The organism is Pseudomonas sp. BW16M2, from assembly GCF_014268865.1.
GTDB classification, from domain to species: domain Bacteria; phylum Pseudomonadota; class Gammaproteobacteria; order Pseudomonadales; family Pseudomonadaceae; genus Aquipseudomonas; species Aquipseudomonas peradeniyensis.
This window is the reverse complement of the sequence record NZ_JABWRI010000011.1, coordinates 1-56,589: the sequence shown is the minus strand read 5'-3', so window position 1 is coordinate 56,589 and position 56,589 is coordinate 1. Positions and strand designations below refer to the sequence as shown.

Annotated in this window: 52 protein-coding genes and 2 tRNA genes; 32 read left to right on the top strand and 22 right to left on the bottom strand. The window is 63.8% G+C overall.

The window, feature by feature from the left end:
* The first annotated feature begins 28 nt into the window (after positions 1 to 28).
* The 16 genes from rlmE (at position 29) to HU735_RS12315 (ending at position 16,001) form a co-directional block, all read left to right on the top strand.
* Positions 29 to 655, top strand: coding sequence for a 23S rRNA (uridine(2552)-2'-O)-methyltransferase RlmE (gene rlmE, locus HU735_RS12390; protein ID WP_011532133.1), 627 nt, complete (start codon positions 29 to 31; stop codon positions 653 to 655).
* Positions 656 to 858: 203 nt separating this feature from the next.
* Positions 859 to 2,766 carry an ATP-dependent zinc metalloprotease FtsH gene (gene ftsH / locus HU735_RS12385; RefSeq protein WP_028691259.1) on the top strand — a complete coding sequence of 636 codons (1,908 nt, stop codon included), beginning with the start codon at positions 859 to 861 and terminating at the stop codon, positions 2,764 to 2,766.
* An 8-nt stretch (positions 2,767 to 2,774) separates the two neighbouring features.
* Positions 2,775 to 3,626 (top strand): dihydropteroate synthase, encoded by an 852-nt coding sequence (folP, locus tag HU735_RS12380; RefSeq protein WP_186713754.1) that lies wholly within the window; start codon positions 2,775 to 2,777, stop codon positions 3,624 to 3,626.
* 16 nt (positions 3,627 to 3,642) lie between these two features.
* On the top strand, positions 3,643 to 4,983 hold the full coding sequence (glmM, locus tag HU735_RS12375; RefSeq protein WP_186713753.1) for a phosphoglucosamine mutase: 1,341 nt from the start codon (positions 3,643 to 3,645) through the stop codon (positions 4,981 to 4,983).
* A gap of 66 nt (positions 4,984 to 5,049) precedes the next feature.
* A complete protein-coding gene (gene tpiA / locus HU735_RS12370; protein ID WP_186713752.1) occupies positions 5,050 to 5,805 on the top strand; it encodes a triose-phosphate isomerase in 756 nt (251 codons plus the stop codon).
* Positions 5,806 to 5,809: 4 nt separating this feature from the next.
* Positions 5,810 to 6,202 (top strand): preprotein translocase subunit SecG, encoded by a 393-nt coding sequence (gene secG / locus HU735_RS12365; protein ID WP_028691255.1) that lies wholly within the window; start codon positions 5,810 to 5,812, stop codon positions 6,200 to 6,202.
* A 21-nt stretch (positions 6,203 to 6,223) separates the two neighbouring features.
* A tRNA-Leu gene (locus HU735_RS12360) sits at positions 6,224 to 6,309 on the top strand.
* 98 nt (positions 6,310 to 6,407) lie between these two features.
* Positions 6,408 to 6,484: transfer RNA gene (locus HU735_RS12355), tRNA-Met, on the top strand.
* 130 nt (positions 6,485 to 6,614) lie between these two features.
* Entirely contained in the window at positions 6,615 to 7,073 is a 459-nt protein-coding gene (rimP, locus tag HU735_RS12350) for a ribosome maturation factor RimP (protein ID WP_186713838.1), read from the top strand.
* A gap of 59 nt (positions 7,074 to 7,132) precedes the next feature.
* Positions 7,133 to 8,614, top strand: coding sequence for a transcription termination factor NusA (nusA, locus tag HU735_RS12345; protein ID WP_050706987.1), 1,482 nt, complete (start codon positions 7,133 to 7,135; stop codon positions 8,612 to 8,614).
* Positions 8,615 to 8,641: 27 nt separating this feature from the next.
* Entirely contained in the window at positions 8,642 to 11,182 is a 2,541-nt protein-coding gene (infB, locus tag HU735_RS12340) for a translation initiation factor IF-2 (RefSeq protein WP_186713751.1), read from the top strand.
* A 116-nt stretch (positions 11,183 to 11,298) separates the two neighbouring features.
* On the top strand, positions 11,299 to 11,697 hold the full coding sequence (gene rbfA / locus HU735_RS12335; RefSeq protein WP_050706985.1) for a 30S ribosome-binding factor RbfA: 399 nt from the start codon (positions 11,299 to 11,301) through the stop codon (positions 11,695 to 11,697).
* A 3-nt stretch (positions 11,698 to 11,700) separates the two neighbouring features.
* Complete coding sequence (gene truB, locus HU735_RS12330; RefSeq protein WP_186713750.1) at positions 11,701 to 12,618, top strand: tRNA pseudouridine(55) synthase TruB; 918 nt, start codon at positions 11,701 to 11,703, stop codon at positions 12,616 to 12,618.
* Between the two features lie 149 nt (positions 12,619 to 12,767).
* Positions 12,768 to 13,037 (top strand): 30S ribosomal protein S15, encoded by a 270-nt coding sequence (rpsO, locus tag HU735_RS12325; RefSeq protein WP_029613930.1) that lies wholly within the window; start codon positions 12,768 to 12,770, stop codon positions 13,035 to 13,037.
* Between the two features lie 248 nt (positions 13,038 to 13,285).
* Entirely contained in the window at positions 13,286 to 15,391 is a 2,106-nt protein-coding gene (pnp, locus tag HU735_RS12320; RefSeq protein WP_186713749.1) for a polyribonucleotide nucleotidyltransferase, read from the top strand.
* A gap of 259 nt (positions 15,392 to 15,650) precedes the next feature.
* Complete coding sequence (locus HU735_RS12315) at positions 15,651 to 16,001, top strand: BON domain-containing protein (RefSeq protein WP_050706982.1); 351 nt, start codon at positions 15,651 to 15,653, stop codon at positions 15,999 to 16,001.
* Between the two features lie 93 nt (positions 16,002 to 16,094).
* Here the strand turns inward: HU735_RS12315 and HU735_RS12310 are convergent, their stop codons facing one another.
* Complete coding sequence (locus tag HU735_RS12310) at positions 16,095 to 16,397, bottom strand: antibiotic biosynthesis monooxygenase (RefSeq protein WP_186713748.1); 303 nt, start codon at positions 16,395 to 16,397, stop codon at positions 16,095 to 16,097.
* Between the two features lie 60 nt (positions 16,398 to 16,457).
* Here HU735_RS12310 and HU735_RS12305 point away from each other — a divergent pair, with 60 nt between their 5' ends.
* Positions 16,458 to 16,871, top strand: coding sequence for a VOC family protein (locus tag HU735_RS12305; RefSeq protein ID WP_186713747.1), 414 nt, complete (start codon positions 16,458 to 16,460; stop codon positions 16,869 to 16,871).
* 69 nt (positions 16,872 to 16,940) lie between these two features.
* On the opposite strand, the gene HU735_RS12300 is transcribed toward HU735_RS12305, so the two are convergent.
* The 16 genes from HU735_RS12300 to dksA all read right to left on the bottom strand — a co-directional run bounded on the left by HU735_RS12300 (position 16,941) and on the right by dksA (position 37,524).
* Entirely contained in the window at positions 16,941 to 19,877 is a 2,937-nt protein-coding gene (locus HU735_RS12300) for a DUF748 domain-containing protein (RefSeq protein WP_186713746.1), read from the bottom strand.
* A gap of 79 nt (positions 19,878 to 19,956) precedes the next feature.
* Positions 19,957 to 20,826: an oxygenase MpaB family protein gene (locus tag HU735_RS12295; protein WP_186713745.1), complete on the bottom strand. Its 870-nt coding sequence runs from the start codon at positions 20,824 to 20,826 to the stop codon at positions 19,957 to 19,959.
* A gap of 31 nt (positions 20,827 to 20,857) precedes the next feature.
* Positions 20,858 to 21,211, bottom strand: coding sequence for an antibiotic biosynthesis monooxygenase (locus HU735_RS12290; protein WP_186713744.1), 354 nt, complete (start codon positions 21,209 to 21,211; stop codon positions 20,858 to 20,860).
* A gap of 28 nt (positions 21,212 to 21,239) precedes the next feature.
* The gene (locus HU735_RS12285) at positions 21,240 to 22,223 is read right to left on the bottom strand and encodes a zinc-dependent alcohol dehydrogenase family protein (RefSeq protein ID WP_186713743.1); all 984 of its coding nucleotides are present in this window, start codon (positions 22,221 to 22,223) and stop codon (positions 21,240 to 21,242) included.
* 169 nt (positions 22,224 to 22,392) lie between these two features.
* Entirely contained in the window at positions 22,393 to 22,695 is a 303-nt protein-coding gene (locus tag HU735_RS12280) for a metalloregulator ArsR/SmtB family transcription factor (RefSeq protein WP_050706976.1), read from the bottom strand.
* 75 nt (positions 22,696 to 22,770) lie between these two features.
* Complete coding sequence (acs, locus tag HU735_RS12275; protein WP_186713742.1) at positions 22,771 to 24,705, bottom strand: acetate--CoA ligase; 1,935 nt, start codon at positions 24,703 to 24,705, stop codon at positions 22,771 to 22,773.
* A gap of 179 nt (positions 24,706 to 24,884) precedes the next feature.
* Entirely contained in the window at positions 24,885 to 26,549 is a 1,665-nt protein-coding gene (gene pgi, locus HU735_RS12270; RefSeq protein ID WP_186713741.1) for a glucose-6-phosphate isomerase, read from the bottom strand.
* Between the two features lie 187 nt (positions 26,550 to 26,736).
* Entirely contained in the window at positions 26,737 to 27,600 is an 864-nt protein-coding gene (panC, locus tag HU735_RS12265; protein WP_186713740.1) for a pantoate--beta-alanine ligase, read from the bottom strand.
* Positions 27,597 to 28,397 (bottom strand): 3-methyl-2-oxobutanoate hydroxymethyltransferase, encoded by an 801-nt coding sequence (panB, locus tag HU735_RS12260; RefSeq protein ID WP_050706972.1) that lies wholly within the window; start codon positions 28,395 to 28,397, stop codon positions 27,597 to 27,599. Before panB ends, panC begins: the two co-directional genes overlap by 4 nt.
* 250 nt (positions 28,398 to 28,647) lie before the next feature.
* On the bottom strand, positions 28,648 to 29,127 hold the full coding sequence (folK, locus tag HU735_RS12255) for a 2-amino-4-hydroxy-6-hydroxymethyldihydropteridine diphosphokinase (protein ID WP_050706971.1): 480 nt from the start codon (positions 29,125 to 29,127) through the stop codon (positions 28,648 to 28,650).
* Between the two features lie 2 nt (positions 29,128 to 29,129).
* The gene (locus HU735_RS12250; RefSeq protein ID WP_050706970.1) at positions 29,130 to 30,524 is read right to left on the bottom strand and encodes a polynucleotide adenylyltransferase PcnB; all 1,395 of its coding nucleotides are present in this window, start codon (positions 30,522 to 30,524) and stop codon (positions 29,130 to 29,132) included.
* Between the two features lie 761 nt (positions 30,525 to 31,285).
* Complete coding sequence (locus HU735_RS12245) at positions 31,286 to 32,728, bottom strand: sigma-54 dependent transcriptional regulator (RefSeq protein ID WP_050706969.1); 1,443 nt, start codon at positions 32,726 to 32,728, stop codon at positions 31,286 to 31,288.
* 4 nt (positions 32,729 to 32,732) lie between these two features.
* A complete protein-coding gene (locus HU735_RS12240; protein ID WP_186713739.1) occupies positions 32,733 to 35,708 on the bottom strand; it encodes a sensor histidine kinase in 2,976 nt (991 codons plus the stop codon).
* Positions 35,692 to 35,868, bottom strand: coding sequence for a hypothetical protein (locus tag HU735_RS12235; RefSeq protein ID WP_003250005.1), 177 nt, complete (start codon positions 35,866 to 35,868; stop codon positions 35,692 to 35,694). The genes HU735_RS12240 and HU735_RS12235 overlap by 17 nt, the downstream gene beginning before the upstream one ends.
* A gap of 224 nt (positions 35,869 to 36,092) precedes the next feature.
* Positions 36,093 to 36,980, bottom strand: coding sequence for a tRNA glutamyl-Q(34) synthetase GluQRS (gene gluQRS / locus HU735_RS12230; protein WP_186713738.1), 888 nt, complete (start codon positions 36,978 to 36,980; stop codon positions 36,093 to 36,095).
* Between the two features lie 100 nt (positions 36,981 to 37,080).
* A complete protein-coding gene (gene dksA, locus HU735_RS12225) occupies positions 37,081 to 37,524 on the bottom strand; it encodes an RNA polymerase-binding protein DksA (protein ID WP_050706966.1) in 444 nt (147 codons plus the stop codon).
* A 212-nt stretch (positions 37,525 to 37,736) separates the two neighbouring features.
* Between dksA and HU735_RS12220 the strand changes: the two genes are divergently transcribed.
* Together HU735_RS12220 and sfsA are read left to right on the top strand one after the other, a co-directional pair.
* A complete protein-coding gene (locus HU735_RS12220; protein ID WP_186713737.1) occupies positions 37,737 to 38,909 on the top strand; it encodes a pyridoxal phosphate-dependent aminotransferase in 1,173 nt (390 codons plus the stop codon).
* Between the two features lie 3 nt (positions 38,910 to 38,912).
* On the top strand, positions 38,913 to 39,626 hold the full coding sequence (sfsA, locus tag HU735_RS12215; protein WP_186713736.1) for a DNA/RNA nuclease SfsA: 714 nt from the start codon (positions 38,913 to 38,915) through the stop codon (positions 39,624 to 39,626).
* Here sfsA and HU735_RS12210 read toward each other — a convergent pair.
* Positions 39,616 to 39,933 carry a Rieske 2Fe-2S domain-containing protein gene (locus HU735_RS12210; RefSeq protein ID WP_186713735.1) on the bottom strand — a complete coding sequence of 106 codons (318 nt, stop codon included), beginning with the start codon at positions 39,931 to 39,933 and terminating at the stop codon, positions 39,616 to 39,618. The two genes, sfsA and HU735_RS12210, sit on opposite strands and share 11 nt — an antisense overlap.
* Positions 39,934 to 40,094: 161 nt before the next feature.
* Between HU735_RS12210 and HU735_RS12205 the strand changes: the two genes are divergently transcribed.
* From HU735_RS12205 to HU735_RS12190, 4 genes are read left to right on the top strand one after another with little or no spacing between them, the layout of a single operon-like run.
* Positions 40,095 to 40,979: a helical backbone metal receptor gene (locus tag HU735_RS12205; protein WP_186713734.1), complete on the top strand. Its 885-nt coding sequence runs from the start codon at positions 40,095 to 40,097 to the stop codon at positions 40,977 to 40,979.
* Between the two features lie 50 nt (positions 40,980 to 41,029).
* Complete coding sequence (locus tag HU735_RS12200; protein WP_186713837.1) at positions 41,030 to 42,013, top strand: iron ABC transporter permease; 984 nt, start codon at positions 41,030 to 41,032, stop codon at positions 42,011 to 42,013.
* Positions 42,013 to 42,780, top strand: coding sequence for a heme ABC transporter ATP-binding protein (locus HU735_RS12195; protein ID WP_186713733.1), 768 nt, complete (start codon positions 42,013 to 42,015; stop codon positions 42,778 to 42,780). Before HU735_RS12200 ends, HU735_RS12195 begins: the two co-directional genes overlap by 1 nt.
* A 12-nt stretch (positions 42,781 to 42,792) precedes the next feature.
* Entirely contained in the window at positions 42,793 to 43,677 is an 885-nt protein-coding gene (locus tag HU735_RS12190) for a ChaN family lipoprotein (protein ID WP_186713732.1), read from the top strand.
* Positions 43,678 to 43,848: 171 nt separating this feature from the next.
* Here HU735_RS12190 and HU735_RS12185 read toward each other — a convergent pair whose 3' ends face one another.
* The 3 genes from HU735_RS12185 to HU735_RS12175 form a co-directional block, all read right to left on the bottom strand.
* A complete protein-coding gene (locus HU735_RS12185) occupies positions 43,849 to 44,127 on the bottom strand; it encodes a TfoX/Sxy family protein (protein WP_028691223.1) in 279 nt (92 codons plus the stop codon).
* A gap of 277 nt (positions 44,128 to 44,404) precedes the next feature.
* On the bottom strand, positions 44,405 to 44,758 hold the full coding sequence (locus HU735_RS12180) for a pentapeptide repeat-containing protein (protein ID WP_186713731.1): 354 nt from the start codon (positions 44,756 to 44,758) through the stop codon (positions 44,405 to 44,407).
* A gap of 100 nt (positions 44,759 to 44,858) precedes the next feature.
* Complete coding sequence (locus tag HU735_RS12175) at positions 44,859 to 46,421, bottom strand: AAA family ATPase (RefSeq protein ID WP_186713730.1); 1,563 nt, start codon at positions 46,419 to 46,421, stop codon at positions 44,859 to 44,861.
* Between the two features lie 116 nt (positions 46,422 to 46,537).
* Between HU735_RS12175 and mrcB the strand changes: the two genes are divergently transcribed.
* The 9 genes from mrcB (at position 46,538) to msrQ (ending at position 56,391) form a co-directional block, all read left to right on the top strand.
* Positions 46,538 to 48,859: a penicillin-binding protein 1B gene (gene mrcB / locus HU735_RS12170; protein ID WP_186713729.1), complete on the top strand. Its 2,322-nt coding sequence runs from the start codon at positions 46,538 to 46,540 to the stop codon at positions 48,857 to 48,859.
* 26 nt (positions 48,860 to 48,885) lie between these two features.
* Positions 48,886 to 49,665 carry a tetratricopeptide repeat protein gene (locus HU735_RS12165; protein WP_050706955.1) on the top strand — a complete coding sequence of 260 codons (780 nt, stop codon included), beginning with the start codon at positions 48,886 to 48,888 and terminating at the stop codon, positions 49,663 to 49,665.
* Complete coding sequence (locus HU735_RS12160; RefSeq protein ID WP_050706954.1) at positions 49,662 to 49,994, top strand: YqcC family protein; 333 nt, start codon at positions 49,662 to 49,664, stop codon at positions 49,992 to 49,994. The genes HU735_RS12165 and HU735_RS12160 overlap by 4 nt, the downstream gene beginning before the upstream one ends.
* A gap of 407 nt (positions 49,995 to 50,401) precedes the next feature.
* Positions 50,402 to 52,126: an acetolactate synthase 3 large subunit gene (locus HU735_RS12155; RefSeq protein ID WP_186713728.1), complete on the top strand. Its 1,725-nt coding sequence runs from the start codon at positions 50,402 to 50,404 to the stop codon at positions 52,124 to 52,126.
* 1 nt (position 52,127) lies between these two features.
* Positions 52,128 to 52,619: an acetolactate synthase small subunit gene (gene ilvN, locus HU735_RS12150; RefSeq protein WP_003250040.1), complete on the top strand. Its 492-nt coding sequence runs from the start codon at positions 52,128 to 52,130 to the stop codon at positions 52,617 to 52,619.
* Positions 52,620 to 52,672: 53 nt separating this feature from the next.
* Positions 52,673 to 53,689 (top strand): ketol-acid reductoisomerase, encoded by a 1,017-nt coding sequence (gene ilvC / locus HU735_RS12145; protein WP_027917653.1) that lies wholly within the window; start codon positions 52,673 to 52,675, stop codon positions 53,687 to 53,689.
* A 151-nt stretch (positions 53,690 to 53,840) separates the two neighbouring features.
* Positions 53,841 to 54,692: a CDP-diacylglycerol--serine O-phosphatidyltransferase gene (gene pssA / locus HU735_RS12140; protein WP_050706953.1), complete on the top strand. Its 852-nt coding sequence runs from the start codon at positions 53,841 to 53,843 to the stop codon at positions 54,690 to 54,692.
* Between the two features lie 77 nt (positions 54,693 to 54,769).
* Positions 54,770 to 55,783, top strand: coding sequence for a protein-methionine-sulfoxide reductase catalytic subunit MsrP (gene msrP / locus HU735_RS12135; protein WP_050706952.1), 1,014 nt, complete (start codon positions 54,770 to 54,772; stop codon positions 55,781 to 55,783).
* Entirely contained in the window at positions 55,783 to 56,391 is a 609-nt protein-coding gene (gene msrQ / locus HU735_RS12130; RefSeq protein WP_186713727.1) for a protein-methionine-sulfoxide reductase heme-binding subunit MsrQ, read from the top strand. The genes msrP and msrQ overlap by 1 nt, the downstream gene beginning before the upstream one ends.
* Before the next feature lie 9 nt (positions 56,392 to 56,400).
* Here the strand turns inward: msrQ and HU735_RS27100 are convergent.
* Positions 56,401 to 56,589: hypothetical protein (locus HU735_RS27100; RefSeq protein WP_238349809.1), on the bottom strand; the 189-nt coding region annotated here is incomplete at its 5' end.

The following is a 56,589-nucleotide window of genomic DNA, read 5'->3' as shown; positions in this document are numbered from 1 at the left end:
AACACGACGCATATCATCGAGGTGCCCCGTGGTACAACGTTCCAAAAGCAGCGCAAACTGGCTGCGCGAACATTTCAACGACCCTTTCGTCAAGCAGGCGCAGAAGGATGGCTACCGCTCGCGCGCGAGCTACAAGCTGCTGGAGATCCAGGAGAAAGACCGCCTGATCCGTCCCGGCATGAGCGTGATCGACCTCGGCGCCGCGCCGGGTGGCTGGTCGCAGGTGACCAGTCGTCTGATTGGCGGCCAGGGCCGGCTGATCGCCTCGGACATCCTGGAAATGGACTCGATCCCCGATGTCACCTTCATCCAGGGCGACTTCACCCAGGACGAAGTGCTGCAGCAGATCCTGCAGGCGGTCGGCGATTCGCACGTGGACCTTGTGATTTCCGATATGGCCCCCAATATGAGTGGTACGCCTGCGGTGGACATGCCGCGCGCCATGTTCCTCTGCGAACTGGCCCTGGATCTGGCGACCCGCGTGCTCAAGCCTGGCGGAGATTTCCTGATCAAGATTTTCCAGGGCGAAGGCTTCGACATGTACCTCAAGGACGTGCGCAGCAAGTTCGACAAGGTGCAGATGCGCAAGCCGTCGTCCTCGCGAGACCGTTCCCGTGAACAGTACCTGCTGGGCAAGGGTTTCAAGGGCGCATGAAAGGCGTATTGCGGGGTTGCCGATAGTTATTTCCAATCGGCCGCCCCGTCTGGATCGTCCGAACTTCGTGTAGTCTAGCTTTCACAAAGGGTTACAGACGGTGCCTGCGGATGCGTGGGTAATGTAGTAAGTTAGGGCGATGAATATCATGCGAGGCACGGCTGCGTCGTGCGCCGGCCTCAGAGGGTAGCGAATTGAACGACATGGCAAAGAATCTGATCCTGTGGTTGATCATCGCCGCCGTCCTGGTGACGGTGATGAACAACTTCTCCAGCCCTAACGAGCCGCAGACCCTCAACTATTCCGACTTCATCCAGCAGGTCAAGGATGGCAAGGTCGAGCGCGTGACCGTCGACGGCTACATCATTACCGGCAAGCGCACCGATGGCGACAACTTCAAGACCGTGCGCCCGGCCATTACCGACAACGGCCTGATCGGCGACCTGGTGGACAACCACGTCACCGTCGAAGGCAAGCAGCCTGAGCAGCAGAGCATCTGGACCCAGTTGCTGGTCGCCAGCTTCCCGATCCTGGTGATCATTGCTGTGTTCATGTTCTTCATGCGCCAGATGCAGGGCGGTGCCGGTGGCAAGGGCGGGCCGATGAGCTTTGGCAAGAGCAAGGCGCGCCTGCTGTCCGAAGACCAGGTGAAAACCACCCTGGCCGACGTCGCAGGCTGCGACGAGGCCAAGGAAGAAGTGGGCGAGCTGGTCGAGTTCCTGCGCGACCCGGGCAAGTTCCAGCGCCTGGGTGGCCGTATCCCTCGCGGCGTGCTGATGGTCGGCCCGCCCGGTACTGGTAAGACCCTGCTGGCCAAGGCCATTGCCGGTGAAGCCAAGGTGCCGTTCTTCACTATTTCCGGTTCCGACTTTGTCGAAATGTTCGTCGGCGTGGGTGCCAGCCGTGTTCGCGACATGTTCGAACAGGCCAAGAAGCATGCACCGTGCATCATCTTCATCGACGAAATCGACGCCGTCGGTCGCCATCGTGGCGCCGGCATGGGTGGCGGTCACGACGAGCGCGAGCAGACCCTGAACCAATTGCTGGTCGAGATGGACGGCTTCGAGATGAACGATGGCATCATCGTCATCGCCGCCACCAACCGTCCCGACGTGCTCGACCCGGCGCTGCTGCGTCCCGGCCGCTTCGACCGCCAGGTGGTGGTCGGCCTGCCGGACATCCGCGGTCGTGAACAGATCCTCAAGGTGCACATGCGCAAGGTGCCGGTTGGCGAGAACGTCAACGCGGCGGTCATCGCCCGTGGCACGCCGGGCTTCTCCGGTGCCGACCTGGCCAACCTGGTCAACGAGGCGTCGCTGTTCGCCGCCCGAGCCAGCAAGCGCCTGGTCGAGATGAAGGAATTCGAACTGGCCAAAGACAAGATCATGATGGGCGCCGAGCGCAAGACCATGGTCATGTCCGAGAAAGAGAAGCAGAACACCGCCTACCACGAGGCAGGCCACGCCATCGTCGGTCGCGTCGTTCCCGAGCACGACCCGGTCTACAAGGTCTCGATCATTCCCCGTGGCCGCGCCCTGGGCGTGACCATGTTCCTGCCGGAAGAGGACCGCTACAGCCTGTCCAAGCGCGCGCTGATCAGCCAGATCTGCTCGCTGTACGGTGGCCGTATCGCCGAAGAGATGACCCTGGGCTTCGACGGTGTCACCACCGGCGCCTCCAACGACATCATGCGCGCCAGCCAGATTGCCCGGAACATGGTCACCAAGTGGGGCCTGTCCGAGAAACTCGGCCCGCTGATGTACGCGGAAGAGGAGGGCGAGGTGTTCCTCGGTCGCAGCGCGGCGAGCCAGCATGCCAGCGTCTCGGGCGAGACCGCCAAGATGATCGACTCCGAGGTGCGCAGCATCATCGATCAGTGCTATGCCACGGCCAAACAGATTCTTACCGACAACCGCGACAAGCTCGACGCCATGGCCGAAGCGCTGATGAAGTACGAAACCATCGATGCCGACCAGATCGACGACATCATGGCTGGCCGCACTCCGCGCGAACCGCGTGACTGGGACAACGATTCCGGTACCTCCGGCAACCAGGCTTCCCAGGATGATCGTCCGGAGTCGCCGATCGGCGGTCCAGCGGCTCAACACTAAGGGTATCTATGAGCTTGACGCAGTACCCGACCCGGTTGCCTTGCGGCAACCGGGTTCTTGATTTGTCCCGTACCCATGTCATGGGTATCCTCAACGTCACCCCAGACTCGTTCTCCGATGGTGGGCGCTTCAGCCAGCGCGATGCGGCCTTGCGCCATGCCGAGGAGATGGTAGCGGCCGGTGCGACCCTGATCGACGTAGGTGGCGAGTCCACCCGTCCGGGGGCGCGTGCGGTATCGCCCATCGAGGAGCTGGAGCGTGTTGCGCCGATCGTCGAGGCGATCAGCAGTCGGCTCGATGTGATCATCTCGGTCGACACCTCGACGCCTTCGGTCATGCGCGAGACGGCCCGCCTTGGCGCAGGGTTGATCAACGATGTGCGCGCCCTGGAGCGCGACGGTGCACTCGATGCGGCGGCCGATACCGGTCTGCCAGTGTGTCTGATGCACATGCGTGGCGAGCCGGGCAACATGCAGGACAATCCGCAGTACGAGGATGTGACAGCCGATGTAACGCGCTATCTTGAACAGCGCATGGCCGCCTGCGCGGCGGCCGGCATCGGGGCTGAGCGCATCATCCTCGACCCTGGGTTCGGCTTTGCCAAGACCCTTGAGCATAACCTCAGCCTTTTCAAACACATGGAAGCGCTCTATCGCCTGGGGCGGCCACTCTTGGTGGGTGTCTCGCGCAAGAGCATGATCGGCCTCGCGCTGGACCGTCCGGTCGGCGAGCGGCTCTACGGCAGTCTGGCCCTGGCCGCCCTGGCCATGACCAAGGGCGCAAGCATCCTGCGGGTACACGACGTCACCGAAACCGTCGATGTCGTGCGCATGATCGCCGCGGTCCAGAACGCCGAATAAGAACATTGGAGTCACTATGAGCAGAAAATACTTTGGTACCGATGGTATCCGTGGTCGCGTAGGTCAATTCCCGATCACCCCGGACTTCATGCTGAAACTCGGCTGGGCCGCCGGCATGGCCTTCCGCAAGCAGGGCAACTGCCGCGTGTTGGTGGGCAAGGACACGCGGATCTCCGGCTACATGTTCGAATCCGCGCTCGAGGCGGGCCTGTCCGCCGCCGGTGCCGACGTGATGCTGCTCGGCCCGATGCCGACGCCGGCCATCGCCTACCTGACCCGCACCTTCCATGCTGAGGCCGGTATCGTCATCAGCGCCTCGCACAATCCCCATGACGACAACGGCATCAAGTTCTTCTCCGGTGCCGGCACCAAGCTGCCGGACGAAGTCGAGCTGATGATCGAGGAACTGCTCGACCAGCCGATGAATGTCGTCGAGTCCAGCAAGCTGGGCAAGGTCTCGCGCATCAATGACGCGGCGGGCCGCTACATCGAGTTCTGCAAGAGCAGCGTGCCCAGCAGCACCAGCTTCGAAGGCCTGAAGGTCGTCGTGGACTGCGCCCATGGCGCCACCTACAAGGTCGCGCCGAGCGTGTTCCGTGAACTGGGTGCCGATGTCACCGTGCTGCACGCCGCCCCGGATGGTCTGAACATCAACGAGGGCTGCGGTTCGACCCATATCGAGTCGCTGCAGGCGGCGGTCCTGGTCGGGCATGCGGATCTCGGTATCGCCTTCGACGGCGACGGCGATCGCGTGCTGATGGTCGATCATACCGGCGCCATCGTCGACGGTGACGAACTGCTGTTCATCATCGGTCGCGACATGCAGGAGCGTGGCAAGCTGCAGGGCGGCGTGGTCGGTACCCTGATGAGCAACCTGGGCCTGGAACTGGCGTTCAAGGAACTGGATATCCCGTTCGTGCGGGCCAAGGTGGGCGACCGCTATGTCATGGCCGAACTGCTCGAGCGCGAGTGGCTGCTGGGTGGCGAAAATTCCGGTCATGTCGTCTGCGGCAGTCACACCACCACCGGTGATGCGATCATCGCCGCGCTGCAGGTGCTGATGGCGCTCAAGCGCCGTGGCGAAAACCTCGCCCAGGCCCGCCAGGCCGTGCGCAAGTGCCCGCAGGTGCTGATCAACGTGCGCTTCGCGGCCGGCAAGAATGACCCGCTGGAGAACCCCCTGGTCAAGGAAGCCAGCGCCAAGGCCACCGAGGCCATGGCTGGTCGTGGGCGGGTGCTGCTGCGCAAGTCCGGTACCGAGCCGCTGGTGCGGGTGATGGTCGAGGGCGACGATGAAAACCAGGTACGTGGCCATGCCGAGGCCCTGGCCAAGCTGGTCGAAGAAGTTTGTGCCTGAAAGAGGCTTGCCAGCGCAGATCGGGTTGGGTAAGATCTGCGCCCACTTTGACCGACGAGGTAAAGCATGCGTCGCCCCATGGTAGCTGGTAACTGGAAGATGCACGGTACCCGCGCCAGCGTCGCTGAGCTGACTCAGGGCTTGGGCGAAATGCTCATTCCCGACGGTATCGAAGTCGCGGTGTTTCCGCCGGCCCTGTTCATCAACGAAGTCGTTGATGGGCTAAAAGGCAAGGGGGTCATCGTTGGAGCACAGAATTCTGCAGTACAGCCTGAACAAGGCGCGCTGACCGGCGAAGTTGCACCGAGTCAGTTGGCTGAAGTCGGTTGCAAATATGTATTGATTGGGCATTCCGAGCGTCGCCAGATTATTGGTGAAAGCGACGAAGTACTGAATCAGAAGTTTGCAGCCGCTCAGAAAAGTGGTTTGACGCCAGTGCTGTGTATAGGGGAAACTCTTGCAGAGCGCGAGGCAGGTGAGACGCTCGAAGTTGTAGGGCGTCAACTAAGCAGTGTTATCGACGTGTTCGGTATCAAGGCTTTCGCCAATGCGGTTATTGCCTATGAGCCCGTTTGGGCCATTGGTACTGGTTTGACGGCCTCGCCACAGCAAGCCCAGGATGTGCATGCAGCCATCCGCAAGCAGTTGGCGGCGAAGGACGCCGAAGTTGCAGAAAATGTGCAACTTCTCTACGGCGGCAGCGTGAAGGCGGCCAATGCGGCTGAACTGTTCGGCATGCCGGATATCGATGGGGGGCTCATTGGTGGAGCGTCCCTGAACGCAGACGAATTCGGTGCAATTTGTCGCGCCGCAGGAAACTGAACAAATGCTGGAAACAGTCGTAGTTGTTTTTCATCTGTTGGCAGCGTTGGCACTGGTTGTAATGGTGCTGCTGCAACAGGGTAAAGGTGCGGAAGCCGGTGCATCTTTCGGCGCAGGTGCTTCAAATACTGTGTTCGGAAGCCAAGGTTCCGCTACCTTTTTGAGTAAAGTTACTGCTATACTTGCTGCCACTTTCTTTTTGACTGCACTTGGGTTAGGATACTTCGCCAAGCAGCAGGCTCACCAGCTGACTCAAGCTGGTCTGCCAGATCCAGCAGTGCTGGAAGTCAAAGAGCCAAAGCCGGCAGTCAATGATGATGTACCGGTGCTCCAGCAGCAGAAGAGCGAAACCACCAACTCTGGTGACGTACCTCCTCCAGCCAAAGAGCAGCAGTAACGGGTTTCAAGAAGTAGTATTGCCGAGGTGGTGGAATTGGTAGACACGCAACCTTGAGGTGGTTGTGCCCATAGGGTGTAGGGGTTCGAGTCCCCTTCTCGGTACCAATTGAAGCATGAGAGCCCGCTTTAGCGGGCTTTCTTGCAGGTGGAGGTCGGATTGACCCAGCAAAGGGTTCAGTCTTATACTTTCGCCCCAGCTTTGTCGCGGGGTGGAGCAGCTTGGTAGCTCGTCGGGCTCATAACCCGAAGGTCGTTGGTTCAAATCCAGCCCCCGCAACCAGCTTCAGCAGAGCCCCTTTTCAGGGGCTTTTTGCTAGCCGAACAGTTTTCGGCGCCGTTGTCCAACGGCGCTTTCAGGGATGGGCGCTTCGCCCATTTTTTATTTGCACAGCATGCACGAGGGGGTTCAGGTGTCGAGCAAGCTAGAACAGTTGCAGGCCTTGTTGGCCCCGGTGGTCGAGGGCCTGGGCTACCAATGCTGGGGGGTCGAATACGTCTCCCAAGGCAAGCATTCGGTACTGCGTATCTACATCGACAAGGAAGACGGGATCCTGGTGGACGACTGCGAAGCCGTCAGCCGTCAGGCAAGCGCCATTCTCGATGTGGAAGATCCGATCAGCTCTGAATATACCCTCGAGGTGTCCTCTCCAGGCATGGACCGCCCGCTGTTCACCTTAGAACAGTTTGCTGCGCATGCCGGCGAGCAGGTGAAGATCAAGCTGCGTACGCCCTTCGAGGGCCGTCGTAACTTCCAGGGCCTTCTCCGCGGTGTGGAGGAGCAGGATGTGGTGGTGCAGGTAGACCAGCACGAGTTCCTGTTGCCGATCGACTCGATCGACAAGGCCAATATTATTCCCAGTTTTGACTGAGACGTGCCGGGCCCGGTGAAAGATCCGGGGCCAATGGCTTGCGCAAGGCGAGGCGTACGATGAGCAAAGAAGTACTGCTGGTTGTTGAATCGGTATCCAACGAAAAGGGTGTACCGCCCGGCGTCATTTTCGAAGCGCTGGAAGTGGCCCTGGCTACTGCAACCAAAAAGCGTTTTGAAGACGAAGTCGACCTGCGTGTGGAAATCAACCGCCACACCGGTAGCTACGAGACCTTCCGTCGCTGGACGGTCGTCGAAGAAGCGGATCTGGATGATCCGGCAATCGAGGTCTGGCCAGCAAAGATTCAGGAAAGTCATCCTGAAGCCAAAGTTGGCGACGTGATCGAAGAGAAGATCGAGTCGATCGAATTTGGTCGCATTGCTGCGCAAACCGCCAAGCAAGTCATCGTGCAGAAGGTTCGCGAAGCTGAGCGCGCCCAGGTGGTCGATGCTTACCGCGAGCGCGTGGGCGAGATCATCTCCGGTACCGTCAAGAAAGTTACCCGCGACAACGTCATCGTCGACCTGGGCAACAACGCCGAAGCGCTGCTGGCCCGCGAAGACATCATTCCCCGTGAGACCTTCCGTGTCGGCGTGCGCCTGCGTGCGCTGCTCAAGGAAATCCGCACCGAGAACCGCGGTCCTCAGCTGATCCTGTCGCGCACCGCGCCGCAGATGCTGATCGAGCTGTTCCGCATCGAAGTGCCGGAAATCGCCGAAGGCCTCATCGAAGTCATGGCCGCCTCCCGTGATCCGGGGTCGCGCGCCAAGATCGCCGTCCGCTCCAAGGACAAGCGCATCGACCCGCAAGGCGCCTGTATCGGCATGCGTGGTTCGCGCGTCCAGGCCGTATCCGGCGAGCTGGGTGGCGAGCGTGTGGATATCGTCCTGTGGGACGAGAACCCGGCGCAGTTCGTCATCAACGCCATGTCGCCGGCAGAAGTTGCCGCGATCATCGTTGATGAAGATGCCCATGCAATGGACATCGCCGTGGCCGAGGACAACCTGGCACAGGCCATCGGACGTGGCGGCCAGAACGTCCGCCTGGCCAGCCAGCTGACTGCCTGGACCCTGAACGTGATGACCGAGAAGGACATCCAGGCCAAGCAACAGGCTGAGACCGGCGACATCCTGCGCAACTTCATCGAGGAACTGGAAGTCGACGAGGAGCTGGCACAAGTGCTGGTCGACGAAGGCTTCACCAGTCTCGAAGAAATTGCCTACGTACCGTTGGAAGAAATGCTCAACATCGATGGCTTTGACGAGGACATCGTCAATGAGCTCCGCGCTCGAGCCAAGGACCGTTTGTTGACCAAGGCCATCGCTACCGAAGAAAAACTGGCAGACGCCCATCCGGCTGAAGACCTGCTCTCCCTCGAGGGCATGGACAAGGACCTGGCGGCGGAACTGGCGGTGCGCGGCGTGGTTAACCGCGAAGACCTGGCCGAGCAGTCGATTGACGACCTGCTCGACATCGACGGCATCGACGAAGAGCGTGCCGGCAAGTTGATCATGGCCGCCCGAGCCCACTGGTTCGAGTAATTAGGCGCGGCCTGAGGAGAGAAGTGCATGACGCAAGTCACGGTGAAAGAACTGGCCCAAGAGGTCGAGGCACCGGTAGAGCGCCTGCTGCAGCAGATGCGTGAGGCAGGTCTGCCGCACACCGACGCCGGTCAGGTAGTGACCGACAATGAGAAGCAGACCCTGCTGACTCATTTGAAGAGCAGCCACAAGAGCAAGGCGGAAGAGCCGCGCAAGATCACCTTGCAGCGCAAGACCACCAGCACTCTGCGTGTCGCCGGTAGCAAGAGCATCAGCGTAGAAGTACGCAAGAAGAAAGTATTCGTGCAGCGCAGCCCGGAAGAGATCCAGGCTGAGCAGAAGCGTGAGCAGGAAGAACGCCGCGCCGCTGAAAATGCCGCCCGCGAAAAGGTTGAAGCCGAAGTTCGCCAGCGCAACGAGGAGCAGGCCCGCCGTCAGGCTGCCGAGGCCCCGGCCGCCGCGCCAGCGCCGAAGGCCGAGCCTGCCCCGGTTGCTGCCCCGGTAGTGGCCAACGCGCCGGTGTCCGAAGACGCCGCCGCCCGTGCCGCCGAGCGCAAGAAAGACGAGACCCGTCGCAACGAAAGCCGTACCCGTGATGACGATCGTCGCGGTGGTGGCCCGGCTGCGGCCGGTCGTGGCGAAGCGCCGCGCATGTCGGTCAAAGTCAAGGTCAAGGAGAAGGAAAAGGCTCCGACTCCGCGCGCTGCACCTCGCACCACCGACGAAGAAAGCGATGGCTTCCGTCGTGGCCGCGGTGGCAAGGGCAAGGGCAAGAAGCGCAATGCGCACGGTTTCCAGAGCCCGACCGGTCCGGTCATTCGTGACGTGACCATCGGCGAGACCATCACCGTCTCGGAACTGGCGCAACAGATGTCGGTCAAGGCCGCTGAAGTCGTCAAGTTCATGTTCAAGCTGGGCACCCCGGTCACCATCAACCAGGTGCTTGACCAGGAAACCGCTCAGCTGGTTGCCGAAGAGCTGGGCCACAAGGTCACCCTGGTCAGCGACACTGCCCTGGAAGATTCCCTGGCCGAATCGCTGAAGTTCGAAGGCGAGACCACCTCGCGTGCTCCGGTCGTGACCGTCATGGGCCACGTCGACCACGGCAAGACCTCGCTGCTCGACTACATCCGTCGTGCCAAGGTGGCCGCTGGCGAAGCCGGTGGTATTACCCAGCACATCGGTGCCTACCACGTCGAAACCGACCGTGGCATGGTCACCTTCCTCGACACCCCGGGCCACGCTGCGTTCACCCAGATGCGTGCCCGTGGTGCCAAGGCGACCGACATCGTCATCCTGGTGGTGGCGGCGGACGACGGCGTGATGCCGCAGACCCGCGAAGCCGTTCAGCACGCGAAAGCGGCTGGCGTTCCGCTGGTTGTCGCCGTGAACAAGATCGACAAGCCGGGTGCCGACCTCGATCGCATCCGTAACGAGCTGTCGGTCGAAGGCGTGACCTCCGAGGACTGGGGTGGTGACACGCCGTTCGTCAAGGTTTCGGCGAAGATGGGTACCGGCGTCGACGAACTGCTCGAAGCTGTCCTGTTGCAGGCCGAGATCCTCGAACTCAAGGCCACTCCGACCGCTCCTGGTCGTGGTGTCGTGGTCGAGTCGCGCCTGGACAAGGGCCGCGGCCCGGTCGCTACCATCCTGGTTCAGGACGGTACGCTGCGTCAGGGCGACATGGTCCTGGTCGGCTCCAACTATGGCCGCGTGCGTGCCATGCTCGACGAGAACGGCAAGCCTGTGAAGGAAGCCGGCCCGTCGATCCCGGTCGAGATCCTTGGCCTGGACGGTACGCCTGACGCTGGCGAAGAGATGTCGGTGGTTGCTGACGAGAAGAAAGCGCGTGAAGTTGCGCTGTTCCGTCAAGGCAAGTTCCGCGAGGTCAAGCTGGCCCGTGCTCACGCCGGCAAGCTGGAAAACATCTTCGAGACCATGGGTCAGGAAGAGAAGAAGACCCTCAACATCGTCCTCAAGACCGATGTGCGTGGTTCCCTCGAAGCGCTGCAGGGTTCGCTCGGCAGCCTGGGCAACGACGAAGTTCAGGTACGCGTCATTGGTGGCGGCGTCGGTGGTATCACCGAGAGCGACGCCAACCTGGCGCTGGCCTCGAACGCGGTGCTGTTCGGCTTCAACGTGCGTGCCGATGCCGGTGCGCGCAAGATCGTCGAGCAGGAAGGTCTGGATATGCGTTACTACAACGTGATCTACGACATCATCGAAGACGTCAAGAAGGCCCTGACCGGCATGCTCGGCAGCGATGTTCGCGAGAACATCCTGGGTGTCGCCGAAGTCCGCGATGTGTTCCGTTCGCCGAAGTTCGGCGCCATCGCTGGCTGTATGGTCATCGAAGGTACCGTGTACCGCAACCGTCCGATCCGCGTACTGCGCGATGACGTGGTGATCTTCGAAGGCGAACTGGAATCGCTGCGTCGCTTCAAGGACGATGCCTCCGAAGTGCGTAACGGCATGGAGTGTGGTATTGGCGTCAAGAGCTACAACGACGTCAAGGTCGGCGACAAGATCGAAGTCTTCGAGAAAGTCCAGGTGGCTCGTACCCTGTAAGGGGCGAGCATGGCGCAGGCCCCGTCGCAAGGCGGCTGGCGGCGCCTCACAAGGTAGCGCCCGGTCAGGCTTCAGCCTGACCGGGCGTTTGCCGCTTTACGTTACAGGTAGCAAGAATGGCAAAAGAATACAGCCGTACCCAACGTATCGGTGATCAGATGCAGCGTGAGCTGGCAGAGCTGATCCGCCGTGAAGTCAAAGACCCGCGCGTCGGTCTGGTGACCATCACCGCCGTCGACGTCAGCCGCGATCTGGGCCATGCCAAGGTGTTCATCACCGTGATGGGCCAGGACGGGACCGACGCCGTGCCGCAGACCCTCAAGGCGCTGACCAGTGCCGCGAGCTTCCTGCGCCTGCATCTGGGCCGCGTCATGCAGCTGCGCAGCGTGCCGCAACTGCATTTCCACTTCGATGAAAGCGTCAGCCGTGGTGTTCACCTGTCGGCGCTGATCGAACGTGCGGTGGCCGAAGACCGCCTGCACAAGGATGCCGACGAGCTGGACGCCAAGGAGTAAGCGGTGGCCCAGGTCAAACGTATCCGCCGCAACGTCAGCGGCATCATCCTGCTCGACAAGCCGCTGGGATTCACCTCCAACGCCGCGCTGCAGAAGGTTCGCTGGTTGCTCAACGCGGAAAAGGCCGGCCACACCGGCAGCCTCGACCCGCTGGCCACCGGCGTGCTGCCGCTGTGCTTCGGCGAGGCGACCAAGTTCTCGCAGTACCTGCTCGATTCCGACAAGGGCTACGAGACGGTCATGCAGATGGGGCAGACCACCAGCACCGCGGACGCCGAAGGCGAAGTCCTGCAGACCCGCGAAGTGACCGTTGGTCGCGCCGACATCGAGGCCGTGATCCCGCGTTTCAAGGGTGAAATCCTCCAGGTACCGCCGATGTACTCGGCCCTCAAGCGCGATGGTCAGCCACTGTACAAGCTGGCACGTGCAGGAGAGGTAGTGGAGCGCGAGGCGCGTTCTGTTACTATTGGCCGCTTGGAGTTGCTCGAGTGCGAAGGCACCCGTGCGCGTCTGTCGGTTGGATGCAGCAAAGGCACCTATATCCGCACCCTGGTGGAGGATATCGGTGAGGCGCTGGGCTGTGGTGCCTACGTCGCCGAACTGCGCCGCACCCAGGCGGGCCCCTTCGAGCTGGCACAGACCGTGACGCTCGAGGAACTCGAGCAGGCCCACGCCGAAGGCGGCAACGAAGCGCTCGATCGCTTCCTCATGCCTTCGGACAGCGGGTTGCAGGACTGGCCGCTGCTGCAGTTGTCCGAGCACAGTGCGTTCTACTGGCTGCATGGCCAGGCGGTACGCGCGCCGGAGGCACCGCAGTTCGGCATGGTCCGGGTACAGGATCACAATGGTCGCTTCATCGGTATCGGTGAAGTGAGCGAAGACGGGCGCATCGCGCCGCGTCGACTGATTCGGTCGGAATGACCGGAACCACCGGCAGGGGCTTCGGCTGAAACCGGTGGATACGAGGGTGGCTGTTATTAGGCACGGTCACACCTCTTCTTATTAATACGGGGACTTGTCCCTGGCCTATTGGAGACCGTTCGCGGAATCCGTTTATCAGGAGAAGCCAAATGGCCCTCAGCGTCGAAGAAAAAGCTCAGATCGTTGCCGATTACCAGCAAGCCGCCGGCGATACCGGTAGCCCGGAAGTGCAGGTTGCTCTGCTGACCGCCAACATCAACAAGCTGCAAGGCCACTTCAAGGCCAACGAAAAAGACCACCACTCCCGTCGTGGTCTGATCCGTATGGTCAACCAGCGTCGTAAGCTGCTGGACTACCTGAAGGGCAAAGACACCACCCGTTACAGCGCCCTGATCGGTCGCCTGGGTCTGCGTCGCTAATAGCGGCCTGGCCAGTGGTGTTGCATGGCGTGTCGCATGCATCGGCAGGGTTGCCCGGCAACCCTGGCGTTGGACACGCCACGCGATCTGCGAGGTTGGCAGCCTGGTCTGTCGTGCGGTTCATCCGCCCGGCGCCAGGCTCCCAGCCTCGTGTTGTATCTGGACGGTCAATGGGGCCGATTCCCCGTTCTGCCCAAGAATTCGCAAGAACCAGTTCCCCCAAGAGCCACTGAAGAAGGTAGGAAACCGTGAACCCGGTAATCAAGAAATTCCAGTTCGGTCAATCGACCGTAACCCTCGAAACGGGCCGCATTGCCCGTCAGGCCACCGGCGCCGTGCTGGTCACCGTCGACAACGATGTCACCGTGCTGGTGACCGTGGTCGGTGCCAAGCAGGCTGATCCGGGCAAGGGCTTCTTCCCGCTGTCCGTGCACTACCAGGAAAAGACCTACGCCGCCGGCAAGATCCCTGGTGGTTTCTTCAAGCGTGAAGGCCGTCCTTCCGAGAAGGAAACCCTGACCTCGCGCCTGATCGACCGTCCGATCCGCCCGCTGTTCCCTGAAGGCTTCATGAACGAAGTCCAGGTCGTCTGCACCGTGGTTTCCACCAGCAAGAAGACCGATCCGGACATCGCCGCGATGATCGGCACCTCGGCTGCCCTGGCCATCTCCGGCATTCCGTTTGAAGGCCCGATCGGCGCCGCCCGCGTTGCCTTCCACGAAAGCACCGGCTACCTGCTGAACCCGACTTACGAGCAACTGGCTGCCTCGAGCCTGGACATGGTCGTTGCCGGTACCTCCGACGCTGTGCTGATGGTCGAATCGGAAGCCCAGGAGCTGACCGAAGACCAGATGCTGGGCGCCGTGCTGTTCGCCCACGATGAATTCCAGGCCGTGATCAAAGCGGTCAAAGAGCTGGCAGCCGAAGCTGCCAAGCCGACCTGGGACTGGAAACCTGCCGTTGCCAACACCGAGCTGTTCAACGCCATCCGCGCTGAATTCGGCGAAGCTGTTTCCCAGGGCTACACCATCACCGTCAAGGCCGACCGCTATGCCCGCCTGGGTGAGCTGCGCGACCAGGCGATCGCCAAGTTCTCCGGTGAAGAAGGCCAGCCTTCGGCCGGCGAAGTCAAAGACATCTTCGGCGAGATCGAATACCGCACCGTTCGCGAAAACATCGTCAACGGCAAGCCGCGTATCGACGGTCGCGACACCAAGACCGTACGTCCGCTGAACATCGAAGTCGGTGTTCTGCCGAAGACCCACGGTTCGGCGCTGTTCACCCGCGGCGAAACCCAGGCCCTGGTCGTCGCGACCCTGGGTACTGCCCGTGACGCCCAGCTGCTGGACACCCTCGAAGGCGAGAAGAAAGACCCCTTCATGCTGCACTACAACTTCCCGCCGTTCTCGGTGGGCGAGTGTGGCCGCATGGGCGGTGCCGGTCGTCGCGAAATCGGCCACGGCCGTCTGGCCCGTCGTTCGGTCCAGGCCATGCTGCCGGCCGCCGACGTGTTCCCGTACACCATCCGCGTTGTGTCGGAAATCACCGAGTCCAACGGTTCGAGCTCCATGGCTTCGGTCTGCGGCGCCTCGCTGGCCCTGATGGACGCCGGCGTGCCGATGAAAGCTCCGGTTGCCGGTATCGCCATGGGTCTGGTCAAGGAAGGTGACAAGTTCGCCGTCCTGACCGACATCCTGGGTGACGAAGACCACCTGGGCGACATGGACTTCAAGGTAGCCGGTACCGCCAAGGGTGTCACCGCGCTGCAGATGGACATCAAGATCAACGGCATCACCGAAGAGATCATGGAAATCGCCCTGGGCCAGGCCCTGGAAGCGCGCCTGAACATCCTCGGCCAGATGAACCAGATCATCGGCGAGTCGCGTACCGAGCTGTCGGCCAACGCCCCGACCATGATCGCGATGAAGATCGACACCGACAAGATCCGTGACGTCATCGGCAAGGGCGGCGCCACCATCCGCGCCATCTGCGAAGAGACCAAGGCTTCGATCGACATCGAAGACGACGGCTCGATCAAGATCTTCGGCGAGACCAAGGAAGCCGCGGACGCTGCCAAGCAGCGCATCCTGGGCATCACCGCCGAGGCCGAGATTGGCAAGATCTACGTCGGCAAGGTCGAGCGCATCGTCGACTTCGGCGCCTTCGTCAACATCCTGCCTGGCAAGGATGGCCTGGTACACATCTCCATGCTGAGCGATGCTCGCGTCGAGAAAGTCACCGACGTGCTGAAGGAAGGCCAGGAAGTCGAAGTGCTGGTACTGGACGTGGACAACCGCGGCCGTATCAAGCTGTCGATCAAGGACGTTGCCGCTGCCAAGGCATCGGGCGTCTAAGCCTTCCCAGGCTGAAAGGAAGGACCCTTCGGGGTCCTTTTTTTATGCCTGCGGCTTTGTCTTGTGGACTTGCATCTTGCATGCAGGATTTTGCCCGGGCTTGCAAAATGCACGATCAGCCATGTAGTGGCTATTTATTAACTAATTGATTTATAAGATAAAAATTAAAATCAAAAAGCTGGCACACGCCCTGCAACATCACTCCTACCTGACGCCAGGATCCACGGCGCAGACCTTTCGAAAAACAGGAGTGACCCACATGAAGAAGTTCGCCATTGCTGCCGCTACTGCCACCGCTCTGACCCTGACCATGGCTAACGCGGCGTTCGCTGCCCAGTCCACCCAGGCCCCGATGACGCTGGCGGCCGGTGAGGTGACCAAAGCCAAGGAAGCTACTTCCGACACCTGGATCACCACCAAGGTGAAGGCTGACCTGATGACCGAGAAAGGCGTGCCAGGCAGTGACATCAAGGTCGAAACCAACAAAGGCGTAGTGTCGCTGTCCTCGGACGTGGCCATTACCGATGCGCAGAAGGACATGGCGGTCGCCATCGCCAAGAAGATCAAGGGCGTGCAGGCCGTCTCGGCTGATGGCCTGAAGTCCGAATAAGGAATGTCCCGTCGGCCAAAAGGACTTGGCCACCCCTTCAAGCACAAGCCCCGGCATTTGCCGGGGCTTGTGCTTGCGCTCCTACACAGGGCGCTATAGCGCTGGATTACGTGTGATCACATCACTCTCGTAGCACACCTGCTCCACGATCAACGGTTCCACCAGCGGCCGGCTGTCCCGGAAATGCGCGGTCTGGGTATGGGCCTCATATGCAGCGTCATCCTGGTAGATCTCGTACAGGTAGATCACATCTGGATTCTCCCGATCCTGGGCCACATCGAACACCAGGCAGCCCGGCTCGGTGGCCACTGAAGCGGCGGCATTGGCCTTGATCGCCGCCAGGAATGTCTCGGCGGTACCGGGTTTCACACGTGTCTTGATAAACAGGCAGTACACAGAAAGCTCCTTTTGTTTTAAATTCTATTTTGAATTGTATACAAAAAAGGAGTCGCGCTCATGTCCGAACTACCTGCCCGTCCAGGTCGCCTGAATGGTCTGCGTCATATCGCCTTGCTGGTCCCCAACCTGGAGGAGTGCGAGCGCTTCTACGTGGATGTGCTGGGCATGGAGGTACTGAATCGCGCCAACGAAGACCTGGTCTACCTTACTTGCGGCAACGACAACCTGTCGCTCGGGCGCGGCGCTGGTGCGGCCAACGGGCTGCAGACCCTGGATCACTATGGTTTCATCGTCGACAGCGTGGACGAGCTGGAAGCCTGGTACCAGTACTTCAAGGCCCACGGCGTGACGCTGCTGGATCGCCCCTTCAATCATGGCGATGGTGCCCGTAGCTTCCATTTGCTGGACCCTGCGGGTAACAAGGTGCAGCCGCTGTATCACCCGGCGGTGTCGGGGCAGCGGCTGGTCTGATGGGATTGATTGCCTGTGCTGCCCTCATCGCCGGCAAGCCGGTGATGAGGGCGACTCGGTGGTGAAGGGTTACTCGGCATCCAGGTGCATCGGCGTCACCACACGCCCATCGCTCTCTGCCTGGCCAAGATTGGTGTCGATGAAGTACACCCGGTCATCTTCCAGCTGGCCCTTGTCCACCAGGTAGTCCTTGATGCTGCTGGCGCGTTCCTGGCCGAGGGTACGCAGCAGTGCGGTGCTTTCCGCCCAGGACTTGATCACCGCCTCGCGCAGCTTGGCGGTGCGCTCGTCACGGCCAAGCTTCTCCCATTCGGCCGGCGGCTGCTGCTTCAGGCGGTTGCGGTAGATACCTTCGAGCATCGCCGGCTTGTCGCTGTCATCTACCACCAGCAACGAGGCGTTGGCCGGCACCTTGTCGCCGCGGCGCTGGAGGATCTTGTACCAGGTGGCCTGGTACTCGCGCTCCAGGCGCTGCTGGGCGATCAGCGGTCCGTCGCTGCTCTGGGCGGCGGTACCCTCGATCTCCAGGCGCAGCTCGGGACGCTCCTTGAGAGCCGAGGCGAGCTTGTCCAGGGACGTCTGCACTTCAGGGGTCAGGTCGCTGGAGCCTGCCGCGAACGAGACGTTGCCCAGGTCTTCCGCGCCGCCGCCCGAAACCAGCCCGCCGAGCAGCTTGAACGGCGCCTGGGCCGCGCGCAACACCAGGTTGCGCAGGGTCTGCCAGACGATCGGCATCACGCTGAACTGCGGGTTGTTGAGGTCGCCCGACACCGGCAGCTCGATGGAGATCCTGCCTTCGGTGTCCTTGAGCAGGGCGACCGCCAGGCGGATCGGCAGGTCCACGGCGTCCGGGCTGTCGACTTTCTCGCCCAGTTGCAACTGCTCGATCACCACCTTGTTCTCGGCCTTGAGCTGGCCGTTGGTGATCAGGTAGTGCAGGTCGAGGTTCAGCCGACCCTTGCGGATGCGCATGCCCGCGAACTTGCCGGAGTAGGGGGTGAGGGTGGTCAGCTCGACACGTTTGAAGCTGGTGGCGATGTCCAGGCTGGCCAGCGGGTTGAACGGGTTGAGCGCGCCTTTGATGGTGACCGGCGCGTAGCGGTCCACCTTGCCCTTGATATCCACCTTGGCCGGCGACGGCTTGCGGTTGTCGATGGTGCCGATCTGGCCATTGAGCTGCTGCACGGCGGTGGCGAAGTTCGGCGTAAGGGTCAGGTCGGCGAAGTTGGCCGAACCATCGTTGATACTGATCTGGCCAATACGAATGCCCAGCTCCTTGCCACTGCCGGACGCCGCCGGTTTGCTCGGCGCCGCGGCCGGCTTGTCCGCCGGTTGCGGGATCAGCAGGTCGTCGACGTTGGTGGTGCGGTCTTCGTTGATGATGAAGCGCGCATAGGGTTGCAGCAGGGTGACCTTGTCGATCGACAGGGCATCGCCGTGCACATAGGACAGGCCATCGACGTTGACCTGCTGCCATTTGACGAAGTCGCGGTTCTTGATGGTGTCCAGGGTGTGCAGCTGGTTGGCCTGGGCCTTGCCGGTGATACTGAAGGCCAGTGGCTCGGTGCTCTTGAGGTCGACCTTGAGGTCGCTGGAGAGCATGCCGCTGCGCAGCTCCAGGCGGATGAACGGGCTGATGTAGGCCTGGGCGACCCGCAGGTCGATGTCGCGGGTGGCGACGTCGAGTTTCGCCGTGACCGGTGCCAGGTTGACCTGGCCCGCGGCCTGCAGCTTGCCCTGCTTGCCTACGCCGGTGTCGAGTTTGAGGGTGAAGGGCGACTGGTTGAGGCTGTCGAAGTTCTGCAGGTCGAGGTTGAGCGGGCCGACATCCAGAGCCACAGGCTCCTTCTGGCTACGGTCGGCCAGGTGAACCAGGTAATTGCGTGCCTGCACGTCCTTGAGCAGAACCTGCCAGGGCTTGCTCGGTTCCTTGGCGGCCTGTTCTTCCGCGGTCGGTTCGGCGGCGGCGGGCTCGGTCTTTTCCTTCGGCGTGGCCTTGGCCGGCTGGCTGGCGAACAGCTTCTGCCAGTCGAGCTGGCCGTCCTTCTCCAGGGCCGCCCAGGTCTCCAGCTTCTCACTGCGAATCTTGCCGACGGTGACCAGCTGTTTGGCCAGGTCGATGGAGGTCTCGCTGACCTCCAGGCTGGCCAGGCGGGCCAGCGGGCGCCCGTCCGGGGCCTTGATGGCGAACGGCGCGACCCGCACCGAGGTGTTGTCGAGCAGCAGCTCGGTTTCCTTGGCGAGGTTGAGTTTGTAGTGGGTGTCGAGGCTGACCATGCCGTCTTCCAGCACCAGCGGCACGGCGTCGCGCACATAAGGCCAGAACAGCTTCATCTTGCCGTCGGTGACCTTGAGGGTGCCTTCGGAGGCGATCGGCGCCAGGCTCAGGGTGCCGCTCCAGTCGATGCGCCCGCCGGCCGGGCCGTTGGCCACCAGGGTCATGTCGGCGTTGTCGTCGGGCAGGGTGCTGAGGTTCTTCAGCTCCAGGTTCATCGAGTCGTAGAGGAACTCGATCGGTTCGCTCGGGCGCAGGTCCTGGAAGTGCAGGTAGCCCTCGCTGAGCTTGATGCTGGCGATGCGCAGCGGGAACGGGTCGCTGGGCGGCTCCTCCGGCTTGGGCTCGCTGGGCGGAATCTTGAACAGCTGGGCCAGGTTGAGGCTGCCGTCCTTGGCGAACAGCAGCTCGGTGCGCGGCTTGTCCAGTTCCACGGCGTCCAGGCGCAGGGCCTTGGTCCACAGGCTGTCGAGGGCGAGGTTGGCATACAGGCGCTCGAAGCCGACCTGCTCCTTGCCGGGTTCGCCGATCTGCAGGCCCCAGAGGGTCAGCTCAAGGCTGAACGGGTTGAGCTCGATGCGCTGCAGGTGCGCCGGCACCGTGGCGTACTGCGCCAGCTGCTGGTTGGCGATGCGCAGGGCGACACCGGGGAGAATGAAAAAGCCGAGCAGGCCGTACAGGGCCACGAGGGCCAGCAGTGCGCCGAGAGCGCGGGTCAATCCTTTGGGCATGTGTCGCTTCGTCTGTATCAGGCTGGAGTGCTTGGAGTATGGCACGTTAAATCGGTTCCGATGAACGGGGCAAAATACCTCATTCGATGCCCATGCGCCGCCGCGCGCGGTGCGCCGAACCGTTTCGCATGGCCCAGCGCAGCACCGGGGCGGTGTTGTTCAGGCCCAGGCGGATCATGCGCCGCTCGACCGCGCCCAGTTGCAGGCCGAGCATTTCGCTGGCCCATTCGGGCAGCAGGTCGATGCCGGCCTTGAGCATCAGCTTGCCCACCGGCTCGGCCATCCGGCTAGGCGCCGGGGCCTTGAGCAGGATGTCCACCACCTCCAGGCTGCGCGCGTCGCACTGCAGTTGCGGGCGCATGCGGCGCAGGTAGTCGTCGACCTCGGCGCAGGAACGTGGCACGTCTCGTGCGCCGAGACGCTCGGCGATCAGCGCGATCTCGTCGTAGTAGGCGTCCTGCTCGGCGCGTGGCAGACGGGGGTTGCGATAACGCAGGTGGGCGGCGAGGAAGCTGCTGACTTCGGCCACATGCACCCAGGTCAGCAGGTCGGGGTCGCTGGCCGCATAGGGACGGCCGTCGGGCGCGGTGCCGGTGACCTTGAGGTGGATGGTGCGGACCTTGTCGATCAGCCACTCGGCGTCACGGGTCGAGCCGAAGGTGGTGCCGGAGATGAACTGGCTGGTACGGCGCAGGCGTCCGAGCAGATCCTGGCGGAAGTTCGAGTGGTCCCATACCCCGGCCAGTGCCAGTGGGTGCAGCAGTTGCAACATCAATGCGCTGATACCGCCCACCAGCATGCTGGGGAAGTCGCCATGCACCTGCCAGCTGATGCTCTGTGGGCCGAACAGGCCAGGATCACCCTTGGGCGATTCCAGGTCGAGCTGGCCGAGGGCCAGCCCGGTGAGGCTCATGACCTGGGTTTCGATGCGACGACGTAGGACTTCCATGGCGACCTGTGCTGGCCGCCATGGCGGCCGTCTATGAATTGAGGCGTTTATCGTTCAGCCGGTCATCAGCCGGGTCTGAGGTGGCGCGCGTCTCGAACGCGCCACCCTGGACATGATAAACCGTGGGCTCCTCGGAAAAATACGGCGACAGGTGGGCCATGAAGACCTGGTGGTCTTCACTGGCCTCGAAGCCAGGCGTGTGATCCTCGAGGGATTGCCACTGGACGATCAGGTTGAATTGATGGGGTGTCTCGACCCCTTGCGCGAGCAGGTGGCTGATGTGCCCATTGGCCCGGCTGAGCAGAGGGGCGACTTCGGCGAAGGCGTGCCTGAAGCTGTCGAGATGTGCCGGTTGGATGGGAAGTATGGCGATTTCGTAGATCATGGCGGTTCTCGTTGGATGATGGGGGGCGTCAAACGCTGGCTGGGGCGGCCGCAGGCACGACCGCAATGGCGATCTTTCCTTGCAGGCCATTGTTGGGGCTTTGCAGCCGGGCATGGGCGAGCGCAACGTCGGCCAGGGGATAGACGGCGCCCACATGTGGCCGCAGTTGTCCGCGCTCGACCAGCGCGCTCAGCTCATCGAGCTTGCCGCGCTGCTGCCGGGTGAAGACGAAGTGATAGCTCGCGTTCTTGCCCCAGGCCTGGATGAGGTTCTGCGGCTGCGCGATGTCCACGATCGACACCACGCGTCCCAACTGGGCCAGGGCGTCCGGGCTGCGAGACAGGGCATCGCCGCCGATGGTGTCGAACACCACATCGACGCCCTGGCCTGCAGTTTCCTTGAGGATGACGTCGACATAGTCCTGGCGCTCGTAGTCGATGACCACATCGGCGCCCATGCGCCGCACGAATTCGGCATTCGCTTCGCGCACCGTGGTGAAGACCCTGGCGCCCATGGCCTTGGCCAGCTGGATCGCCACATGACCGACGCCGCCGGCACCGCCATGCACCAGGATGCGCTCGCCCACCCTGAGCGCCGCGCGGACCACCAGCGCCTCCCAGGCCGTGCCGCCGACCAGGCTCAGGCTTGCCGCCTCGAGATGGCTCAGCGACGGCGGCTTCCGGCCGACGATGCCTTCGGCGGCGACGTGGTATTCGGCATAGCTGCCAGCGCCCTCGAAGATCTGCGGGGTGTACCACACCTCGTCACCGGGGCTGAACGCCGTTACCCCAGGCCCGACGGCCTCGACGACGCCGGAGACGTCGTGCCCGGTAATGGCCGGCAGCGGCACCAGGTCGGGATAGTCGCCGCGGCGCACCTGGTAGTCCAGCGGGTTGACGGAGGTGGCATGCACTCGGACCAGCACCTGCCCGGCCGCTGGCACCGGTTTGGCGATGTCGCGATAGACGAACGCATCCGGGCCGCCGAAGGCATCCAGTATCAACGCTTTCATGGTGTTTCCTCGCTTCGATAAAAAGGGATATCGAGAAATATCGATGTATTAAATGAGATCAAGCTGCCTTTCAGTTTCTGGGCGCCTGGCAGGCACCTCGGTGATGACTCCTTGGTTTCGTTAAAACGGGATATCGAGAAATATCGATATATAAGGGTAAAAGCAAACCCTACAGTTCGCTGCCGATCAGCTCGGCGAGCGCGCTGATGGCCGCTTCGTTGCGCTTGTAGTAGGTCCACTGGCCAATGCGGCGGACCTCGACCAGGCCTGCACGCTGCAGTGTGGCCAGATAGTCGGACACCGTCGACTGCGACAGCCCCACGCCTTCCTGGATACTGCTCACACAGACACCCACGGTGTGAACGTCACCTTCGTCCTGTGGAGGAAAGTGTTTCACCGGGTCTTTCAGGCCTTTGAGGATCTCGAGGCGTGTGCGGTTCGAGAGTGCCTTGAATACGTCGAGCAGTTCCATGACGCGATAATATCGGCATTTACCGATATGTCAATTCACCGCAGGTCGGCCGGCAAAGGCCGCCCTGCGAGAGGCCTATTGGTTCAGGCGTTTGTCAATCAGGCCCTGGACCACGCTGGGGTCGGCGAGGGTAGAGGTGTCGCCAAGGTTGTCCAGTTCGTTGCAGGCGATCTTGCGCAGGATGCGCCGCATGATCTTGCCCGAGCGGGTCTTGGGCAGGGCAGGGGCCCACTGGATCAGTTCAGGCTTGGCGAAGCTGCCGATCTCCTTGCTGACCAGGGCCAGCAGTTCGGCTTTGAGCGCGTCGTCCGGCACGACGCCGTTCATGGGGGTGACGAAGGCATATACCCCCTGGCCCTTGAGGTCGTGGGGGTAGCCGACCACGGCGGCCTCGGCGACGCTGTCGTGCAGCACCAGGGCGCTCTCCACCTCGGCGGTACCGATACGGTGGCCGGAGACATTGATCACATCGTCGATGCGCCCGGTGATCCAGTAGTCGCCATCGGCGTCGCGGCGGGCGCCGTCGCCGGTGAAGTAGTAGCCGGGCATCGGCTTGAAGTAGGTGTCGACCATGCGTTGGTGGTCGCCGTAGACGCTACGGATCTGCCCGGGCCAGCTGGCCTTGATCGCCAGCAGTCCGGCGCCGGGGCCTTCGATCAGCTTGCCTTTGTCGTCCAGCAGTACCGGTTGCACGCCGAACATCGGCTGGGTGGCGCAGCCCGGCTTGAGCCGTGGCGTGCCGGGGAGGGGGGTGAGCATGATGCCGCCGGTCTCGGTCTGCCACCAGGTGTCGACGATGGGGCAGCGCTTCTGCCCGACGGCCTCGAAGTACCATTCCCAGGCTTCCGGGTTGATCGGCTCGCCGACGCTGCCGAGCAGGCGCAGGCTCTGGCGCGAGGTACTTTGCAAGGGGCCGGGGCCTTCACGCATCAGCGCGCGCAGGGCGGTGGGCGCGGTGTAGAAGATGTTCACCCGATGCTTGTCGACCACCTGCCAGAAGCGCGAGGTGTCGGGGTAGTTGGGCACGCCCTCGAACATCAGCGAGATCGCGCCGTTGGCCAGTGGGCCATAGACGATATAGCTGTGGCCGGTGACCCAGCCGACGTCGGCGGTGCACCAGAACACCTCGCCGTCACGGTAGTCGAACACGGTCTTGAAGGTCATGGTCGCCTGCAGCAGGTAGCCGGCGGTGGTGTGCAGCACGCCCTTGGGTTTGCCGGTACTGCCCGAGGTGTAGAGGATGAACAGCGGATCCTCGGCGTTCATCGGTTCAACCGGGCAGTCGTCAGCGGCCTTTTCCGTCACTTCGTGGTACCAGAGGTCGCGGCCTTCGCTCCAGGCCACATCAGCGCCGGTACGCTTGATCACGAACACGCTGCTCACCGCCGGGCAGCTGGCGAGGGCCTTGTCGACATTCTGCTTGAGCGCAATGCGCTTGCCGCCACGCACGCCTTCGTCGGCGGTGATCACGGTACGGCAGTCGGCGTCGAGGATGCGGTCGCGCAGGGCATCGGGGGAGAAGCCGCCGAACACCACCGAGTGGATGGCGCCGATGCGCGTGCAGGCGAGCATGGCGTAGGCGGCTTCGGGGATCATTGGCATGTAGATGCACACACGGTCGCCTTTCTTCACGCCGCGCGCCTTCAGGGCATTGGCCAGGCGGCAGACCTGGCGGTGCAGTTCGCGGTAGCTGATGGCCTTGCTGTCCGCTGGATCGTCGCCTTCCCAGAGCAGTGCGGTCTGCTCGCCGCGCTGGGCCAGGTGTCGGTCGATGCAGTTATGGCTGACATTCAGCTGTGCGCCGTCAAACCAGCGGGCGCTGCCGGTGTTCAGATCGCATTGCTGCACGCTCGACCAGGGCTTGATCCAGTCCAGGCGCCTGGCCTGTTCGGCCCAGAAGGTGTCGGGATCATCCACCGACTGGCGGTAGAGGCGGCGGTAGTCGTCGTCGCTGAGGGTGGCGGACTGGCTCACGGCCAGGGCCTGGGGATAGTCGCGGATATCGAACATGGCGGGTGGTCCTGCTCTTGTTAGGGGCGAGGGACTGCAACGGCTATTCGATGGACAGTGTAGCTGGATGAGATGTTCAGCCTGTGCCGGCCTCTTCGCGGGTAAACCCGCTCCCACAGGGATTTCACTGAACCTGTGGGAGCGGGTTTACCCGCGAAGAGGCCGGTGCAGGAAGTGGATCAGCCGCGATGACGGCCGCGGAAGTAGTTGATCAGGCCCTGGGTCGAGCCATCCTCGGCGTTGTCCTCCTGGGCGCCGACCAGGCGCTGGTAGACACCCTTGCCCAGTTCCTTGCCCAGCTCCACGCCCCACTGGTCGAAGGCGTTGATGCCCCAGACCACGCTCTGCACGAACACCTTGTGCTCATACATCGCCACCAGCGCGCCAAGACGGCGCGGGCTGATGCGCTCGACCACCAGGGTGTTGCTCGGACGGTTGCCCGGGATCACCTTGTGCGGCGCCAGCTTGGCGATATCGGCCTCGTTCAGGCCCTTGGCGCGCAGTTCGGTCTCGGCTTCCTCGCGGGTTTTACCGAGCATCAGCGCCTGGCTCTGCGACAGGCAGTTGGCGTACAGCCACTGATGGTGGTCCGCCACCGGGTTGAAGCTCACCACCGGCACGATGAAGTCGGCCGGGATCAGCTGGGTGCCCTGGTGCAGCAACTGGTGGTAGGCGTGCTGGCCGTTGCAGCCGACGCCGCCCCAGATCACCGGGCCGGTGTCGGTCTTCACCGGGGTGCCGTCCTGCAGCACGCTCTTGCCGTTGGATTCCATGTCCAGCTGCTGCAGGTGCTTGGTGATGTTGCGCAGGTAGTGGTCGTACGGCAGGATCGCGTGGGCCTGGGCGCCCCAGAAGTTGCCGTACCACACGCCCAGCAGGGCCAGCAGCACCGGCATGTTCTTCTCGAACGGCGCGGTCTGGAAGTGCTGGTCCATGGTGTAGGCGCCGGACAGCAGTTCCTTGAAGTTGGCGGTGCCGATGGCCAGGGCGATCGGCAGGCCGATGGCCGACCACAGCGAGTAGCGCCCACCGACCCAGTCCCACATCGGGAAGATGTTCTCTTCGCGGATGCCGAAGGCCACGGCCGCGGCCTTGTTGCTCGAGACGGCGATGAAGTGGCGGTACAGCTCGGCTTCCGAACCGCCCTGGGCCAGGTACCAGGTGCGTGCGGCCTGGGCGTTCTTCAGGGTTTCCAGGGTGTTGAACGACTTCGACGAGACGATGAACAGGGTGGTCTCGGCGCGCAGGTTGGCCGACAGCTCGTGGAATTCGCTGCCGTCGATGTTCGCCAGGTAGTGGCAGCGCACGCCGCGCTGGGCGTAGGGCAGCAGCGCCTCGGAGACCAGCTCGGGGCCGAGGAACGAGCCGCCGATGCCGATATTGACCACGTCGGTGATCGGTTTTTCGCTGTAGCCGCGCCACAGGCCGTCGTGGATGCGACCGACCAGCTCGGTGATCTGGTTGAGCACCTTGTGCACTTCCGGCATCACGTTGACGCCGTTCACGCTGAGCTTGTCGCCGACCGGGCGGCGCAGGGCGGTGTGCAGCACCGGGCGGCCTTCGGAGGCGTTGATGATCTCGCCGCTGAACATCGACTTGATGGCCGCTTCCAGGTCGACGTCCCTGGCCAGGTTCACCAGCAGGTCACGGGTCTGCTCGGTGATCAGGTTCTTCGAGTAGTCGAGGAACAGGCCGCAGCTGCTCAAGGAGAACTGCTCGAAGCGCTTGCCGTCGGCGGCGAAGGCTTCGCGCATGCTGAAGCCCTGCATGGCGTCGCGGTGTTGCTGAAGCGCCTGCCAGGCGGGCAGCGCCGTCACATCGTGGGGGGTACGGTAATACGCCATTGCGGGTGGTTTCCTTGGTGCATGGTCAGGCTTGGACAGCGGCATTCGTTGCCGGTTGCAAGCTGGACATTATAGGCATTGGCGCCAAGGCGGGAATGGGGGGAGGCGAACGGTGTGGATTAAAATTGTCACCGGCCTGATACCTGGCGTGCGTGGGGCGGCGGTTCGCCGCGCCCACGCAGGGATCTCAGGCGGTCTGCTCTTCCAGGTGCAGGTAGATGTTGTCGATCAGCCGGGTGTTGCCCAGGTACGCCGCCGCGATCACCACCAGGTCACGGTCGTCGATCATCGCCGGGCGCAGCGTCAGGGCATGGCGCACTTCCAGGTAGTCCTTGCGCAGGCCTGCCGCTTCCAGTTGGGCCTGGCCTTCGGCGATCAGCGCCGCGAAGTCACGTTGGCCACGGCGCAGGGCGTCGGCGATGCCGCTCAGGGTGCGGTACAGCACCGGGGCGGTGGCACGTTGCTCCGGCGTCAGGTAGCCATTGCGCGACGACAGCGCCAGGCCGTCTTCGGCGCGCACGGTCGGCTCGCCGATGATCTGGATCGGCATGTTCAGGTCGCGCACCATGGCGCGGATCACCGCCAGTTGCTGGAAGTCCTTTTCGCCGAACACGGCAAGGTCCGGCTGGACCATGTTGAACAGCTTGCTGACCACCGTCGCCACGCCTTCGAAGTGCCCGGGGCGGCTGGCGCCGCACAGGCCTTCGGACAGCTGCGGCACGCTCACCCGGGTCTGCACCGCCATGCCGTCGGGGTACATCTCCTCGACGGTGGGGGCGAACAGCAGGTGACAGCCTGCCTGGAGCAGTGTTTCCTGGTCGGCGACTAGGGTGCGGGGGTACTTGTCCAGGTCTTCGCCAGCGCCGAACTGCAGCGGGTTGACGAAGATGCTGGCGACCACGAAGTCGGCGCGCTGGGCGGCCTTGATCACCAGGGCGGCATGGCCGCTGTGCAGGTTGCCCATGGTCGGCACGAAGCCGATGCGCTTGCCCTCGCCACGGGCGCGGGCCACGGCGGCACGCAGTTCACGGACGGTCTTGACGGTATTCATGCGCTGAACCCATGCTCGCTGCCAGGGAAGCTGACGTCCTTGACCGCACGGACATAGGCGGCCAGGGCACTCTGGATGTCCGGCTGGCCGGCCATGAAGTTCTTCACGAACTTCGGCACGCGGCCGCTGAGCGACAGCCCGAGCATGTCATGCAGGACCAGCACCTGGCCATCGGTGGCGCTGCCGGCGCCGATGCCGATAACCGGAATGCTCACCGCCTGGGTAATCTCCGCCGCCAGCTCGCTGGGCACGCACTCGAGCAGCAGCATGGCCGCGCCGGCCTGCTCCAGGGCGATGGCGTCGGCGCGCATCTGGCGGGCCTGGGCTTCCTGGCGACCCTGGACCTTGTAGCCGCCCAGCACGTTGACGGTCTGCGGGGTCAGGCCCATGTGCGCGCACACCGGCACGCCGCGCTCGGCCAGCAGGCGGATGGTCTCGCCGAGCCAGGCGGCGCCTTCGATCTTGAGCATGTGGGCGCCGGCGCGCATAAGTTCGGCGGCGTTGGCGAAGGCCTGCTCGGGGGTGGCGTGGGCCATGAACGGCAGGTCGGCGAGGATCAGCGCGCCATCATTGCCGCGTTTGACGCAGGCGGTGTGGTAGGCCATGTCGCGGTTGGTGACGGGCAGGGTGCTGTCATGGCCCTGCAGGACCATCCCCAGGGAGTCGCCCACCAGCAGGACTTCCACGCCGGCCTGGCTGGCGGCCTTGGCGAAGGTCGCGTCGTAGCAGGTCAGCATGGTGATTTTCTCACCCTTGGCCTTCAGGCCGTGCAGGGTGGTCAGGGTTACTTCAGGCATGTAGGGGAATCCTCGTTCAGGCGCTGTGAACAACAACTGCGTACAACGCGTGTATTCATCTTCCGGAGCGGCACATAATCGTCTGTGATGTTCGGGCACAGGTCCGTCCGAGCCTAAATGGGTGATTGCGGCAGAGTGGCGCCGCGGGACGCCTATAGTCGTGAGCGAGGTGGGGGAAGTCAACCAGCCGTGTTACCGCATTGTTACGGCACCGGTGTTACTGGCGTTACCGCCGTCGGAAACGCCCGAATTACAGGCGTTCCAGGCCGACGAACGGACAATCTTCGAGCAGCTGCGCCAGGGCGCGGCCATCGGCGAGGCGGAATTCGGCGGGCACCAGCTCGGCGAGCGGGTAGAGCACGAAGGGGCGGGCGTGCATGTGGTAGTGCGGCACCTGCAAGCGCGGCACGTCGATGACCTGGTCACCGAACAGTAGCACGTCGAGGTCGAGGGTGCGTGGGCCCCAGCGCTCCTGACGCACGCGGCCCTGGTCGTTCTCGATGGCTTGCAGCGCGTCGAGCAGGTCCAGCGGAGCCAAGGCCGTGTCGATGGCCGCCACGGCATTGGTGTAGCGCGGCTGGCCGGGCAGCAGCGAGTCGCTGGTGTAGAGCGCCGAGGCCGCCGCCAGGCGGGTGTCGGCGATCAGGTCCAGCGCCTGCAGGGCGCTGCGCAGCTGCTCGGCGGGCTCATCCAGGTTGCTGCCCAGGCCGATGAACGCACGGGTGTTCATGCTCAGTCCCAGGCCTGCTCGTCGTCGCGCTTGCGTTTGCCGCCGCTGCGTTTGCGCTTGCGTGGGCCGGCAGTACCGCCGGCGCCGTCGTCGCGGCTGCCGAGCTCGCGGATCATGTCGCGGCGCTGACTGTCGTTGGCGTCCTGGTAGTCGGTCCACCATTCGCCCAGGCCGTCGGTTTCCTCGCCGGCGCTTTCACGCAGCAGCAGGAAGTCGTAGCCGGCGCGGAAGCGCGGGTTGTCCAGCAGCATGTCGGCACGCTTGCCGCTGCGTCGTGGCAGGCGCTCCTGCATGTCCCAGATCTCGCGGATCGGCAGGGTGAAGCGCTTGGGGATGGCAATGCGGGCGCACTGTTCGGCGATCAGGTCGTGGGCCGCGCCGTTCATGGCCGGGATCGGCGGCACGCCTTGGCTCTGCAGGTACAGCGCACGGCCCGGCAGGGCCGGCCAGAGCAGGGCGGCGAAGAGGAACGCCGGGGTCACCGGCTTGCCCTGCTTGACGCGCAGGTCGGTGTTGCTCAAGGCCTGGCTGATCAGGGTGTGGGTGTAGGTCGGGCGCTCTTCCAGGGCCTGGCTGCTGGCCGGGAACAGTGGCTCGAACAATTGCAGGTCGACCAGCATCTCGAAGGTGATCGCGCCCTGGCCGTTGAGGAACAGCTTGAGGCTCTCCTCGAACAGGCGTGCTGGTGGGATGTCACGCAGCATGGGCGCCAGCTCGCGGATCGGCTGCACGGTGTGTTTCTCGATGCCGAAGTCCAGCTTGGCGGCGAAGCGCACGGCGCGCAGCATGCGTACCGGGTCTTCCTGGTAGCGGTGCGTCGGATCGCCGATCAGGCGCAGCAGGCGGTTTCGGATGTCGTGGACACCGTTGGCGTAGTCGAGGATGCGCTCGCTGACCGGGTCGTAGTACAGGGCGTTGATGGTGAAGTCGCGGCGTTGCGCGTCTTCTTCCAGGGTGCCGTACACGTTGTCGCGCAGGATGCGGCCACTGGCATTGTGCGACGAGCGGTGGCTATCGGACTGGTCTTCATCCGAGTGCGGGGCACGGAAGGTGGCGACCTCGATGATGTCACGGCCGAAATGCACGTGCACCAGCTTGAAACGCCGGCCAATGATGCGGGCGTTGCGGAACTCCGCGCGGACCTGCTCGGGCGTGGCGCTGGTGGCGACGTCGAAGTCCTTGGGCGTGATGCCCAGCAGCAGGTCGCGCACGCAGCCACCGACCAGGTAGGCCTGGTAACCGGCTGCCTGCAGGCGCTCGACGATGCCCACGGCATGGCGGCTGAACTGGCTGCGCTGCAGCGAGTGCTGGCTCTTGTTGATCACTTCAGGCGTGGTGCGCCTGTGGTGCTGGCCACGAACGGGCGGGCGGAACGACTGGAACAGCTTCTTCAGCATGGGATGCACTGTTTGAAGGAATGATCGGCCAAGGATAGGAGAATGGCCGCATGATGGGCGGGGATTCTAGCATTTACTGGGGGAATGGTGTAGGCGGTGTGGCAAGGGCGATGCGAAAGGGAGAAACGACATGGGGAGCCGAAGCTCCCCATCAAAGTCGTTGCGTGCTCTTATTGTTTTTTTGCCGGGCTTCTTGTTTTTGTTGAATGCCCTGTCCACAAATCTCGAAGCTTGTGGACGACCCCCAAACCGGGGGTGAAGAGCAAACGGATTGCTTTGGTCGCCGAGTTGATGCTGATCTGTCGATCCAATCAGTTCAGGTGCTGCTTTTGAGTGCAGTTTTTGTTGTTCTCTGCCTGATCGTGGGGCAAGCCCCAAACACAACGCCTCTCCAAAAGAATCAGTTAGCTGCGCCTCCGCCGTCTTGTTCTTATTGTGCGTGAGCCGTTTCGTCTTGTTCTTATTCTGAGTTGCAGTGCTTGTTATTGTTCTTGTACCAGACATATAGCAGGTGCCGTGCCAACTTTTGAAAACCCAATGAAATAGGGGGGGCAGCGGTTCAGGCAGGTTTTTGGGCGGGGCAAATGTAGAAATTTCGTTACCTTACGCCTCGGGGGATGTTACGGCTGACAGGGTGGGTAACAGATTTTTGCGGGAACTGATGTGTTACCGCGCAAACGCATCGCGGGGAAAGCCCGCTCCCACGCCACCCTTGCCTGGTGCGTGGGAGCGGGCTTTCCCCGCGAGCTGTCGGCGTTGAATCAGTTGTCGCTGGTGGCGTTGCTCTTGCGTCGCGGGATACCCAGGCGCTGGCGGCGTTCCCACAGGCATTTGCGGCTGACGCCCAGCTTGCGCGCCAGCTCGGTCTCGGTCATGTGGTCCTGGTGCTCGAGGACGAAATGCTGGAAGTAGTCCTCCAGCGACAGGTCCTCGGTCGGCTCGTGGCTGGCGCTGTTGGCGCCGGCCAGGGTCGGCAGGTTGTCCAGCACGTCGTCGTCTTCCAGGTCGCTCAGCTCGATATCGATGCCCAGCAGGTCGGCGGAAATCTCCGCGCTCTCGCTGAGAATCACCGCGCGCTCCACGGCGTTCTCCAGTTCGCGCACGTTGCCCGGCCAGCTGTAGTGACGGATGGCCTGCTCGGCTTCGTGGGAGAAATGCAGGTCGTCGCGGCCGATGCGCGCGCTCTGGCGGGCAAGGAAGGCATTGGCGATCTCGTTGACGTCGCTGCCGCGCTCGCGCAGGGCCGGCAGCTTCAGGGCGATCACGTGCAGGCGGTAGTACAGGTCTTCGCGGAACTGCCCGGCCTTGGCCAGGTTCTTCAGGTCGCGGTGGGTCGCGGCGATCAGGCGCACATCGACCTTCTGCGACTGCACCGACCCGACCCGGCGGATCTCGCCCTCCTGCAGCACGCGCAGCAGGCGGGCCTGGGCTTCCAGGGGCAGTTCGCCGATCTCGTCGAGGAACAGGGTGCCGCCGTCGGCGGCCTCGACCAGGCCCGCGCGCCCGGCGCTGGCACCGGTGAACGCGCCCTTCTCGTGGCCGAACAGCTCCGATTCGATCAGGGTCTCGGGAATCGCCGCGCAGTTCACCGAGATCATCGGTGCCTTGGCCCGGCGCGAGAGGTTGTGCAGGGCGCGGGCGACCAGCTCCTTGCCGGTGCCCGACTCGCCCTGGATCAGTACATTGGAGTCGGTCGGGGCGACCTTGCGAATCTTGACGTACATGTCCTGCATGGGCGGGCAGGAACCGATGATGCCGATCTCGCCGTTGGCGGCCGCGCTACCTGCCTTGTCGCTGGCGGCCTTGCCGTTGCCTGCGCGTGGCTCGGCGGCTGGTGCGGCCGCTGGTGCGTTCTGCCGGTCGCGCAGGATACGGGCCACGGCCTGGAGCATCTCGTCATGGTCGAAGGGCTTGGCGATGTAGTCCACCGCGCCCATCTTCATCGAGTCCACCGCCGAGCGCAGGCTGGCGTAGCTGGTCATGATCAGCACCGGGGTGCCCTGGCCAAGCTTGATCAGCTCGGTGCCCGGGGCGCCCGGCAGGCGCAGGTCGCTGACGATCAGGTCGAAGGTGGCAATGCTGAAGCGTTCCTGGGCTTCCTGCACCGAGCCGGCTTCGCTGACCTGGTACTGGTTCCGTTCGAGCAGGCGACGCAGGGCCGAACGGATGATGGTTTCGTCTTCGACGATCAGAATGTGCGGCATTGATTCAATTCTCTCGACGGTCTCGAATTTCAGGGGACGTCGCTACGACATGCCGGGGCAGGGTCACGCGGATCCGGGTACCACGTTGGCGCTCGATGTCGGCCGGGCTGTCGATGGTGATTTGCCCATAATGCTCTTCCACGATGGAATAGACCAGAGCGAGCCCCAGTCCGGTGCCTTCGCCCGGGTCCTTGGTGGTGAAGAAGGGTTCGAAGAGGCGGTCCATGATGCTTTTCGGAATACCGCTGCCTTCGTCCTCGACGATCAGGTCGACGGTGTGTTCGTTCACTTCGCTGCGCACGCGCACGGCGCTGCCGGGAGGGGAGGCGTCGCGGGCGTTGGAAAGCAGGTTGATCAGCACCTGGGCCAGGCGCTGCGGGTCGCCCTCGACCCAGTGCTCCGGGTCGCAGAGGTTGAAGAACTGTACTTCGAAATTGCGCCGGTTCAACGCCAGCAGACCAATGGCGTCCTGCGCGACTTCGGCCAGGCACACCGGCTCCTCGCTGTTCTGCTGGCTGCCGCCGGCATGGGCGAAGCTCATCAGCGACTGGACGATGCGCGACACGCGCTTGGTCTGTTCGAGGATCTGGCTGGACAGCTCGATGATCTCACCGTCGCCCTCGCGCTCCTCGCGCAGGTTTTGCGCCAGGCAGGCGATGCCGGTGATCGGGTTGCCGATCTCATGGGCCACGCCCGCCGCCAGGCGACCGATGCTGGCCAGGCGTTCGGAGTGCACCAGCTTGTCTTCCAGCGCCTGGGTCTCGGTGAGGTCCTCGACCAGCAGCACCAGGCCGCTGTTGCCCGGGGCCAGCGGCTCGTCGATGGCCGCCTTGTGCAGGTTGAGCCAGCGCGGCTGGCCATCGAGGGCCAGCCGCTGCTTGTGCAGGTGTTCGTCGGGCACGTTGATGAAGCCTTGCAGCAGGCCGCGCCAGGGCTCGCCGATGGTCACCAGGCGCGAACCGACCACGTGCTTGGCGGCGATCCCGGTAAGCTCCTCCATGGCCTTGTTCCACATCAGGATCTCCTGGTCCTTGGCCAGCGAGCACACGCCCATGGGCAGTTCCTGCAGGGTCTGGCGGTGGTAGCGGCGCAAGGCGTCGAGCTCGGCGGCAAGGCCTGTCAGACGTGAGTGGTAGTCCTCGAGGCGGCTTTCGATGAAGTGGATGTCCTCGGTGACGTAGTTCTCGTTGCCGGATTTATAGGGCAGGAAGGTCTCGACCATGTCCTGGGCCACGCTCGGACCCATCAGGCCGGAGAGGTTGGCCTCGATGCGGTCGCGCAGGCGGCGCAGGGCGTAGGGGCGGCGCTCGTCGAAGGGCAGGTAGAGGTCGCGCAGGGCCTGTTCCACCTCTTTCTGCGCGGCCTTGGCGCCCAGCGGCTTGGCCAGCTGGGTGGCGAACTCCTGGGGCGAGGCGGCGTGCAGCTCGCGGCGTTGCGGGCGACGCACGTTGTCCACCGCGCAGGCCTCGGCGGCGCTGACTTCTTCGCTGCTGGCGTTGGTGAACAGCGAGATCAGGGTGAACAGCAGGACGTTGGCCGCCAGCGAGGCGATGGCCGCCATGTGCCAGCTGGTGTCGTCCAGCACGTAGATCATGTCCAGCAGCGGGATATAGAAGCCCTGCAGGTTGCCCAGCAGCGGCAGCAGCATGGTCACCATCCACACCAGCATGCCGGCCAGCAGACCGGCGATGAAGCCGCGACGGTTGGCGGTCGGCCAGTACAGCACCGAAAGCACGCCGGGCAGGAACTGCAGGGTGGCGACGAAGGCGACGATGCCCAGGTTGGCCAGGCTCTGGTGGGTGTTCTGGGTCAGGTAGAAGATGAAGCCGGCGGTGATGATGGCGACGATCAGCGCCCGGCGGGTCCATTTCAGCCAGCGGTAGATGTTGCCTTCGGCCGGCGGCTGGTACAGCGGCAGCACCAGGTGGTTCAAGGCCATGCCCGACAGCGCCAGGGTGGTGACGATGATCAGCCCGCTGGCGGCCGACAGCCCGCCGACATAGGCCAGCAGCGCCAGCGCTTCGTTGTTGGCGGCGATGCCCAGGCCCAGGGTGAAGTATTCGGGGTTGGTGCTGGCGCCCAGGCGCAGGCCGGCCCACAGCACCAGCGGCACGGCCAGGCTCATCAGCAGCAGGAACAGCGGCAGGCCCCAGCTGGCGCTGACCAGCGAGCGCGGGCTCAAGTTCTCGGTGAAGGCCATGTGGTACATGTGCGGCATGACGATCGCCGAGGCGAAGAACACCAGCAGCAGGGTACGCCATGGCCCTTCCTGCAGCGGCGTGTGCAGGGCGGCGAGGGCGGTCTGGTTCTGCAGCAGCCAGACTTCCAGGCCGTGTGGCCCGCCGAACACGCCGTACAGCGCATAGAGGCCGACGCCGCCCAGGGCCAGCAGCTTGATCACCGATTCGAAGGCGATGGCGAACACCAGGCCTTCATGCTTCTCGCGGGTGGCGATATGGCGCGAGCCGAAGAAGATGGTGAACAGCACGATCAGCACGCAGAAGGCGAATGCCACCCGTGCCTTGACCGGTTCGCCGGTGAGGATGCTGATCGAGTCGGCCACCGCCTGGATCTGCAGGGCCAGCAGCGGCAGCACGCCGATCAGCATGAAGATGGTGGTCAGCGCGCCGGCCCAGGTGCTGCGAAAACGAAACGCCAGCAGGTCGGCCAGCGACGACAGCTGGTAGGTGCGGGTGATCTTGAGGATCGGGTAGAGCAGCACCGGCGCCAGCAGGAAGGCACCCGACACACCCAGGTAACAGGCGAGGAAGCCGTAGCCGTACTGGTAGGCCAGGCCGACCGAACCATAGAAGGCCCAGGCGCTGGCGTAGACGCCCAGCGACAGGGTGTAGGTCAGGGGGTGGCGGATGACCGCGCGCGGGATCAGCCCACGTTCGCTGATCCAGGCCACGCCGAACAGCACCAGCAGGTAGGCGGTGCTGATCAGGATCATCTGGGTCAGGCTAAAGCTCATCGGCATCTCGTTGGCTCTGCAGGATGAAGGTGACGACGATCAGGATCAGCCAGAGCAGGTAGGGGCGGTACCAGGCACCGGTCGGTTCGATCCACCAGTCCATGATGGCCGGGGAGAACAGGTAGATCCCCACGACCAGAAGCAGGACCAAACGATAGATGTACATGCTGGCCTCGATGGGTTGGGCGCTGCGGGCTTGGACTTATTATTGGCGCAAATGGCTGGGGCGATGCTAGCGGGAATCGGTAGGGTTCGCCAAGGGGTTGAATTTGTTGGGCTTTTGATTTTGGTATTGGGTGTCCCGGCCCTATCGCGGGGCAAGCCCGCTCCCACGATGCCAATGTGGTCTGCGTGGGAGCGGGCTTGCCCCGCGATAGGGCCGGTACTGCTTTAGCGCAATTCAGCCTCGGGCACCGTCATCTGCCGCGTAATGTGCTCCGGCCGCCACTGCTGCCGGGCCACCGCCAGCACCTCGGCCGGGCTGGCCCCCGCCAGTGCCGGATCCGCCTCCTGCCCCAATGCCCGCAGGGCTCGTAGCAGCAACGGCGTCGCCTGGTCCGCCTCCAGCGGTGGCGAGCGGTACGACTTGCCCAGCTTGTGCCCGTCCGGCTGCACGATCAATGGAATGTGCAGGTAACGCGGCTGCGAGAACCCCAGCAACTCCTGCAGGTACAGCTGGCGCGGCGTGTTGTCCAGCAGGTCGGCGCCGCGCACGATATCGGTGACACCCTGCCAGGCGTCGTCCAGCACAACCGCCAGTTGATAGGCATACAGCCCGTCGCGACGTTGGATGACGAAGTCGCCCACCTCGCGGCCCAGGTGTTGCTCGAAGGTGCCCTGGACCCGGTCGCTGAATCGGTAGATCAGCTCCGGCACCCGCAGACGGATCGCCGCGCCTTCGCGGGCGTGCCCGGCGTTGCGGCAAAAGCCCGGGTAGATGCCGTTGTGCCCTTCCAGCTGCTTGCGCGAGCAGGTGCAGGCATAGGCCAGGCCCATGTTGAACAGGCGGTCGACCACCGCGGCATAGGCGTCGTGACGCTGGCTCTGGAACACCACCTCGCCGTCCCACTCCAGCCCGTAACGTTCCAGTGTCTGCAGGATCGCGTCACGGGCGCCGGGCATCTCCCGGGGCGGGTCGGTGTCTTCCATACGCAGCAGCCAGCGGCCGTTCACGGCGCGGGCGTCGAGCCAGGAGGCGAGGGCGGCGACCAGCGAGCCGAAGTGCAGGAAGCCGCTGGGGGTGGGGGCGAAGCGGCCGATGTAGCGGGAGTCGTTCATGGATTGCACAGCTATATAAATGAAGACGGGGCGTACCCGTCGTGGAAAGCGGGCAAGCCCGCCTCCACAACCGATACGCCCCGTCTGCGAGGGTCCGGGATCAGCCTTTACCGACAGTCTTTTCCTTCTTCTCTGCAATTTCCTTGCAGTCGAAGCACAGGTCGGCGGTCGGACGGGCCTCGAGGCGGCGCAGGCCGATCTCGATGCCGCAGGAGTCGCACCAGCCGTACTCGTCGGCCTTGATCTTGTCGAGGGTCTTGTCGATCTTCTTGATCAGCTTGCGCTCGCGATCGCGGTTGCGCAGCTCCAGGGCGAATTCTTCTTCCTGGCTGGCACGGTCCGCCGGGTCGGGGAAGTTGGCTGCTTCGTCCTTCATGTGGTCCACGGTGCGATCCACACTGACCATCAGCTCGCCTTTCCAGGCGTTGAGGAGCTTGGTGAAGTGCTTCTTCATGGGCTCGCCCATGTACTCCTCACCCTTGGTCTCTACGTAGGGTTCGACACCGTACATGGTCTGGACTTTTTGCTTTTCTACGGTGGACATGAATAGACCGCCTCTCACTCATCTGATCCAATGCGCAGGCTGCTTCCATCTCCGGCGCCCGCCGGCCCTGCGACTGCGAGCCGCCGAACTTACCAGATAGATCCGGGGTGCGCTACCCCGCCCTATGCCTGCTTTTGACAGCGGCATGACCGGCGCGTTCGTTGGCGTGCACAGGTAGAATCACCAGTTTAGACCCAATTGAGAGAAGGCCCATGGCTCAGCCACACAGTGCGCGCAGTCGCGCCATCGAACCCTTCCACGTCATGGCCCTGCTGGCCCGTGCCAACGAGCTGCAGGCCGCGGGCCACGACGTGATCCACCTCGAGATCGGCGAGCCGGACTTCACCACCGCCGCGCCGATCGTCGCCGCCGGTCAGGCCGCCCTGGCCGCCGGGCACACGCGCTACACGGCGGCCCGTGGCCTGCCGCAGCTGCGCGAGGCGATCGCCGGGTTTTATGGCCAGCGCTACGGTGTGGAACTTGATCCGGAGCGCGTGCTCATCACCCCAGGTGGCTCCGGCGCGCTGCTGCTGGCCAGCAGCCTGCTGGTCGATCCGGGCAAGCACTGGCTGCTGGCCGACCCGGGGTATCCATGCAACCGGCATTTCCTGCGCCTGGTCGAAGGCGGCGCGCAACTGGTGCCGGTGGGGCCGGACGTCAATTACCAATTGACCGCCGATCTGGTCGATCGCCATTGGGACAAGGACACCGTCGGCGCCCTGGTCGCCTCGCCAGCCAACCCGACCGGCACGGTGCTCGACCGCGACGAGCTGGCCAGCCTTTCCAGGGCCACCCGCGAGCGCCATGGGCATCTGGTGGTGGACGAGATCTACCACGGCCTCACCTACGGCATGGACGCGCCGAGCGTGCTGGAAGTGGACGATGAGGCATTCGTCCTGAACAGTTTTTCCAAATATTTCGGCATGACCGGCTGGCGCCTGGGCTGGCTGGTGGGCCCGCCGTCGGCGGTGGGTGACCTGGAAAAGCTGGCGCAGAACCTCTACATCAGTGCCCCGAGCATGGCCCAGCATGCCGCGCTGGCGTGCTTCGAGCCGCAAACCCTGGCCATCCTCGAGGCGCGTCGCGCCGAGTTCGCTCGCCGCCGCGACTACCTGCTGCCGGCATTGCGCGGGCTGGGCTTCGGCATCGCCGTGGAGCCGCAGGGAGCCTTCTATCTGTATGCCGATATCAGCGCGTTCGGCGGCGATGCCTTCGCGTTCTGCCGGCATTTCCTGGAAACCGAGCACCTGGCGTTCACCCCGGGCCTGGACTTCGGCCGACATCAGGCCGGTCATCATGTGCGTTTCGCCTACACCCAGAGCCTGCCGCGCCTGGAAGAGGCGGTACAGCGCATCGCCCGTGGCCTGCAGAGCTGGCAGGGCTGACCGATGCAGTTTCCGCCCCTGGAACAGGCGCGCCTGCTGCGCCGCTACAAACGCTTCCTGGCCGACATCGAGCTGGCCAGTGGCGAGCAGATCACCATTCACTGCCCCAACACCGGCTCCATGCTCAATTGCATGCGCGAGGGCGGGCAGGTGTGGTTCAGCCGCTCCAACGACCCCAAGCGCAAGTTGCCCGGTACCTGGGAGATCAGCGAAACGCCCCAGGGCCGTCTGGCCTGCGTCAACACCGGGCGCGCCAACGCCGTGGTGGAGGAGGCCTTGCGCGCCGGCGTGGTCAGCGAGCTGGCCGGCTTCACCACGCTCAAGCGTGAGGTGGCCTATGGCGAGGAGCGCAGCCGGATCGACTTCTACCTGGAGTATGCCGACGGCTCCAAGGCCTATGTCGAGGTCAAGAGCGTAACCCTGGGTTACCCCGACACGCCGGTGGCGGCCTTCCCCGACGCCGTCACCCAGCGCGGTGCCAAGCACCTGCGCGAGCTGGCCGCCCTGGCGCGCCAGGGCATCCGTGCGGTGCAGCTGTATTGTGTGAATCTGACCGGCATCGAGGCCGTGCGTCCTGCCGAGGAGATCGACGCCGCCTATGCCCAGGCCCTGCGCGCCGCCGTGGCGCAAGGGGTCGAGGTACTGGCCTACGGCACCCGCCTGGATGCGCAGCAACTGGTCATCGATCGCCCGCTGCCGGTGCTGCTCAATCCGTGAACCAGATGCCCTGGCTGTCTTCCTGGCAGTCCAGGGCCTCCAGCCATTCGCCCGCGCAGGGGCCGGTGATGCATTCGCCGCTTTCTATCAGGAACTGGGCCCCGTGATGGGCGCACTGGATCAGGCTCGTGCTGTCGTCGAGAAAGCTGTCCGCCGCCCAGTTCAGCGGGATGCCCCGGTGCGGGCAGCGGTTGCGGTAGAGGTGGACCTTGCCCTGGCGGCGCACGCCGAACAGCGGCACGCCGGCTACGCTGAAGGCGCGGCTGTGGCCCTCGGCGAGGTCGTTGGAGGCGCAGAGAAAATGCATTGCGGCGGAGCTTCCGGTTAAGCCGTGTGACAAAGGGATGGCTTGACGCTTCAATGCGAATAATTATCAAATTGCCCGCATTCGCCGCGCCAGGCTGTCTATGGTGCGCACTTGTGCCGCCCGCCACAAGGTGTGCTGCCCGCCCTCTGCAAAGGAATCCGATGATGCGCCGTCCCGCTGCCTTGATTGCCCTGTGCGCCGGTCTTGCCCTGTCCGCCCAAACCATGGCCGCCGAGCTGCCGCAGCGCTGGGTCAGCGCCGGTGGCGCCCTGAGCGAGTGGATCAGCGCCCTGGGCGGCGAGCAGCGGCTGGTCGGTGTCGACACCACCAGCCAGCACCCCGAGTCGCTCAAGGCGCTGCCCAGCATCGGCTACCAGCGCCAGTTGTCGGCCGAGGGCATCCTCAGCCTGCGCCCTGATGTGCTGGTGGGGACCGAGGAGATGGGGCCGCCGCCGGTGCTGGCGCAGATCCGCAAGGCCGGGGTGCGGGTCGAGCTGTTCTCCAGCAAGGCCGAGGTTGGCGCGGTGGACGAGAACCTCAAGCACCTGGGGGCGTTACTGGGTGACGCGCAGAAGGCCGAGGCGCTGGCCGCTGACTATCGCCGGCAACTGGAGGCGCTGCACAAGCAGGTCGAGCAGGCCCAGGCCGGGCACAAGGCGCCCGGCGTCCTGCTACTGGTCGGCCATGCCGGCGCCAAGCCGATGATCGCGGGACAGGGCACCGCCGGGGATTGGGTGCTGCGCCAGGCGGGAGGACGCAACCTCGCCGATCACCAGGGCTACAAGAACTTCTCGGTAGAGGCCCTCGCCGCGCTGAATCCGGACGTGGTGGTGTTCTCCGACCGGGCCCTCAGCGGCGAGCAGGCCCTGCAGGCGCTGATCAAGGAAAACCCGGCCCTGGCGACTTCGCGCGCGGTGCGCGACAAGCGCCTGCTATCGTTCGACCCGACGCTGCTGGTCGGTGGCCTGGGCCCGCGCCTGCCCGCCACCCTGCATGAACTGGCCGTCAGCTTCTATCCTGCCGCCAAGGCCAGCTTCAACCCATGAGGCAGCGGGTTCGACCACGTACGCTGTTCATTACCCTGGCGTTGCTGTGCCTGCTCGCGGTCTGGCTGTCGCTGGCGCTGGGCCCGGTCAGCCTGCCGTTGCTCGACACCCTGCGCGCCGGCCTGCGCCTGATTGGTTTGCCGGTATCCGGCGAGGGCCTGGAGCAGGCCGAGATGATCCTCGGCCAGATCCGCCTGCCGCGCACCCTGCTGGGGCTGGCGGTCGGTGCCGTGCTGGCATTGTCCGGCGTGGCGATGCAGGGGCTGTTCCGCAACCCGCTGGCCGACCCGGGGCTGGTCGGCGTCGCCAGCGGCGCCGCCCTGGGCGCGGCGGTGGCGATTGTCGGCGGTAGTTGGCTGGGGGGCATTCCCGACTGGTTCGCGCCTTACCTGCTGTCGCTCTGCGCCTTCGTCGGTGGCCTGGGCGTGACGGCGATGGTCTACCGCCTGGGGCGGCGTGACGGCCAGACCAACGTGGCCACCATGCTCCTGGCCGGTATCGCCATGACCGCGCTCGGCGGCTCGGCGGTGGGCCTGTTCACCTACCTGGCCGACGACGCCACCCTGCGCACCCTGACGTTCTGGAACCTGGGCAGCCTCAACGGTGCCAGCTACGAGCGGCTATGGCCCTTGCTGCTGGTGTCGGCGGCCGTGGCCCTGTGGCTGCCGCGCCGGGCGCAGGCGCTCAACGCGTTGCTGCTGGGCGAGTCGGAAGCTCGTCACCTGGGCATCGAGGTCGAAGCGCTCAAGCGCGAACTGGTGTTCTGCACGGCGCTGGGCGTGGGGGCGGCGGTTGCCGCCGCCGGCCTGATCGGCTTCATCGGCCTGGTGGTGCCGCACCTGGTGCGGTTGGTGGCGGGGCCGGATCACCGGGTGCTGCTACCGGCGTCGCTGCTGGCGGGCGGTACCCTGCTGCTGTTCGCTGACCTGATCGCGCGTCTGGCCCTGGCCCCGGCGGAGTTGCCGATTGGCATCGTCACCGCGTTCATCGGGGCGCCATTCTTCCTGTTCCTGCTGGTGAAGGTGCGCAGCTGATGCTCGACGTCCAAGGGCTTTCTCTCAAGCGCGGTGGCAGCCTGGTGCTGCACGACATCAACCTGACGCTGCGACCCGGGCAGGTTCTTGGCGTACTCGGGCCGAACGGCGCCGGCAAGAGCAGCCTGCTCGGTGCCCTGTGTGGCGAACTGGCGCCCAGCACCGGGCAGGTTCGCCTCGATGGTCGCGGTCTGGAGGGCTGGTCGGGCCAGGAACGGGCACGGCGACTGGCGGTGTTGCCGCAGGTGTCCAGCCTGGGTTTTGCGTTCAGTGTCGAGGAGGTGGTCGGCTTAGGTCGGCTGCCCCATGCCAGCGGCCGTCAGCGTGACCGGGAGATCGTCGAGGCGGCGCTGGCCGCGGCGGATGCGGGGCATCTGGTCGAGCGCAGCTACCTGGCGCTGTCCGGTGGCGAACGCCAGCGCGTGCACCTGGCGCGGGTGCTGGCCCAGTTGTGGCCGGGCGAGCCGGGTAGCACGCTGCTGCTCGACGAGCCCACCTCCGCGCTCGACCCGCTGCACCAGCACACCACGCTGCAAGCTGTGCGCAGCTTCGCCGACCGTGGCGCGGCGGTGCTGGTCATCCTGCATGACCTGAACCTGGCGGCGCGCTACTGTGACCATATCCTGCTGCTGGAGCAGGGCCGCTGCCATGCCCTGGATACGCCGCAACAGGTGCTGACACCAGCGGCGCTGCGGGCAGTGTTCGGTATCGATGTCCTGGTCCAGCCGCACCCGGAGCGCGGCCATCCGCTGATCATCACTCGCTAAGAGGCTTGCACCATGCGCCATCCCCTGCTGTCCATCTGTCTGGCGCTGGCGCTGGGTGGTTGCCAGGCGAGCCTGCCACCCATGCCGGCCTGGCAGGGTACCGAGGGCCGTGACAACGTCCAGTTGGGGCAGATCATCGAATTGTCCAGCGGCCAGGCCTTGAGTCCCGGGCAGCTGGTCCAGCGCCTGGCCGATGCGCCACGGGTGCTGGTGGGTGAAAAGCACGACAACCCCGACCACCACCGCCTGCAGCTCTGGTTGCTGCGTGCCCTGGAGAGCCGCCGGCCACAGGGCAGCCTGCTGCTGGAAATGCTCGAGCCACGGCAGCAGGCCCTGGTCGATGCGCAGAAGGGCAGGGTGTCGCCGGCAGCCGACCTGCCCAAGGCCCTCGACTGGCAACCCGGCTGGGACTGGGCGCTGTACGGGCCGATCATCCGCGAGGCCCTGGGCCAACCTTATCCGCTGCTGGCCGCGAACCTGTCACCGGAGGAGGTCCGCCAGGCCTATCGCCAGCCAGCGACACCGCCGGGCGAGCGCTCCAATGCGCCGGCCGTGGTGCAGGCGCTGCTGGCTCAGGTGCGCGCCGGCCACTGTAACCTGCTGCCGGAAAGCCAGCTGCCTGCTATGTTGGCGGTGCAGCAGCAGCGCGACCGACGCATCGCCGAACGGCTGTTGGCCGCGCCGCAACCGGCACTGTTGCTCACCGGCAGCTACCATGCGCGCAAGGACCTGGGTGTGCCCCTGCATGTGGCCGACCTCGATGCCACGGCCGAGGGCAAGGTGCTGTTGCTGATGGAAGTGGGAGAGACGGTCGAGCCAGGCATGGCTGACTTCGTCTGGTACACCCCGGCGACGCCGGAGCAGGACTACTGCGCCCAGCTGCGCAAGGCGCACTGAATCGCGGGCAAAAAAAGACCCGGCAAAGTGCCGGGTCAATAACCGTGATTAGCCTGATGAGGAGATAATCTGAGCGTCCGAACCAGGGAGCATTCAGGTTACCCAACCGGTCTCGCGACCAGTTGTGATAATCATAACGATTCTCATTTCGGCGTCAATGCCTTTTGCGAATTATTTTTCGTTTTTCTGTGCCGGGCATTTCGCGTCGAGCTGTTGGTTCAGCGCCTGCTTGCGTTCGGCCGGCAGGTCGTTCCAGTGCATGTCCAGCAGGGCCCCCTCGATGGCGTACAACAACACCTTCGAAGCCCGGAATCCTCGCGTTCTCACGGCTTGATAGGCACCCACCGCGCCGAGCCGGCGCAGGTCCGAAGCACTGTGGATACCGACGGCGTGCAGCCATTGCGCGGAGGTCTTGCCAAGGTTTTTCAGATGCTGCAATTCATCGTTCATCGAGCCTCCTTGCGATGGCTGAACGGGTCGTGGGGATAAATCGCGAGCAGGTCAATGAGGAGTGTAGCGGGGGTTGTGAATAACGCGGCCTTTTGCCATCGGGGCCGACGGGATGCAGTACTTTCGCTGGGTGGGACCCTATGGGAGCGGGTTGCGTGGGAGCGGGCTTGTCCCGCGATGGCGATCGCTGGGGCAGACGCTATCGCGGGGCAAGCCCGCTCCCATGTGTGTCCGCTCCCACAAAGTTCCCATCCACAGCCTGGCGCAGGCCAGACGCTTACCCTTGGCGAGCGCTGCGATAACGCATCCGCGTCCCGAACTTCACCGACATCAGGATCTCGTCGGCGCTGAGCTCAGCCGGGAAGTAGGTCCCGGAGATCTGCGCATGGGCGAGGCTGGCGCCCTCCAGGCCGTTTTCGCGCAGGTCGAGCCCGCGCAGGTCGGCGGCGCGAAAGTACGCGTCGGTGAAGTCGATGCCGCGTACGTCCAGGTCGCGCAGGTCGAGGCCGCGGAAATCACCGCCGCGAAAGTCGATAGTCGTATCGCTGGGCTTCTCGCGGTTGAACGCCGCGATCTTCTCGTCGCGGATCATCGAGTACAGGACGTTGTCCAGCTGACGGGGCTGATTCATGGCGGCGCCTCCTCCGTGGGGTGTGATGATATTGTAATGACATCACTGGAGGGGCGCCGGACTTCAGGCGTGAACTGTCGACTGCTTCACGCCTTGCGGCTCAAAGGCCGGGCAGGTGCTGGCGGATCTGCTCGATCAGCTGGTCCATGCTGGCGCTTTCCTGGGTGTTCACGCGCTTGCTGTGCTTCTGCTCCTCGGCATCCAGCGGATCGCGGCTGGCCTTCTGCGCCTGGATCACTTCCAGGGTGGCGTCCGAAGGATCGATGGCTTCGGCCTGGCGCTGGGCCAGCCAGCTGGCGATCACCGCGTCGGGGGCCTGGCAGTCGAGAATCAGGAACGGCACGCCGGTCTCGCTGGCGACGTCCGCGGCCGCCTTGCGCTGCTCGTGCTTGAGGTAGGTGGCATCGAGCACCACCGGGAAACCGGCATGCAGGATGATCGCCGCCAGCTCATGCAGGCGCTGGTAGGTGGCGATGCTGGCTTCCTTGTCGTAGATGCCAGCCTCGAGCTGACCGGCGTCGGCTGCCGACTGCTTGCCGAACAGGCGCTTGCGCTCGACGTCCGAACGCACGCGTACCGCGCCCAGGGCCTCGACCAGGCGCATCGCCACATGGCTCTTGCCCACCGCCGAGACGCCCTGAGTGACGGCCAGCAGGCGCGAAGGGATGGCGCTGTAGCTTTCGGCCAGGTTGGCATAGTTGCGGTAGGTGCGCAGGGTGGTGGCGCGCTGCACGCCATCGGCGTCGGGCGACAGGCTGAACAGCGCGACCTTGGCCCGCACCAGGGCGCGGTAGGCCTTGTAGAAGTTCAGCAGCTCCAGGCCTTCGTAGTCGCCGGTCAGCTCCAGGTACTGGCTGATGAAGCGTCGCGACAGGCACTTCAGGCCGCGGTCCTCGAGGTCCATGGCCAGGAAACCGACATCGGCGTAGACGTCGGTCAGGCGGAACGGCTCGTTGAACTCGATGCAGTCGAAGATCACCACCTTGCCGTCGATCAGGGTGGCGTTGCCCAGGTGGATGTCGCCGTGGCATTCACGGATGAAGCCATTGGCCTTGCGCGCCTCGAGCAGGCCGTGCAGGCGCTTGAAGCTGTCCTGGGCCCAGGCCTGCAGGTTGTCCAGTTGTTGCAGGTCGGCCTTGTCGGTCAGGAACGGGCGGATCTGCTCGAAGTTCTGTTCCACCGGCGCCATGACCGCGTCCGGGGTGCCCAGCGGATGGTCGACCGGCACTTTCGGCGCCTGCAGGTGGAACTCGGCGATCTGCCGGGCCATCTGGTCGATGTGACCGGCGTTCAGCTCGCCGTTGGCCTGCAGGGTGCTGAGCATCTGGTCCTGGGGGAACTGACGCATCTTCAGCGCGTACTCGATCGCCGGGCCTTCGCCGCCGATCTGCGGGGCCTCGACGCTGCCGGTGATCGGCAGCACTTCCAGATACAGGCCTTCGGTCAGGCGCTGGTTCAGCCGCAGCTCTTCGTTACAAAAATGCCCGCGCTGGTCCAGGCCGGTGAAGTCGAGGAAGCCGAAGTTCATCGGCTTCTTGATCTTGTAGGCGTACTCGCCGGTGAGCAGAACCCAGGAGATGTGCGTCTCGATGAGCTGGAAGCCCGCGACAGGGTGCGGATAGAGGGCGGGGTTCTGCAGCGCGCTGATCAGGGCTTGGCTCACGGATCATCCTTCAGGGGTCAGGGAATTCGAATCGGACATTATGGTCAATGGTGCCGTCCCTGCAAACCGCCGTAGGCGTCTGCCCCCCTTTTCCAAAGTGCGTATAATCCGCCGCCATGACACGTACCCGAAATTCCCGCACCTCTAAAAAACGCCCGACCGGCCGCGCCCGCGCCTGGCTGGGCTGGGCACTCAAGCTCAGCCTGGTCGGCCTGGTGGTGATCGCCGGCTTCGCGGTCTACCTCGATGCGACCGTCCAGGAGAAGTTCTCCGGCAAGCGCTGGACCATCCCGGCCAAGGTGTATGCCCGGCCGCTGGAGCTGTTCGTCGGCCAGAAACTGAGCCGCAACGACTTTCTCACCGAACTCGACGCTCTCGGTTACCGCCGTGAAAGCGCGGCGAACGGCCCTGGCGCGGCGTCGGTCAACGGCAACAACGTCGACCTCAATACCCGTGGCTTCCAGTTCTACGAGGGCATGGAGCCGGCGCAGTTCGTGCGCGTGCGCTTCTCCGGCGACTATGTCGCGGGCTTGAGCGGCGCCAATGGCGGCAAGCTCGACGTGGTGCGCCTCGAGCCGCTGATGATCGGCGGCATCTACCCGAAGAACCTCGAAGACCGCATCCTGGTCAAGATCGACCAGGTGCCGCCGTACCTGGTGGAAACCCTGATCGCCACCGAAGACCGCGACTTCTACAGCCACTTCGGCGTGTCGCCCAAGTCCATTGCCCGGGCGGTGTGGGTCAACACCTCCTCGGGCGCCATGCGCCAGGGTGGCAGTACCCTGACCCAACAATTGGTGAAGAACTTCTTCCTCACCAACGAGCGCAGCCTCAGTCGCAAGCTGACCGAAGCGATGATGTCGGTGCTCCTGGAAGTGCACTATGACAAACGCGAGATCCTCGAGGCCTACCTGAACGAAGTGTTCATCGGCCAGGATGGCCAGCGCGCTGTGCACGGCTTCGGCCTGGCCAGCCAGTTCTTCTTCAGCCAGCCGCTGCAGGAACTCAAGCTGCACCAGATCGCCCTGCTGGTCGGCATGGTCAAGGGCCCGTCCTACTACAACCCTCGCCGCCACCCCGAGCGCGCCCTGCAACGGCGCAACCTGGTGCTCGACCTGCTCGCCGAGCAGGGCGTGGCCACTCAGGATGTGGTCGACGCGGCGAAGAAGATGCCGCTGGGCGTGACCAAGCGCGGCAGCCTGGCCGACAGTTCGTTCCCGGCCTTCCTCGACCTGGTCAAGCGCCAGCTGCGCCAGGACTACCGCGACGAAGACTTGACCGAAGAAGGCCTGCGCATCTTCACCAGTTTCGACCCGATCCTGCAGATGAAGGCCGAGACCGCCATGAGCGAGACCTTCAAGCGCCTGGCCGGGCGCAAGGGCGCCGACGAAGTGGAATCGGCGATGGTCGTCACCAACCCCGAGACCGGTGAAGTGCAGGCGCTGATCGGCAGCCGTCAGTCAGGCTTCGCCGGCTTCAACCGCGCCATCGACGCCGTGCGGCCGATCGGCTCGCTGGTCAAGCCGGCGGTCTACCTGACCGCGCTGGAGCAACCGAGCAAGTTCACCCTGACCAGCTGGGTGCAGGACGAGCCGTTCTCGGTCAAGGGCGCCGACGGCCAGGTGTGGCGTCCGCAGAACTACGATCGCCGCCCCCATGGCACCATCTACCTGTACCAGGGCCTGGCCAACTCCTACAACCTGTCGACTGCCAAGCTCGGCCTGGAAGTGGGCGTGCCCAACGTGATCAAGACCATCGGTCGGCTCGGCGTACAGGTTGACTGGCCGGCATTCCCGTCGATGCTGCTGGGCGCTGGCGGCATGTCGCCGATGCAGGTGGCGACCATGTATCAGACCATCGCCAACGGCGGCTTCAACACGCCGATGCGCGGTATCCGCAGCGTGCTCACCGCCGAAGGCGAGCCGCTCAAGCGCTACCCGTTCCAGATCCAGCAGACCTTCGACCCGGGTTCGATCTACCTGGTGCAGAACGCCATGCAGCGGGTGATGCGCGAAGGCACCGGCCGCTCGGTGTACAGCGTGCTGCCAAGCTCGCTGACCCTGGCGGGCAAGACCGGCACCAGCAACGACTCGCGCGACAGCTGGTTCTCCGGCTTCAGCCAGGACCTGCTGGCGGTGGTCTGGCTGGGCCGCGATGACAACGGCAAGACGCCGTTCACCGGTGCCACCGGCGCGCTGCAGGTGTGGACCAGCTTCATGAAGAAGGCCGACCCGCTGCCGCTGGACATGCCGCAGCCGGACAACGTGGTGCAGGCCTGGATCGATCCTTACAGCGGCCAGGGTTCCGACGGCAGCTGTCCGGGAGCGGTGCAGATGCCGTATATTCGTGGCAGTGAACCGCCCGCTGGCGCCACCTGTGGTGGCGAGCAGAACCCGGCCGAAGAGGTGATGGACTGGGTCAAGGGCTGGATGAATTGAGCGCGAGCTTCTGAAGAGGGTGTGAAGTGAACAAGTGGTGGATTCCTGCCGTGGCGGCAGTGACCGTGCTGCACGGCTGTGCCAGCGTCCCGCGTGGCAACATTCCGGTGGTCGATTCGAGCACCCGGGTCTCCAACAGCGAGCGCGTCTCGGCCAACCGCACGTCGGCCTATCCGACCAGCGGCGGCAGCAGCCAGGCCCGGTCGTTGCCGGAAGACTCCGGCGTCACCGTGATGATCCCGCAAGGGACCGGCGGCGCGCCGATCCAGTCGTTCCCGGCAGGTACCGGTCCAGCACCGATCAGCACTGGGCCGATCACCCCGGGTCCGGTCAGCAGCGGCCCGATCAGCACCAACCCCAACCCGATCGCCGACGAGCCGTTCGACATCGCCTCGATGAGCAATCCGGCGCCGGTCACCAGCGCGCCCACCGGGATTCCGCGGGGCAATGTCTCCGGCGGCGGCCTGTCCGCCGACGAACAGCTCGACGGCCCGGTGCTGGCGCTGCTGACCACGGCCCAGCAGCAACAGGGCAGTGGCGACTTCAATGGCGCCGCGTCGAGCCTGGAGCGTGCCCAGCGCATCGCCCCGCGTGAGCCGCAGGTGCTGTTCCGCCTGGCCCAGGTGCGCCTGTCGCAGGGCGACGCCGCGCAGTCCGAGCAACTGGCGCGCCGCGCCCTGACCTACGCCAACGGTCGTCCCGACCTGCAGGCCCAGCTGTGGAACACCATCGCCCAGGCCCGCGAGAAGCAGGGTGACAGTGCCGGCGCGGCCCTGGCGCGGCAGAAGGCGCGGGTCAACCTGTGATGGAACAGCGCATCCTCGATATCGCCGACCATCTGCTGCTGATCGAGCGCGAACTCAAGGTCCAGGGCTGGTGGAGCGATGTCGCGCCCAGCGCCGAGGCGCTGGCCAGCGTGGTGCCGTTCGCCGTCGACAGCATGGCCTTCGAGCAGTGGCTGCAGTGGATCTTCCTGCCGCGGATGAAACTGATCCTCGAGCACGGACACCCGCTGCCCAATGCCTCGGGCATCCTGGTCATGGCCGAGACGGTGTTTGTCGACCGTCCGGAACAAAGCCGCGCGCTACGGCGCTTGTTGGCAGAATTCGACCAATTGATCAGCCCCTCCGCCTGATTTCTTCTCTTTTTCCTTCAAGGGCCGCAGATTGTGGCCCTTTTTTATGAAAATCTTCTTAAATCTGCTGCTGTGAACCTTTTTAGTGGTTGCAGTGATTCATCTTGCCGAAAAATTGGCAATAATTTCTCTTGACTTGTGCGCGCCGAATCACAAGAATCCAGATTCCGCTGTAGAGGGACTGCCAGAAGCAGACCCGCTAAGCAGATCATGAGGCGCACACCCGCGCCGACTTGTAACACCCCGCAACGCGTTACCTCGCGCTGGGTGGGAAGGCCCGCAACACACCAGGGCACTCCCAATACTTGCTCAGTCAGTGCTGACGTTCGCTCATGCTCTGCTTGGCAGTAAACCTATTAAGACCCGCTCAGTGAGGGCGGTATTCTGGCGTTTTAGAGGTGAACAACGTGGAGCTTTTATCTGGCGCTGAGATGGTCGTCCGCTTCTTGCGTGACGAAGGCGTTAAGCACATCTACGGGTACCCTGGTGGTGCTCTCCTTCATGTTTACGATGCCCTGTTCAAGGAACCGGAAGTCCAGCACATCCTGGTCCGTCACGAACAGGCTGCCACCCATATGGCGGACGGTTACGCCCGTGCCACCGGCAAGGCCGGCGTGGTACTGGTGACTTCCGGTCCAGGCGCGACCAATGCCATTACCGGTATTGCCACCGCCTACATGGATTCCATTCCGATGGTCATCCTGTCTGGCCAGGTGCCCAGCACCATGGTCGGCACCGACGCGTTCCAGGAAACCGACATGATCGGTATCTCCCGGCCGATCGTGAAGCACAGCTTCATGATCAAGCATGCCTCGGAAATCCCCGAAGTCCTGAAAAAAGCCTTCTATCTTGCGCAATCCGGCCGTCCCGGCCCGGTGGTGGTCGATATTCCAAAAGATATGACCAACCCGGCCGAGAAGTTCGAGTACATCTACCCGAAAAAGGTCAAGTTGCGTTCGTATAGCCCGGCTGTTCGTGGTCACTCCGGGCAGATCCGCAAGGCGGCCGAGATGCTCCTGGCGGCCAAGCGCCCGATCGTCTACTCCGGCGGTGGCGTGATCCTCGGCGGCGGCTCCGAAGCCCTCACCGAAATCGCCAAGACGCTGAACCTGCCGGTCACCAACACCCTGATGGGCCTCGGTGGCTTCCCGGGCACCGATCGCCAGTTCCTCGGCATGCTCGGCATGCACGGCAGCTACACCGCCAACATGGCCATGCACAACGCCGACGTGATCTTCGCTGTCGGTGCGCGTTTCGACGACCGCGTGGTCAACGGCCCGGCCAAGTTCTGCCCGAACGCCAAGATCATCCACATCGACATCGACCCGGCGTCGATCTCCAAGATGATCAAGGCCGACGTGCCGATCGTCGGCCCGGTCGAGAGCGTGTTGAGCGAGATGCTCACCATCCTCAAGGAAATCGGCGAGCAGCCCGACAAGGCGGCGCTGGATGCCTGGTGGAAGCAGATCGACGAATGGCGCGGCGACGGTGCGCTGTTCCCCTACGACAAGGGCGACGGCAACATCATCAAGCCGCAACAGGTGATCGAGACCCTGTGCGAAGTGACCCAGGGCGATGCCTTCGTCACCTCCGACGTGGGCCAGCACCAGATGTTCGCGGCGCAATACTACCGCTTCAACAAACCCAACCGCTGGATCAACTCCGGTGGCCTGGGCACCATGGGCTTCGGTTTCCCGGCGGCCATGGGCGTCAAGCTCAACTTCCCCGACCAGGACGTGGCCTGCGTTACCGGTGAAGGCAGCATCCAGATGAACATCCAGGAACTGTCCACCTGCATGCAGTACGGCCTGCCGGTGAAGATCGTCAACCTGAACAACGGTGTGCTGGGCATGGTCCGCCAATGGCAGGACATGTCCTACAACGGTCGCCACTCGCACTCCTACGTCGAGTCGCTGCCGGACTTCGTCAAGCTGGCCGAGGCCTATGGCCATGTGGGCATCCGCATCACCAGCCTGAAAGACCTCAAGCCGAAACTGGAAGAGGCTTTCGCGATGAAGGACCGCCTGGTGTTCATCGACATCGCGGTCGACCGGACCGAGCACGTCTATCCGATGCAGATCAAGGACGGCTCGATGCGTGACATGTGGCTGAGCAAGACGGAGCGTACCTGATATGCGGCACATCATCTCCCTGCTGCTGGAAAACGAACCCGGTGCCTTGTCTCGCGTGGTCGGCCTGTTCTCCCAGCGCAACTACAACATTGAAAGCCTGACCGTGGCACCGACCGAAGACCCGACACTGTCGCGTCTGACGCTGACCACCGTTGGCCATGACGAAGTGATCGAGCAGATCACCAAGAACCTGAACAAGCTGGTCGAAGTGGTCAAGCTTGTCGACCTCTCGGAAAGCGCCCACATCGAGCGCGAGCTGATGCTGGTCAAGGTCAAGGCCACCGGTGCCCAGCGCGCCGAAATCAAGCGCACCACGGATATCTTCCGTGGCCAGATCGTCGACGTGACCGCCAGCGTGTACACCGTGCAGCTGAGCGGCACCAGCGACAAGCTGGACAGCTTCATCCAGGCCATCGGCACCGCATCGATTCTCGAAACCGTGCGCAGTGGCGTCACCGGCATTGCCCGTGGCGACAAAGTGCTCAGCATCTAACTTCAAAAACTAGCGATGGCTCCGCTGGGGCCGAGATATAACAGGGGTATTTCATGAAAGTTTTCTACGATAAAGACTGCGACCTTTCCATCATCCAGGGCAAGAAAGTCGCCATCATCGGCTACGGTTCGCAAGGTCACGCCCAGGCGTGCAACCTGAAGGACTCCGGTGTGGACGTTACCGTCGGTCTGCGTAAAGGTTCGGCTACCGTTGCCAAGGCAGAAGCCCACGGCCTGAAAGTGGCTGACGTGGCTACCGCCGTCGCCGCTGCCGACCTGGTCATGATCCTCACCCCGGACGAATTCCAGGGCCAGCTGTACAAGAACGAGATCGAGCCGAACATCAAGAAAGGCGCCACCCTGGCCTTCTCCCACGGCTTCTCGATCCACTACAACCAGGTCGTTCCGCGTGCCGACCTCGACGTGATCATGATCGCGCCGAAGGCCCCGGGCCACACCGTGCGCTCCGAGTTCGTCAAGGGCGGTGGCATCCCTGACCTGATCGCCATCTACCAGGACGCCTCGGGCAACGCCAAGAACGTCGCCCTGTCCTACGCCGCTGGCGTCGGTGGCGGCCGTACCGGCATCATCGAAACCACCTTCAAGGACGAGACCGAAACCGACCTGTTCGGTGAGCAGGCCGTTCTGTGCGGCGGTACCGTCGAGCTGGTCAAGGCCGGTTTCGAAACCCTGGTCGAAGCGGGCTACGCCCCGGAAATGGCCTACTTCGAGTGCCTGCACGAGCTGAAGCTGATCGTCGACCTCATGTACGAAGGCGGTATCGCCAACATGAACTACTCGATCTCCAACAACGCCGAGTACGGTGAGTATGTCACCGGCCCTGAAGTCATCAACGAAGAATCTCGCAAGGCCATGCGCAATGCCCTGAAGCGCATCCAGGACGGCGAGTACGCGAAGATGTTCATCAGCGAAGGCGCCACCAACTATCCTTCGATGACCGCCAAGCGCCGCAACAACGCCGCCCACGGCATCGAAATCATCGGCGAGCAACTGCGTTCGATGATGCCGTGGATCTCGGCCAACAAGATCGTCGACAAGACCAAGAACTGAGTCTTGCGTCGATAAATGAAAAACGCGGCTTCGGCCGCGTTTTTTCGTTTGCGCGGTCAGCTTCTGGTATAAAGCGACCAGTGGCTCGCTGTTAGAACCGTTTTGCCGAGCCCATGTCGAACATATTCCACCCTGTTGCAAGGTACTTTTCATGAGCGAACGTCCCGAAGAGCCGAACAAGCCCTCCGACGCCGAAAGCCTGCTACCTATCGATGAACATGTCGAAGAAGGCCACGATGCCGAAGGGCGCAAGGTGCGTCACCGCGGTATCTATCTGCTGCCCAATCTGTTCACCACCGCGAACCTGTTCGCCGGCTTCTATTCCATCATCAGCTCGATGAGCGCGCAGAGCGCCCTGAGCGCGGGTGATCCGCGGGAGGCGAGCAAGTATTTCGCCTTCGCCGCCATCGCGATCTTCGTCGCCATGGTCCTCGACGGCCTCGACGGCCGCGTGGCCCGCATGACCAATACGCAAAGTGCCTTCGGTGCCGAGTACGACTCGTTGTCGGACATGGTCGCCTTTGGTGTGGCGCCGGCGTTGCTGGCGTTCGGCTGGGCCCTGGGCGACATGGGCAAGGTCGGCTGGATGGTCGCCTTCATCTATGTGGCCGGCGCCGCGCTGCGCCTGGCACGCTTCAACACCCAGGTCGGCACCGCCGACAAGCGTTACTTCATCGGCCTGGCCAGCCCGGCGGCGGCCGGCGTGGTGGCCGGTACCGTCTGGGCGTTCAGCGACTACGGCATCCAGGGCTCCAAGCTGTCGTTCCTGGTGGCGCTGCTGGTGGCGGCTGCGGGCATGCTGATGGTCAGCAACATCAAGTACAACAGCTTCAAGGAGCTCGACCTCAAGGGCCGCGTGCCCTTTGTCGCGATCCTGGCCGTGGTGCTGGTGTTCGCCGTGGTGTTCAGCGATCCGCCGCGCATCCTGCTGTTGATCTTCCTCGCCTATGCCGCGTCGGGGCCGATCCAGTTCCTGTTGCGGGCGCGCCGTCGTAAATCCTGACAAGGATTTAATCGCGGAATAACCTGCCGGCTCCATAGTCTTACGTGTACATCAGTTACCCGTACTGTGGAGCCGCCATGCTCATCAAGCTTCCCCGATCCAGCGACTGCAAGTCGTCCGAGATCACCCCCGAAGGTTTCTACCTCTCCCGTCGCAAGTTGCTGGGCGCCAGCCTTGCAGGTGCAGCCCTGGGCGCCTTGCCCCGGTTGGGCACCGCGGCGGAGGTTTCCCGCTATGCCGATGTCGAGGCGGGCAGCGCGCCAGGCTGGTTCACCGACAAGCTCGGCGCCACGCGCTGGCAGGCAGTCACCGTCAGTGGCGAGGCGATCACGCCGTTCAAGGACGCCACTCACTACAACAACTTCTACGAGTTCGGGCCCGACAAGGGCGATCCGGCGGCCAATGCCGGCAGCCTGAAGACCGAGCCCTGGAGCCTGGTGGTCGATGGCGAGGTGGCCAAGCCCGGGCGCTATGCGCTGGAGGACTTCATCAAGCCTTACCAGCTCGAGGAGCGGATCTACCGCTTGCGCTGCGTGGAGGCCTGGTCGATGGTGATTCCCTGGCTGGGCTTTCCTTTGGCGGAGGTGCTCAAGCAGGTCGAGCCAACTTCGAAGGCGCGCTATATCCGTTTCGAAACCCTGGAAGACCCCAAGAGCATGCCCGGCCAGCGGTCCGGTTTCGCCCTGATCGACTGGCCCTATGTCGAGGGTCTGCGCCTGGATGAGGCGATGAACCCGCTGGCGATTCTGGCGGTGGGCATGTATGGCCGCGAGCTGCCCAACCAGAACGGCGCGCCATTGCGTCTGGTGGTGCCGTGGAAGTACGGGTTCAAGAGTATCAAGTCGATCGTGCGCATCAGCCTGGTGGCGGATCAGCCGCAGACCACCTGGCAGGGGCTGGCGCCGAACGAGTACGGCTTCTATGCCAACGTCAACCCGACGGTCGACCACCCGCGCTGGACCCAGGCCCGGGAGCGTCGCCTGCCCAGCGGGCTGTTCAGTCCCAATGTGCGCGATACTTTGATGTTCAACGGCTATGCCGATGAAGTGGCTTCGCTCTATACCGGCCTCGACCTGCGGAAGAATTACTGATGCGTTATCCCTGGCTGCGCCTGGCGATCTTCGTGACTGGTTGCCTGTTCCCCGTGTGGTGGCTGTACGAGGCGGCCATGGGGCTGCTTGGTCCTGATCCGGGCAAGATCATGGTGGACCGTCTTGGGCAGGGGGCGCTGATCTTTCTCTTGATTACCCTGAGCATGACGCCGCTGCAGCGGCTGACGGGGTGGTCGGGGTGGATCGTGGTGCGGCGCCAGCTGGGGCTGTGGTGCTTTGCTTATATAGTGCTGCACATGACGGCGTACATGGTGTTCATCCTGGGGCTGGATTGGGGGCAGTTCGGCGTCGAGCTGCGCAAGCGGCCCTACATCATTGTCGGTGCCTTGGGCTTTCTTGGCCTGCTGGCGCTGGCGGTCACCTCCAACCGGTATAGCCAGCGGCGTCTTGGCGCGCGGTGGAAGAAGCTGCACCGGCTGGTCTACGTGATTCTCGGGTTGGGCTTGTTGCACTTCCTGTGGATCGTGCGCTCGGACCTGAAGGAATGGGCGGTGTATGCCGCTATTGGGGTCTTCCTTCTGGTGCTGCGTATTCCCCCGGTTTGGCGACGTGTTCCACGATTGGTCGGGCGGGGGAGGGCGGCCTGAAATCTTTCTTTAATAAAAGGTTGACGCCCTCTCAGATCCCCTTATAATGCGCCCCACTTCCAGCGACATCGGAACGAAAAACTCCTTGAATATCAAAGGGTTGATTGTTGAAGAGGGTTGCGGAGGTGCTTCGATCATCTGATCGGCAGCGGTGAAAAAGGCAGTTGACAGCAGGTTGTAACGCTGTATGATTCGCCT

What these genes read in the sequence shown, in the direction of transcription:
- ftsH (WP_028691259.1), top strand. Translation starts at nt 859, where the DNA reads ATGGCAAAGAATCTGATCCTGTGGTTGATCATCGCCGCCGTCCTGGTG.
- folP (WP_186713754.1), top strand. Translation starts at nt 2,775, where the DNA reads ATGAGCTTGACGCAGTACCCGACCCGGTTGCCTTGCGGCAACCGGGTT.
- glmM (WP_186713753.1), top strand. Translation starts at nt 3,643, where the DNA reads ATGAGCAGAAAATACTTTGGTACCGATGGTATCCGTGGTCGCGTAGGT.
- tpiA (WP_186713752.1), top strand. Translation starts at nt 5,050, where the DNA reads ATGCGTCGCCCCATGGTAGCTGGTAACTGGAAGATGCACGGTACCCGC.
- secG (WP_028691255.1), top strand. Translation starts at nt 5,810, where the DNA reads ATGCTGGAAACAGTCGTAGTTGTTTTTCATCTGTTGGCAGCGTTGGCA.
- nusA (WP_050706987.1), top strand. Translation starts at nt 7,133, where the DNA reads ATGAGCAAAGAAGTACTGCTGGTTGTTGAATCGGTATCCAACGAAAAG.
- infB (WP_186713751.1), top strand. Translation starts at nt 8,642, where the DNA reads ATGACGCAAGTCACGGTGAAAGAACTGGCCCAAGAGGTCGAGGCACCG.
- rbfA (WP_050706985.1), top strand. Translation starts at nt 11,299, where the DNA reads ATGGCAAAAGAATACAGCCGTACCCAACGTATCGGTGATCAGATGCAG.
- rpsO (WP_029613930.1), top strand. Translation starts at nt 12,768, where the DNA reads ATGGCCCTCAGCGTCGAAGAAAAAGCTCAGATCGTTGCCGATTACCAG.
- HU735_RS12315 (WP_050706982.1), top strand. Translation starts at nt 15,651, where the DNA reads ATGAAGAAGTTCGCCATTGCTGCCGCTACTGCCACCGCTCTGACCCTG.
- HU735_RS12305 (WP_186713747.1), top strand. Translation starts at nt 16,458, where the DNA reads ATGTCCGAACTACCTGCCCGTCCAGGTCGCCTGAATGGTCTGCGTCAT.
- HU735_RS12300 (WP_186713746.1), bottom strand. Translation starts at nt 19,877, where the DNA reads ATGCCCAAAGGATTGACCCGCGCTCTCGGCGCACTGCTGGCCCTCGTG.
- HU735_RS12295 (WP_186713745.1), bottom strand. Translation starts at nt 20,826, where the DNA reads ATGGAAGTCCTACGTCGTCGCATCGAAACCCAGGTCATGAGCCTCACC.
- HU735_RS12290 (WP_186713744.1), bottom strand. Translation starts at nt 21,211, where the DNA reads ATGATCTACGAAATCGCCATACTTCCCATCCAACCGGCACATCTCGAC.
- HU735_RS12285 (WP_186713743.1), bottom strand. Translation starts at nt 22,223, where the DNA reads ATGAAAGCGTTGATACTGGATGCCTTCGGCGGCCCGGATGCGTTCGTC.
- HU735_RS12280 (WP_050706976.1), bottom strand. Translation starts at nt 22,695, where the DNA reads ATGGAACTGCTCGACGTATTCAAGGCACTCTCGAACCGCACACGCCTC.
- acs (WP_186713742.1), bottom strand. Translation starts at nt 24,705, where the DNA reads ATGTTCGATATCCGCGACTATCCCCAGGCCCTGGCCGTGAGCCAGTCC.
- pgi (WP_186713741.1), bottom strand. Translation starts at nt 26,549, where the DNA reads ATGGCGTATTACCGTACCCCCCACGATGTGACGGCGCTGCCCGCCTGG.
- panC (WP_186713740.1), bottom strand. Translation starts at nt 27,600, where the DNA reads ATGAATACCGTCAAGACCGTCCGTGAACTGCGTGCCGCCGTGGCCCGC.
- panB (WP_050706972.1), bottom strand. Translation starts at nt 28,397, where the DNA reads ATGCCTGAAGTAACCCTGACCACCCTGCACGGCCTGAAGGCCAAGGGT.
- folK (WP_050706971.1), bottom strand. Translation starts at nt 29,127, where the DNA reads ATGAACACCCGTGCGTTCATCGGCCTGGGCAGCAACCTGGATGAGCCC.
- HU735_RS12250 (WP_050706970.1), bottom strand. Translation starts at nt 30,524, where the DNA reads ATGCTGAAGAAGCTGTTCCAGTCGTTCCGCCCGCCCGTTCGTGGCCAG.
- HU735_RS12245 (WP_050706969.1), bottom strand. Translation starts at nt 32,728, where the DNA reads ATGCCGCACATTCTGATCGTCGAAGACGAAACCATCATCCGTTCGGCC.
- HU735_RS12240 (WP_186713739.1), bottom strand. Translation starts at nt 35,708, where the DNA reads ATGCCGATGAGCTTTAGCCTGACCCAGATGATCCTGATCAGCACCGCC.
- HU735_RS12235 (WP_003250005.1), bottom strand. Translation starts at nt 35,868, where the DNA reads ATGTACATCTATCGTTTGGTCCTGCTTCTGGTCGTGGGGATCTACCTG.
- gluQRS (WP_186713738.1), bottom strand. Translation starts at nt 36,980, where the DNA reads ATGAACGACTCCCGCTACATCGGCCGCTTCGCCCCCACCCCCAGCGGC.
- dksA (WP_050706966.1), bottom strand. Translation starts at nt 37,524, where the DNA reads ATGTCCACCGTAGAAAAGCAAAAAGTCCAGACCATGTACGGTGTCGAA.
- HU735_RS12220 (WP_186713737.1), top strand. Translation starts at nt 37,737, where the DNA reads ATGGCTCAGCCACACAGTGCGCGCAGTCGCGCCATCGAACCCTTCCAC.
- sfsA (WP_186713736.1), top strand. Translation starts at nt 38,913, where the DNA reads ATGCAGTTTCCGCCCCTGGAACAGGCGCGCCTGCTGCGCCGCTACAAA.
- HU735_RS12210 (WP_186713735.1), bottom strand. Translation starts at nt 39,933, where the DNA reads ATGCATTTTCTCTGCGCCTCCAACGACCTCGCCGAGGGCCACAGCCGC.
- HU735_RS12205 (WP_186713734.1), top strand. Translation starts at nt 40,095, where the DNA reads ATGATGCGCCGTCCCGCTGCCTTGATTGCCCTGTGCGCCGGTCTTGCC.
- HU735_RS12195 (WP_186713733.1), top strand. Translation starts at nt 42,013, where the DNA reads ATGCTCGACGTCCAAGGGCTTTCTCTCAAGCGCGGTGGCAGCCTGGTG.
- HU735_RS12190 (WP_186713732.1), top strand. Translation starts at nt 42,793, where the DNA reads ATGCGCCATCCCCTGCTGTCCATCTGTCTGGCGCTGGCGCTGGGTGGT.
- HU735_RS12185 (WP_028691223.1), bottom strand. Translation starts at nt 44,127, where the DNA reads ATGAACGATGAATTGCAGCATCTGAAAAACCTTGGCAAGACCTCCGCG.
- HU735_RS12180 (WP_186713731.1), bottom strand. Translation starts at nt 44,758, where the DNA reads ATGAATCAGCCCCGTCAGCTGGACAACGTCCTGTACTCGATGATCCGC.
- mrcB (WP_186713729.1), top strand. Translation starts at nt 46,538, where the DNA reads ATGACACGTACCCGAAATTCCCGCACCTCTAAAAAACGCCCGACCGGC.
- ilvN (WP_003250040.1), top strand. Translation starts at nt 52,128, where the DNA reads ATGCGGCACATCATCTCCCTGCTGCTGGAAAACGAACCCGGTGCCTTG.
- ilvC (WP_027917653.1), top strand. Translation starts at nt 52,673, where the DNA reads ATGAAAGTTTTCTACGATAAAGACTGCGACCTTTCCATCATCCAGGGC.
- pssA (WP_050706953.1), top strand. Translation starts at nt 53,841, where the DNA reads ATGAGCGAACGTCCCGAAGAGCCGAACAAGCCCTCCGACGCCGAAAGC.
- msrP (WP_050706952.1), top strand. Translation starts at nt 54,770, where the DNA reads ATGCTCATCAAGCTTCCCCGATCCAGCGACTGCAAGTCGTCCGAGATC.
- msrQ (WP_186713727.1), top strand. Translation starts at nt 55,783, where the DNA reads ATGCGTTATCCCTGGCTGCGCCTGGCGATCTTCGTGACTGGTTGCCTG.